The following is a 57671-nucleotide window of genomic DNA, read 5'->3' on the forward strand; positions in this document are numbered from 1 at the left end:
GCTCGTGGCTTTTCTTCGAAACTTCTTCTCGGGATGGCTGTCAGTTGCCGGTTGGCGGCGAATGTGCCGTATGCGGAGCGCTACGGTTTCGCATTGCTTGTCTTGGGGGTGGGTCCCGCCGGCCGGCTTGCCGGTTTGTTCATGAGGACGTGCCCGGAGCCTAAATGGTTCATGCCTCGAAGGGAACGTGATGTGCACGTCACTCCGACGAATGATCGAACATCCATGCGAGCCCGGATGAAGCTCGACTAGCATGAGGATTCCCCGAGGGTGGCGTTACAACCGCTCTACCAGGCCTCTGTAGGCTCTCAGCGGCAACCGAAGCCGACCGTGATACCCACATGGGGCCCAGATGAAATTCAGCGAGGAGCGAACCGCGTGACCGCCGATACGTCCGTGCCGTCCACCGCGATGCTGACCGCAGCAGGCGGCGACCGGGACAGCTCCAACTACACCGCGCGGCACCTTCTCGTCCTCGAAGGGCTCGAGGCGGTCCGCAAGCGCCCCGGGATGTACATCGGGTCGACCGACAGCCGCGGCCTCATGCACTGCCTCTGGGAGATCATCGACAACTCCGTCGACGAGGCCCTCGGAGGCCACTGCGACCTCATCGAGGTCATCCTCCACGACGACTCCTCCGTCGAGGTCCGGGACAACGGCCGCGGCATCCCCGTGGACGTGGAGCCCAAGACCGGGCTCTCCGGCATCGAGGTCGTCATGACCAAGCTGCACGCCGGAGGCAAGTTCGGCGGCGGCTCCTACGCGGCCTCCGGCGGCCTCCACGGCGTCGGCGCCTCAGTGGTCAACGCCCTCTCCGCCCGTCTGGACGTCGAGGTCGACCGCAACAGCGCGACCCACTCCATCAGCTTCCGGCGCGGGGTCCCGGGCATGTTCACCGAGCAGGGCCCCGACAGCCCCTTCGACCCGGCCAACGGCCTGCGCAAGGGGAAGCGGGTCCCCAAGGCCCGTACCGGTACCAGGGTCAGGTACTGGGCGGACCGGCAGATCTTCCTCAAGGACGCCAAGCTCAACCTGGAGACGCTCTACCAGCGCGCCCGCCAGACGGCCTTCCTCGTCCCCGGGCTCACGATCGTCGTCCGTGACGAGCGGGGCGTCGACGGCGAGGGCAAGACCGAGGAGACGTTCCGCTTCGACGGCGGCATCAGCGAGTTCTGCGAGTACCTGGCGCAGGACAAGGCGGTCTGCGACGTCCAGCGGCTGACCGGCACGGGTACGTTCAAGGAGACCGTCCCGGTCCTCGACGACCGGGGCCACATGACCGCGACCGAGGTCACCCGGGAGCTCGGCGTCGACATCGCGCTGCGCTGGGGCACCGGCTACGACACCACCGTCAGGTCGTTCGTCAACATCATCGCCACCCCCAAGGGCGGCACCCACGTCAGCGGGTTCGAGCGCTCCCTCACCAAGACGGTGAACGAAGCGCTCCGCTCCGCGAAGATGCTGCGGGTCGCCGAGGACGACGTGGTCAAGGACGACGCCCTCGAAGGGCTCACCGCCGTCGTCACCGTACGGCTGGCGGAGCCGCAGTTCGAGGGGCAGACCAAGGAGGTGCTCGGCACCTCGGCGGCCAACCGGATCGTCGCGGCCGTGGTCGCCAAGGAGCTCAAGGCGTTCCTGACCTCCACCAAGCGGGATGCCAAGGCGCAGGCCCGGTCGGTGCTGGAGAAGGCCGTCGCGGCTGCCCGTACGCGGATCGCGGCCCGCCAGCACAAGGACGCCCAGCGCCGCAAGACCGCGCTGGAGTCCTCCTCGCTGCCCGCCAAGCTCGCCGACTGCCGCAGCGACGACGTCGAGCGCAGCGAGCTCTTCATCGTCGAGGGCGACTCGGCGCTCGGCACCGCCAAGCTGGCCCGGAACAGTGAGTTCCAGGCGCTGCTGCCGATCCGCGGCAAGATCCTCAACGTCCAGAAGTCGTCCGTCTCGGACATGCTGAAGAACGCCGAGTGCGGCGCCATCATCCAGGTCATAGGAGCCGGGTCCGGCCGGACCTTCGACATCGACGCCGCCCGCTACGGCAAGGTCATCATGATGACCGACGCCGATGTGGACGGCTCCCACATCCGCACCCTGCTGCTGACCCTCTTCCAGCGCTACATGCGCCCGATGGTCGAGGCCGGACGGGTCTTCGCCGCGGTGCCTCCGCTGCACCGGATCGAGCTGGTCCAGCCCAAGAAGGGCCAGGACAAGTACGTGTACACGTACTCGGACAACGAGCTGCGCCAGACCCTGCTGGAGTTCCAGCGCAAGAACGTCCGGATCAAGGAGTCCATCCAGCGCTACAAGGGCCTGGGCGAGATGGACGCCGACCAGCTGGCCGAGACCACGATGGACCCGCGCCACCGCACGCTGCGCCGGATCAACATCGGGGACCTGGAATCCTCCGAGCAGGTCTTCGACCTCCTGATGGGCAACGAGGTCGCGCCCCGCAAGGAGTTCATCACCAGCTCGGCGGCGACCCTGGACCGCTCGCGCATCGACGCGTAGGGATCCCGTACCGAACCCATCCGAGGCCCCTGCCCTCCGGTCCGCCGGAGGGCAGGGGCCTCGTACGTTCAGGGCTCGCGGCGCAGCCGTCCGGCACTTCTGTCACCTGAACAGGTGAATTCGGGCGAATGACGCGTCCGGGATCTTCCCCCACCGCCCATGGTGGGCCACGCGGCCGAAAAGGTCCGTGGACAAGGGAGTTGCTCGGTGGAGAAGGAAGCAGGGGCGACGGCCGCGGGAGTGCGGCTCGACGACCCGTGGTACGAGGCATCGGCTGCCGGCTGGGGCGAGGCGGACGGCGAGGGAGACGCGGCGAGCGACGGCACACCCGGCCCCGGGGAGCCGCGGCCGGCCCCCAGCGCGGCCGAGATCTACCTGGAGGTGCACCGCAGCGCGGCCTTCCGCGAGGTGCGCCGCCGCTACCGCCGCTTCGTGGCGCCCGCCGCCCTGGCCTTCCTCCTCTGGTACCTCGCCTATGTCGTCGCGGCCACCACGGCGCCCGGACTGATGGCCCGCCCGGTTGCCGGAGCGGTCAACGTGGCGATGGTGGCGGGTCTCGGCCAGTTCCTCACCACCTTCCTCCTCACCTGGGCGTACGCACGCCACGCACGGCTGCGCAGGGACCGGGCCGCGCTCGATCTGCGGTGGGACACCCAGGAGATGACGCGTGGACTGGGACCGGACCTGGCGAACGGGCCGGGCCCGCGGACGACGAGAGGGCCGGGACGTTGAGAGGCGACCACCAGACACTCGCCCTGCTGCTGTTCTGCGCGTTCATCGCGGTGACGCTCTTCATCACCACCTGGGTCAGCCGCAACCGGCAGGGCTCCGCCGAGGAGTTCTACGCCGGGGGACGCCTGTTCTCGCCCATGGAGAACGGATTCGCCATCGCCGGCGACTACATGTCGGCCGCCTCCTTCCTCGGCATCTCCGGGCTGATCGCCCTGTTCGGCTACGACGGCATGCTCTACTCGGTCGGCTTCCTGGTCGCCTGGCTGGTCGTCCTGCTGCTCGTCGCCGAACTCGTCCGCAACTGCGGCCGGTTCACCCTCGCCGACGTGGTCGCCGCACGGATGGCCGAGCGCCCGGTGCGCACCGCGCTCGGCACCTCGTCCGTCACCGTCTCCGTGCTCTACCTGGTGGCCCAGATGGTCGGCGCGGGCTCTCTGGTGGCCCTGCTGCTCGGCGGTACGAGCGACGCGGCCCGGTCCTGGACCGTGGTCGGCGTCGGCGCGCTGATGGTCGTCTACGTGTCGTTCGGCGGGATGCGCGCCACCACCTGGATCCAGATCGTCAAGGCCGTGCTGCTGATGGGCGGAGCCGTCGCGCTCACCGTGCTCGTCCTGGTCCACTTCCGCGGCGACGTCAACAGCCTGCTGACCACTGCGGCCGAACGCAGCGGCCACGGCAAGGACTTCCTCGCCCCCGGCCTGCGCTACGGCGGCGACTGGACCGCGCGCTTCGACTTCATCAGCCTGGGCATCGCCCTCGTCCTCGGCACGGCGGGGCTGCCGCACATCCTGTCCCGCTTCTACACCGTGCCCACCGCCCGCGCCGCACGCCGGTCCGTCGTCTGGTCCATCGGCCTCATCGGCAGCTTCTACCTGATGACGATCGTGCTGGGCTTCGGCGCCGCGGCCCTGGTCGGCTCCGCCGAGGTCCGCTCTTCGAACGCCGCAGGCAACACCGCAGTACCGCTGCTGGCCCTGGTGCTGGGCGGCGGTGAGGGTTCCACCGGCGGAACGGTTCTCTTCGCCGTCGTCGCCGCCATCGCCTTCGCCACCATCCTGGCCGTCGTCGCGGGCATCACGCTGGCCTCCTCGGCCTCCGTCGCCCACGACCTCTACGCCTCGCTCCGCCGCCCGGGCCGCAAGCAGTACGGCGAAGTGGCCGTCGCCCGGGTCGCCGCCGGGATCGGTGCGGTCGCCATCGCGCTCGGCCTGCTCGCCCAGAACCTCAACGTGGCCTTCCTCGTCGGCCTCGCCTTCGCCGTGGCCGCGTCGGCGAACCTCCCGGCCCTGCTCTACTCGCTGTTCTGGCGGAACTTCACCACCCGGGGCGCGGTCTGGGCCGTGTACGGCGGCCTCGTCCCCGCCGTCGTCCTGGTCCTGGTCTCACCCGTCGTGTCGGGCAGCCCCGCGTCCCTCTTCCCCGGCGTCGACTTCCAGCTCTTCCCGCTGGAGAACCCGGGTCTCGTCTCGATCCCGCTCGGCTTCCTGGCGGGCTGGCTCGGTACGGTCACCTCGCGCGAGAAGCCGGACGAGGCCAAGCACGCGGAGAGCGAGGTCCGGGCGCTCACGGGGGCGGGGGCCGCCTGAAAGGCTCCTACGCCCAGGTGTACCGGTGCTCCGGGCGGCCCGTCTCGCCGTACCGCAGCGTCAGCCGGACCTTGCCGGTCCGCTCCAGCAGCTTCAGATAGCGCTGGGCCGTCTGCCGGCTCATCCCCGCGCTCTCCGCGATCTCCTGGGCGGAGAGCGGCCCGTCCGCATCGCGCAGCGCCTGCCGGACGAGCTCGGCCGTGGTGGGGGAGTGGCCCTTGGGAAGGTCCGGCTCGCCCGCCGCCCACAGGGCGCCGAAGAGCCGGTCCACCTCTGCCTGTTCGGCCTGCCCGCCGCCGTCGAGCGTGTGGCGCAGCGCCGCGTACGCCTCCAGCTTCGAGCGCAGACCGGCGTACGTGAACGGCTTCACCAGGTACTGGAGCGCGCCGTGCCGCATCGCGTCCTGCACGGTGCCCACATCGCGGGCGGCGGTCACCATGATCACGTCGACCTGACGGCCCAGCCGGCGCAACTCCCGTACGACGGCGAGGCCGTTGCGGTCCGGGAGGTAGTGGTCCAGCAGGATCAGGTCCACCGGTACGTCCTCGACCGCGGCCAGCGCCTGGGCCGCCGAGTGGGCCTGTGCGGTCACCCGGAATCCGGCGACCTTGGCGACGTACGCCGCGTTGATCCGCGCCACCCGGACGTCGTCGTCCACGATCAGGACCTGGATCACCGGCTGCCTCCTGTCGTGGCGGGATGGGGTGCCGTGGCCGGATCCGCCGTTTCCGGCCCGGCCAGCGCCTCCGGGAGGACGACGGTGAACACCGCCCCGCCGCCGTCGGCCCCGGCGACGGTCACGCTGCCGCCCTGGCGCTCCGCGAGCCTGCGGACCAGGGCGAGCCCGAGGCCGCGCTTGCCGTGCGCCGGGAGGTCCTTGGTGGACCAGCCCTCGGTGAAGATCGACGCGTACTGCTCCGGGGCGACCCCGGGGCCGCTGTCCCGCACACGCAGGACCACCGTACGGCCCTCGGCCCGCAGCCCGACCTCGATCCGGGCGTCGCCCGATCCGGCCGCCGCGTCCGTGGCGTTGTCGACGAGGTTGCCGACCACCGTGACCAGGCCGCGCGGGTCGACCACCCGGTCGGGCAGCAGCGTGCCGGGGGCCAGCCGCAGCGAGACGCCACGCTCGGCGGCGACCGTCGCCTTGCCGACGAGCAGGGCTGCCAGCAGCGGGTCCTGCACCTTCTCGGTGACCTGTTCCGCCGTCGCCCGGTGGACGCCCACCACTTCCGTGACGAACTCCATGGCGTCCTCGTGCATCTCCAGCTCCAGCAGACCCAGCAGCGTGTGCAGCCGGTTGGCGTGCTCGTGGTCCTGGGCGCGCAGCGCGTCGATCAGCCCGGTGGTGGAGTCGAGCTCGCGGCCGAGGCGTTCGAGCTCGGTCCGGTCGCGCAGGGTCACTACGGCCCCGCCGTCGTCCGTCTCCATCCGGTTGGCCAGCAGGACCCGGCCGCCCTGGACGGCCAGCAGGTCGTCGCCCACGACCCGGCCCGCCAGCACGTCCGCTGTCCTGCCGCCGTCCAGCACCTCCGCCAGCGGCCGGCCCGCCGCCTCGGGGCCGAGCCCGAGCAGCCGCTGCGCCTCGTCGTTCAGCAGCCGGATGCGGCCCGTGCCGTCGAGCGCGACGACCCCTTCACGGATCGAGTGCAGCATCGCCTCGCGCTCGGTCAGCAGCGCGGAGATATCGGAGAACGCCAGGTCATGGGTCTGCCGCTGCAGCCGGCGGGAGATCAGGTACGCGGCGAGCGCGCCGACGGCCAGGGCCCCGCCCGCGTACGCGAGGAGGCCCGGGATCGCCCCGAGGAGGCGGGCGCGGACGCTGTCGTACTCGATCCCGACGGAGACCGCACCGACCACCTCGTCCCCGGGGTCGCGCAACGGCACCTTGCCCCGGGCCGAGCGGCCGAGGGTCCCGCTGTCGATCTCCATGACCTCCCGGCCGCGGAGCGCGTCCCCGGGGTCGGTGGAGACCACTTCGCCTATCCGGTCCGTCTCCGGGTGCGACCAGCGCACGCCCCGGCGGTCCATGACGACGACGTACTCCGCGCCGGTGGCCCGCCTGATCCGCTCGGCGGCGGACTGTACGGGGCCCGACGCGGACGCCTCCGTGGTGCGCAGGTCCTCCGCGATCCCGGGCTGGGCGGCCGTGCTCTGCGCGATGGCCAGGGCGCGGCGCATCGCCTCGTCGTCCAGCTGGGCGCTGAGGGGGGCCAGGAACAGGCCGGTGACCAGCACGGTGACGCCCGTGATGATGGCCAGCTGCATCAGCAGGACCTGGGAGAAGACCCGCTGCGGCCAGCCGAACCGGCGCGGTCCCCGGTCGGAGATCGATGGGGCGTTCATCGTAGAGACGGTAGACGGCGTCGAGGGCCGGTGGAAATCCATGGACGGGTGCGGGGTGGAGGGGGCAGGGGATCCGCGTACACCCCTTGCCTGACGGCGCACCTTCTGTGAGCGTTCTCGTACGGGCGTTCTGAGAACGTTGCGGGGAGTTCGGCAGTAGCGCAATCTACTTGCACTTCTTGCGCTAATCTTGCGCTCATGACGCGACGACTTGCTCAAGTGGCCCAGAAGGTGGGAGTCAGCGAGGCGACGGTCAGCCGGGTGCTGAACGGTAAGCCGGGCGTCTCCGACGCCACCAGGCAGGCTGTTCTCTCCGCGCTGGACGTCCTCGGCTACGAGCGGCCCACGCAGTTGCGGGGGGAGCGGGCCCGGCTGGTCGGGCTCGTCCTGCCCGAGCTGCAGAACCCGATCTTCCCGGCCTTCGCCGAGGTGGTCGGCGGCGCCCTCGCCCAGCAGGGGCTCACCCCGGTGCTCTGCACCCAGACCAAGGGCGGGGTCTCGGAGGCCGACTACGTCGAGCTCCTCCTCCAGCAGCAGGTCTCCGGCGTGGTCTTCGCGGGCGGCCTGTACCACCAGGAGGACGCCCCGCACGACCACTACAAGGTGCTCGCCGACCGCAAGATCCCCGTCGTCCTGATCAACGCGGCCATCGACCGGCTCGGCTTCCCGGGCGTCTCCTGCGACGACTCCGTCGCCGTCGAGCAGGCCTGGCGCCACCTCGTCTCGCTGGGCCACGAGCGCATCGGCCTCGTCCTCGGCCCGTCCGACCATGTGCCCTCGCAGCGCAAGCTGGCCGCCGCTCGGGTGCTCGCCGAGGAGACCGGCACGAGCATCCCCGACGAGTGGGTGGCGCGGGCGATGTTCTCGCTGGAGGGCGGGCAGGCCGCCGCCATGAGGCTGCTGGAGCGGGGTGTCACCGGCATCATCTGCGCCAGCGACCCGCTCGCCCTGGGCGCGGTTAGGGCCGCCCGCCGCCGGGGACTCTCGGTGCCCGACGACGTATCGGTCGTGGGCTACGACGACTCGGCGTTCATGAACTGCACCGAGCCGCCGCTGACCACCGTCCGTCAGCCCATCGAGGCCATGGGGCGCGCGGCCGTGGAGCTGCTCTCGGTGCAGATCGGCGGCCGGACCGTGCCCTCGGACGAGCTGCTCTTCGAGCCCGAACTGGTGGTGCGCGGATCCACCGCCCAGCCGCCGCGCGAGAATTCCCTCTGATCCGTAGCTAATTTGCGCTGGTCCGGACCTGAGGGCTCAGGGGGCGGGCCGGGTCTCAAGGGGCGGGCCGGGGTGGCCGGGGGCCGGTGTAATGCCCGCTCGGCCTGATCCGCAGCGGACGCTCCCCGTACTCCTCCAGCGCGTGCGCGACCCAGCCCGCCGTGCGGGAGACCGCGAACACCGTCTCGCCCGCCTCCGCCGCCATCCCGCAGGAGACGGAGAGGACGGCGAGCGCCAGGTCGATGTTGGCGTGCAGCGGCGCGTGACGGGCCGTCGTGGCGACGACCTCCCGGGCCGCCGCCAGCGCTCCGGCCGCCTGCGGTACGTCCTCCAGCAGGGCGAACAGGGTTCGGGCCCGCGGGTCCTCGCCCTGGTACAGCCGGTGGCCCAGTCCCGGCACCGGGCGCCCGGTCCGCAGATGGTCGGCGACCACGGGGACCGCGCTGCCCCGGTCCACCGCCTCCTGGAGCATGCGGTGGGCCAGTCCGCTCGCGGCTCCGTGCAGCGGCCCCTCCAGGACGCCGAGGCCGGCGGAGACCACGGCGTACGGATGGGCGCGCGCCGAGGCCGCGACCCGGGCGGCCAGGGTGGAGGCCGCCAGGTCGTGGTCGATCAGGAGGGCCAGGGCCGCGTTCAGGACGGCGAGGGCCGGGGCGTCCGCCGGCCGCGCGGTCAGCCGGGGCCACAGCTCGCGCGCCAGGGAACCCCCGTCCGCTTCCGTCGAGCCGAGCACCGGCAACGCCCCCACCAGCGTCGGGATCAGGCTCCGCGCACTGCTCAGGACCGCCCCCGGCGAGAGGTCGAAGCGCATCGGATCCGTGGCGGCCGCAGCGGTCACCGCCACCCGCAGCCGGTCCGTCGAACCGCTGTGCGCGGGCAGCGCACCGACCGTCCGGCGGGCCGCCGCCAGGGTCTCGGAGGGCGCGGTGAAGCGCACCCCGGGCCGGAGCTCACCGGTCCAGAGCCACTCCGCGACCTCCTCGAAGCTGTGGTTCCGGGCCAGCTCCGTCGCATCGACCCCGCGGAAGTAGTACCGGTCCTGCTCGATGAGGGTGATGCCGGTACGGAAGACGAGGTCGCCCCCGGCCGGTGACGGCTCGCGCCGCCCCGAGCGCCGGGCCAGCGCCCGCACCTCGTCGGCGTCGAACGTGGAGCCCCTGCCTCCGGCCGCCCGCTCACTGCTGAGCTGACCCCGGCTGACGTACGCGTACACCGTCTCGGGCTTCACCCCGAGCAGCTCGGCCGCCTCCCGGGTGGTGAGCCGGGGTGCGTCCGGTCGGCCGGGCTCTGGTTGATCCGTCATGGGAACCACCGTATCCACTCCGCGTTCACATTGATTCAGTCAACATTGACAGACTTACAGTCAAGCATGGACAGTCGAATCAATGCTGCATGCATGGAGGAGAGAACAGCCATGACCACCACCTCTGCCGTCCCCCGCGGTCTCGCCGGCGTCGTCGTCACCGACACCGCCCTCGGCGACGTACGCGGCCGTGAGGGCTTCTACCACTACCGCCAGTACTCGGCGATCGAGCTCGCGCGGACCCGCAGCTTCGAGGACGTCTGGTACCTGATGTTCCACGGCGAGCTGCCCGGCCGGGCGGCGGCCGCCGACTTCGCGGCCCGTACGGCGAGGTTGCGGACGCTCCCCGCCGAGGTGCGCGAGGCGCTGCCCGCCATCGCCCGCGCGGGCGCCGTCTCCGGCCCGCTCGCCGGACTCCGTACGGCCCTGTCGCTGCTCGGCGCCTCCACCGGATACCGCCCGGTCTACGACCTCGACGCCGACCGCCGCCGCGCGGACGCACTGGCCGCCTGCGCCGCCGTACCCACGATCCTGACCGCGCTCCAGCGCCTCGGCCAGGGCCTCGAACCCGTCGAGCCCCGCGAGGACCTGCCCTACGCGGCCAACTACCTGTACATGCTCACCGGCAGCGAGCCGGAGCCCGACCGGGTCCGGGCCGTCGAGCAGTACCTGATCTCCACCGTCGACCACGGCTTCAACGCCTCCACGTTCACCGCCCGCGTCGTCGCCTCCACCGGCGCCGACCTGGCCGCCTGCCTGGTCGCCGCCGTCGGAGCGCTCTCCGGACCGCTGCACGGCGGAGCGCCCAGCCGCGCCCTGGACACCCTGGACGCCATCGGCACCCCGGACCGCATCGACGGCTGGATCCGCGAACAGGTCCTCTCCGGCCGCCGCATCATGGGCTTCGGCCACCCCGTCTACCGCACCGAGGACCCGCGCTCCCGGATGCTCAAATCGATCGCGCAGAGCTTCGGCGGGCCGCTCGTCGACTTCGCCGTGGAGGTCGAGCAGCAGGTGGAGGCCATCCTCGCCGAGCTCAAGCCGGGGCGGGAGCTGCACACCAACGTGGAGTTCTACGCCGGGGTCGTCATGGAGCTCTGCGGGCTGCCGCGCGCGATGTTCACGCCCACCTTCTGCGCGGCGCGGGTGATCGGGTGGAGCGCCAATATCCTGGAGCAGGCGGAGGACTCGAAGATCATCCGCCCGGCGGCCCGCTACATCGGCACACCCCCGCCGCAGCCGGTCCCCGCGCCCTGACCGCCCATCCGAGGAAGGCCCCCGTTGACCCCGCCCCGCACCCAGCAGATCCCGGTCGTCGTCCTGGCGGGCTTTCTCGGATCAGGCAAGACCACCCTCCTGAACCACCTGCTCCGCAACCGCGCGGGCACCCGGATCGGCGTGATCGTCAACGACTTCGGGTCCATCGAGATCGACGCCATGACCGTCGCGGGGCAGGTCGGCTCGACGGTCTCCCTGGGCAACGGCTGCCTGTGCTGCGCGGTCGACGCGAGCGAACTCGACACCTTCCTGGAGACGCTCACCCGCCCCTCCGCCCGGCTGGACGTGATCGTCATCGAGGCGAGCGGTCTCGCCGAACCCCAGGAGCTCGTACGGATGCTGCTGGCCAGCGAGAACCCGCACATCCTGTACGGCGGTCTGGTCGAGGTCGTCGACGCCGCCGAGTTCGACGCGACCCGGGAGCGCCACCCCGAGATCGACCGCCATCTGGCCGTCGCCGACCTGGTGGTCCTGAACAAGACCGACCGGGTGGGGGAGGCCGAGCAGGAGCGGCTGCGCGAACGTGTCGTGGAGCTGAGCGGGCCCGCCGCCGTCATCCCGGCCGTGCACGGCCGGATCGACCCCGAGCTGCTCTTCGATCCCGCGCTGCGGCCGGACGGCGAGGAGAAGATCCGTCAGCTCACCTTCGAGGACCTGCTGCGGGAGGAGGCGGGCCACGCGCACGAGGACCACCTCCATGCGGCCTACGAGAGCGTCGACTTCACCTCGGACATCCCGATGGACCCGCGCCGCTTCATCGCGTTCCTCGACTCCCGGCCCGAAGGCCTCTACCGGATCAAGGGGTTCGCGGACTTCGGAACGGGGGACCGTGACAACAAGTACGCGCTCCACGCGGTCGGCCGGTTCCTGCGCTTCGTGCCGCAGCCCTGGGCGCGGGGTGAACAGCGGCTCACCCAGCTCGTCATGATCGGGGCCGGGATCGACGCCGAGGCGCTGCGGGCCGGGCTGGCGGCCTGCCGGGCCGAGCCCGGTCCCGCCACCCCTGACGCCGAACGCGCCATGTGGGGCGTGCTCCGGTACGTACAACAGGAACCCGAGGACGTACGAGAAGGAGCGGACGTGCAGGAAACGGCCGCAGAGGCGTAACGCCCCCGGGCCGCTCCCCGGCACGTCCCGAGCCCGCCTACAGCGGCGCCCCGGCGATCACGGCCACCGGCTCCAGCAGCGGCGTGCCCGAACCGTCGCGGCGCGGGTCCGGCTCCGGCAGCTTCGCCGGGGTGCCGTTCTTCTGGGCGGCCCGGGCCGGCGTGGCGCCCGCCCAGGCGAAGACCAGGACGTCCTCACCCTTCAGGAACCGCTGGCAGCGCACCCCGCCGGTCGCCCGGCCCTTGCGCGGATACTGGTCGAACGGGGTGAGCTTCGACGTCAGCACCGAGTCGTCCAGCGTCCCGTGCGAACCGGCCACCGTGAACACGATCGCGTCCGCCGCCGGATCGACCGCCGTGAACGACAGCACCTCGGCCCCGGCCGTCAGCTTGACGCCCGCCATCCCTCCGGCGGCCCGCCCCTGCGGACGCACCGAACCCGCCGGGTAGCGCAGGAGCTGGGCGTCGGAGGTGATGAAGACCAGATCCTCCTCGCCCGTACGCAGCTCGGTCGCGCCCACGATGCGGTCACCGTCCTTGAGGGTGATGACCTCCAGCTCGTCCTTGTTGGCCGGATAGTCCGGCACCACGCGCTTCACCACGCCCTGGAGGGTGCCGATCGCCAGCCCCGGCGAGGCCTCGTCCAGCGTGGTGAGGCAGATGAGCTCCTCGTCCGCCTCCAGGCTGAGGAACTCCGAGATCATCGCCCCGCCCGAGAGGTTGGGCTCCGCGTGGGTGTCCGGCAGCTGCGGCAGGTCGATCACCGAGAGCCGCAGCAGCCGCCCCGTGGAGGTCACCGCCCCGACATCGCCGCGGGCCGTCGCCGCGACCGCCGAGACGATCACGTCGTGCTTCGTCCGCCGGGCGTCCTCGGAGATCTCGACCGGGTCCGCGTTGGCCGTCCGGGCCAGCAGCCCCGTCGAGGACAGGAGCACCCGGCACGGGTCGTCGGCGACCTCCAGCGGTACGGACGCGATCTGCGAACCGGCCGACTCCAGCAGCACCGTGCGCCGGTCCGTGCCGAACTTCTTCGCCACCGCGGCCAGTTCCGTGGAGACCAGCTTGCGCAGCTCCGCGTCCGACTCCAGGATCGCGGTCAGCGCCTCGATCTCGCCGTTGAGCCGGTCGCGCTCGCTCTCCAGCTCGATCCGGTCGAAGCGGGTGAGCCGACGGAGCGGGGTGTCCAGGATGTACTGCGTCTGGATCTCGCTCAGCGAGAAGTGCGCCATCAGGCGCTCCTTCGCCTGCGCCGAGTTGTCGCTGTCCCGGATGATCCGGATGACCTCGTCGATGTCGAGGAGGGCGACGATCAGCCCCTCGACCAGGTGCAGCCGGTCGCGGCGCTTGGTGCGGCGGAACTCGCTGCGCCGGCGCACCACCTCGAAGCGGTGGTCGAGATAGACCTCCAGCAGCTCCTTGAGGCCCAGGGTGAGCGGCTGGCCGTCGACCAGGGCCACGTTGTTGATGCCGAAGGACTCCTCCATCGGCGTCAGCTTGTAGAGCTGCTCCAGCACGGCTTCCGGCACGAAGCCGTTCTTCACCTCGATGACCAGACGCAGGCCGTGCGCACGGTCGGTGAGGTCCTTGACGTCGGCGATGCCCTGGAGCTTCTTCGCCGAGACCAGGTCCTTGATCTTGGCGATCACCTTCTCCGGGCCGACGGTGAACGGCAGTTCGGTGACGACGAGGCCCTTGCGGCGCGCCGTCACGTCCTCCACGGCGACGGTGGCGCGGATCTTGAACGTGCCGCGGCCCGCCGTGTACGCGTCCTTGATGCCGTTCAGCCCGACGATGCGGCCGCCGGTGGGCAGGTCGGGGCCGGGGACGAAACGCATCAGCGTCTCGATGTCGGCGCCCGGGTGCTTGATCAGGTGGCGGGCGGCGGCGATGACCTCGCCCAGGTTGTGCGGCGGCATGTTGGTCGCCATGCCGACGGCGATCCCCGAGACCCCGTTGACCAGGAGGTTGGGATAGGCCGCCGGGAGGACGACCGGCTCGCGCTCCTGGCCGTCGTAGTTCGACTGGAAATCGACGGTGTCCTCGTCGATCGCCTCGGTCATCAACGACGTGGCGTCGGCCATCCGGCACTCGGTGTACCGCATCGCGGCCGGCGGGTCGTCGTTGCCGAGGGAGCCGAAGTTGCCGTGGCCGTCGACGAGGGGCAGCCGCATCGAGAAGGGCTGTGCCATCCGCACCAGGGCGTCGTAGATCGACGCGTCACCGTGGGGGTGCAGCTTGCCCATGACCTCGCCGACGACGCGCGCGCACTTCACATAGCCGCGGTCGGGGCGCAGTCCCATCTCGTTCATCTGGGACACGATGCGCCGGTGCACCGGCTTCATGCCGTCGCGGGCGTCGGGCAGGGCCCTGGAGTAGATCACCGAGTACGCGTACTCGAGGAAGGAGCCCTGCATTTCGTCGACGACGTCGATGTCGAGGATCTTCTCCTCGAAGTCGTCCGGCGGCGGGGTCTTCGTGCTACGGCGGGCCATCGCGGCTGCGACTCCTTCACGGATTCTGTTCGGACAACCTGAGCTTGTTCGGGGCGACACGAGCTGACAAGTCGAGCTACTGACGCGGACCATTGTGGACCGCCGCACTGACAACGCGGACCTCGACCCGTCCGAAGCGGTCCCGCGCGGTGCCACCTGGGGCACCATCGACGGAAACATCCACGGAACGGGAACTTCGCCAGGTGCCGGTGCGCTTGCTTAGAGTGGCAGGTCTGGCAGGAAGTCCAGTATCGCGATCGAAGGGACGTACATGCCCATGGGTCACACGGCCACAGCACAGGCCGGCTCCGGCGGCTTGACAGCGACCGAGCACCGCCTGGCCAACGGCCTGCGTGTGGTGCTCTCCGAGGACCATCTGACCCCGGTCGCCGCGGTCTGCCTCTGGTACGACGTCGGTTCGCGCCACGAGGTCAAGGGACGCACCGGTCTGGCTCACCTCTTCGAGCACCTGATGTTCCAGGGCTCGGGACAGGTCAAGGGGAACGGGCACTTCGAGCTCGTCCAGGGGGCCGGCGGCTCGCTCAACGGGACGACCAGCTTCGAGCGGACCAACTACTTCGAGACCATGCCCACCCACCAGGTGGAGCTGGCTCTCTGGCTGGAAGCCGACCGTATGGGATCCCTCCTCGCCGCGCTCGACGAGGAGTCCATGGAGAACCAGCGCGACGTCGTCAAGAACGAGCGGCGCCAGCGTTACGACAACGTGCCCTACGGCACCGCGTTCGAGAAGCTCACCGCCCTCGCCTACCCCGAGGGCCACCCGTACCACCACACCCCGATCGGCTCCATGGCCGACCTGGACGCGGCAACCCTGGAGGACGCCCGCGCGTTCTTCCGTACGTACTACGCGCCCAACAACGCGGTGCTCTCGATCGTCGGGGACATCGACCCCGAGCAGACCCTCGCCTGGGTCGAGAAGTACTTCGGCTCCATCCCGTCCCACGACGGCAAGCAGCCGCCGCGCGACGGCACGCTGCCCGAGACCATCGGCGAGCAGCTGCGCGAAGTGGTCCACGAGGAGGTCCCGGCGCGTGCGCTGATGGCCGCCTACCGCCTCCCGCACGACGGCACCCGCGCCTGTGACGCGGCCGACCTGGCGCTCACCGTGCTGGGCGGCGGCGAGTCCTCGCGGCTGCACAACCGCCTGGTCCGGCGCGACCGTACGGCGGTGGCGGCGGGCTTCGGGCTGCTGCGGCTCGCCGGGGCGCCCTCGCTGGGCTGGCTGGACGTGAAGACCTCCGGCGGTGTCGAGGTGGAGACGATCGAGGCCGCGGTCGACGAGGAGCTGGCCCGGTTCGCCGCCGACGGCCCCACTCCGGAGGAGATGGAGCGGGCGCAGGCCCAGTTGGAGCGCGAGTGGCTGGACCGCCTGGGGACGGTCGCGGGCCGGGCCGACGAACTGTGCCGCTACGCGGTCCTGTTCGGTGACCCGCAGCTCGCCCTGAGTGCCGTGGGACGTGTCCTGGACATCACCGCGGAGGAGGTGCGCGAGGCGGCGGAGGCGGCCCTGCGTCCCGACAACCGGGCGGTGCTGGTCTACGAGCCCATCGAGCCGGCCGACGAGGCCGAAGGCACCGACGAGCCCGAGGGGGCGGACAAGTGAGCGACGCCGCCGTGACTGGAGTAGCCATGGAGTACCACCCGCAGCCGACCCCGGGCACCGCCCGGCCCTGGGCGTTCCCCGCGCCCGAGCGCGGCGCCCTGCCCAACGGGCTGACCGTGCTGCGCTGCCACCGCCCCGGCCAGCAGGTCGTCGCCGTGGAGATCTTCCTCGACGCGCCGCTGGACGCCGAGCCCGAGGGCCTGGACGGTGTGGCCACGATCATGTCGCGCGCGCTCTCCGAGGGCACCGACAAGCGCAGCGCCGAGGAGTTCGCCGCCGAGCTGGAGCGCTGCGGCGCCACCCTCGACGCGCACGCCGACCACCCCGGCGTCCGGGTCTCCCTGGAGGTCCCGGCCTCCCGGCTGGCCAAGGCGCTCGGCCTGGTCGCCGAGGCCCTGCGCGCCCCGGCCTTCGCCGAGAGCGAGATCGAGCGCCTCGTCGGCAACCGCCTCGACGAGATCCCGCACGAGCAGGCCAACCCGTCCCGGCGCGCCGCCAAGCAGCTCTCCAAGGAGCTCTTTCCGGCCACCGCCCGGATGTCCCGTCCGCGCCTGGGCACCGAGGAGACGGTGCGGCGGATCGACGCCGCCGCCGTGCGCGCCTTCTTCGACGCCCACATCCGCCCGGCCACCGCGACGGCCGTGATCGTCGGTGACCTCACGGGCATCGACCTGGACGCCCTGCTCGCCGACACCCTCGGCGACTGGTCGGGCGACGCGGGCCAGGCCCGCCCGGTCCCGCCGATCACCGCCGACGACACCGGCCGTGTGGTCATCGTGGACCGCCCCGGCGCGGTCCAGACCCAGCTGCTGATCGGCCGTATCGGCGCCGACCGGCACGAGCGCGTATGGCCCGCGCAGGTGCTCGGCACGTACTGCCTGGGCGGCACCCTCACCTCCCGGCTGGACCGGGTGCTGCGTGAGGAGAAGGGCTACACCTACGGCGTACGGGCCTTCGCCCAGGTCCTGCGCTCGACCGGCCCCGACTCGGGCGGCGCGGCCATGCTCGCCATCAGCGGTTCGGTGGACACCGAGTCCACCGGCCCGGCGCTGGACGATCTCTGGAAGGTCCTGCGGACGCTGGCGGCCGAAGGGCTGACCGACGCCGAGCGCGAGACGGCCGTGCAGAACCTGGTGGGCGTCGCCCCGCTGAAGTTCGAGACGGCCGCCTCGGTGGCGAGCACGCTGGCCGACCAGGTCGAGCAGCACCTGCCCGACGACTACCAGGCCCAGCTGTACGCCCGCCTCGCCGAGACGGGCACCGTGGAGGCGACCGCGGCCGTGGTCAGCGCCTTCCCGGTGGACCGGCTGGTCACGGTCCTCGTGGGCGACGCGGCGCAGATCGCGGAGCCGGTGAAGGCGCTCGGCATCGGAGAGGTGACCGTCGTCAGCGGCTGACGCCCTGTCGGCACACACCAGGACGAAGAGGACCCCGGCGGGCAGCGATTCGCCGGGGTCCTCCTTCTTTGTCCGTTAAAGCCTATTAATTCTCTTTGTTGGAGAGAGTGACTTTCTGCCCTGTGGGATGCGCGACAAATCCCCCTGTCCGTTTGGTGATGGGAAGTCGGCCCGCCTAGCGTCGGCTCGGCTGTCCGTCACCCGTATGCCGCACCCGCGGCGCCGGGCAGCCATCGCCGAGTCCCCGTCAGGCGCGAGCCTGGGGAGCCGGGGACCCACGCAGTCCCTGGGGTGAATCGGAGGTCCGTGCCGTGACCCGGCGCGGGGATCCGTAGGAGACCTTCCTGCTCCGAACCCGTCAGCTAACCCGGTAGGCGAGAAGGAAGGAAAGGATCAGCCCCTCCATGGCGTTCACCCGTGCCACCGGGAAGCACCGTGCCCCGAGCCGCCTGACGCGCCGCGGCGCCCAGGCCGCCGGCATCGCGGCCCTGGCCACCACCGGCGTCCTCGGCTCCCTGGCCTCCCCGGCCGCCGCAGCGGACTCCGAGGCCCCCAAGGCCGCCGAGAGCGGACTCACCCAGGCCATCGCCCTCGACGCCACGCTCGCCCAGCAGATCGAAGCCCAGGCCCAGGCGCAGCACCAGCAGGCCGAGGCCCTCGCGAAGGCGAAGGCCAAGGCCGCCGCCGAAGCCAAGGTCAAGGCCGCGAAGGCCAAGGCGAAGGCGGAGGCCCAGCGCAAGGCCGAGGCCCGCGCCGAGGAGATCCGCGAGGAGAAGGCCCGCGCCGCCCGCGCCGCCGAGCGCGCCCGCCTGAACGCCTTCCACCTCCCGGTCGCCGGCTCGCACGTCACCACCGGCTACAAGACCGGCGGCTCCCTCTGGTCCTCCGGCAGCCACTCCGGCGTGGACTTCATGGCCGCCTCCGGCAGCTCCGTCGTCGCGGTCGGCGCCGGCACGGTCGTCGAGGCCGGCTGGGGCGGCGCGTACGGCAACAACATCGTGCTCCGGATGACGGACGGCACGTACACCCAGTACGGCCACCTCTCCTCCATCGGCGTCTCCGTCGGCCAGAGCGTCACCTCCGGCCAGCAGATCGGCCTCTCCGGCTCCACCGGCAACTCCACCGGCCCGCACCTCCACTTCGAGGCCCGGACCACCCCGGAGTACGGCTCGGACATGGACCCGGTCGGCTACCTGCGCTCGCACGGCCTGAACGTCTGACCCCACCTCGCGCGACCTCCCCACCCGAAGGCCCCGGTTTCCCGCCGGGGCCTTCGGCAATGCGCCGGGAAACCCCCGTACCGGGCATCCCGTGGCCCGACCTTTGGCCAGAAGATATCCATGGATTCCGGCCTGCCATCGGAAATTGCGGCAGATTGCAATAGAGTCACGGAACAGGCGTCGGCCGGCCGCGTTTCGCGGGGATTAAGGCGGAGGTTCGGACATGCGCATTCCCGCGCATTCGGTATGCACGGCAATCCGTGACGACATCGTCTCCGGTGTCTACGAGCGCGGCAGCCGCCTCACCGAGGAGCTGCTGGCACGGCGGTACGGGGTGTCCCGCGTCCCGGTGCGCGAGGCGCTGCGCACCCTGGAGTCCGAGGGCTTCGTCGTCACCCGCAGGCACGCCGGGGCCTGTGTCGCCGAGCCCACCGAGCAGGAGGCCGCCGACCTGCTGGAGGTGCGGATGCTCCTGGAGCCGCTCGGCGCGGCGCGGGCCGCCCAGCGCCGCACGGAAGCCCACCTCAAGGTGCTCCGCGGGCTGGTCAGACTGGGCCAGGAACGGGCCCGCCGGGGGGAGGGGGAGGATCTGCGGTCGCTGGGCGGCTGGTTCCACGAGACCCTCGCCCAGGCCTCCGGCAGCCCCGGCCTGATCGCGCTGCTCACCCAGCTCCGGCACAAGATCGCCTGGATGTACGCCGTCGAGCAGCCGGCCCGCCCGGTCGACTCCTGGGTCGAGCACGGGGCGATCGTGGACGCGGTGGCGCGCGGCGACGCGGAGCGGGCCAGAGCGCTGACCGCCCAGCACGCGGAACGGGCGGCCGGCGCCCACCGGCTGCGCCGCCCGGACCGCACCGGCCGGCGCGCGGCGCCGCTGCCCCGGGTGAGTTCTTCGCAACACGGCGTAAACATCGCGGGTGTCCGGCATTAACAATGACGCCGTATACAAAGAGGGGTAATCGCCGAGGGCTTTATTCGTGCTGCCCGAATGGGCAATGCCTGGCAATGCGTCGACGTCAGGAATAACGAAAGAGCCGTGGTCCCCCAAAGGGTTCCACGACTCTCGCGAAGAAGGGATTCCGGCCGAACCGGTCGAAAGGACCGGTGCACCGGAATCGGACCCGGAACGGGTCGGGCGGCCCGGACGGCCCGCCGAGCGGTCAGACGGTCTCGGGAAGCTCTTCGAGCCCCTCGGCGACCAGCTTCGCCAGACGGTCCAGAGCGGCCTCGGCGTTGTCCGCCTCGGACGCGAGCACGATCTCCTCGCCGCCCTGCGCACCCAGACCGAGCACCGCGAGCATGGAGGCGGCGTTCACCGGGTTGCCGTCGGCCTTGGCGATCGTCACCGGGACGCCGGAAGCCGTGGCGGCACGGACGAAGATGGAAGCGGGGCGGGCGTGCAGGCCCTCGGTCCAACCGACGTTTACGCGGCGCTCAGCCATGGTTCTGCCCTTCACATATCAACGGTTGTCTAGACCAGTCTCTCACGCGGTGCGCAATGCTGTGCCCGGCCTCCCCTCCGCCCTGATCCACACGACTGGGCCTCGTCCGGGTCGTCCTCAGACTGCCTCGGTACCGATCCCTCCGCGACCGGGAAGTCAGCCGTAGGCTTTGCCCATGGAGCCCACGCCGGAGCTAAGTCCGCATCACGCGTACCCCGACCACTGGGAAGCGGACGTGGTGCTCCGTGACGGCGGCACCGCACGCATCAGGCCGATCACCACGGACGATGCCGAGCGGCTGGTCAGCTTCTACGAGCAGGTGTCCGACGAGTCGAAGTACTACCGGTTCTTCGCACCGTACCCCCGCCTTTCCGACCGGGACGTGCACCGCTTCACCCATCACGACTACGTCGACCGGGTGGGACTGGCCGTCACGATCGGCGGCGAGTTCATCGGTACCGTCCGCTTCGACCGCATCAACGAGCAGGGCAGGCCAGCCTCCGCCCCCGCCGACGAGGCCGAGGTCGCCTTCCTCGTCCAGGACGCCCACCAGGGCCGCGGCGTCGCCTCGGCGCTGCTCGAACACATCGCAGCCGTCGCCCGCGAGCGGGGGATCCGGCGCTTCGCCGCCGAGGTGCTCCCCGCCAACAACAAGATGATCAAGGTGTTCCGGGACGCCGGCTACACCCAGCAGCGCAGCTTCGAGGACGGCTCCGTCCACCTCACCCTCGACCTCGAACCCACCGAGAAGTCGCTCGCCGTCCAGCGCGGCCGCGAGCAGCGTGCCGAGGCCCGCTCGGTGCAGCGCCTGCTCGCCCCCGGCTCCGTCGCGGTGATCGGCACCGGCCGCACGCCCGGGGGAGTGGGCCGCACGGTCCTGCGCAACCTCCTCGCCGCCGGCTTCACCGGCCGCACCTACGCGGTGAACCGCGCCTTCGACGAGGGCCTCGCCACCCTCGACGGCGTCCCCGCCCACCGCTCGCTCGGCGAGATCGACGAGCAGGTCGACCTCGCCGTCATCGCGGTCCCCGCCCACCGGGTCCCCGAAGCCGTCGCGGACTGCGGCGAGCACGGCGTCCAGGGCCTCGTCGTCCTCTCCGCCGGCTATGCCGAGAGGGGCTCCGCCGGCCGTGAGCTCCAGCGCGAACTGGTCCGCCAGGCCCGCTCGTACGGCATGCGGATCATCGGCCCGAACGCCTTCGGCATCATCAACACCGCCGAGTCCGTCCGGCTGAACGCCTCCCTCGCCCCCGAGTCGCCCGCCCGTGGCCGGATCGGCCTGTTCACCCAGTCCGGCGCGATCGGCATCGCCCTCCTCTCCGGCCTCCACCGGCGCGGCGCGGGCCTCTCCTCGTTCATCTCTGCGGGCAACCGGGCCGACGTCTCCGGCAACGACTTCCTCCAGTACTCGTTCGAGGACCAGGACACCGACGTCGCCCTCCTCTACCTCGAATCCCTCGGCAACCCCCGCAAGTTCACCCGCCTCGCCCGCCGCACCGCCGCCGTGAAGCCCGTCGTCGTGGTGAAGGGCGCCCGGCACAGCGGCACCAACCCGCCGGGCCACGCCGTCCCGGTCAGCCGCATCCCCGACGCCACCGTCTCCGCCCTGATGCGGCAGGCGGGCGTCATCCGGGTCGACACGGTGACCGAGATGGTCGACGCCGGACTGCTCCTGGCCGGCCAGCCGCTCCCGGCCGGGCCCCGGGTCGCGATCCTCGGCAACTCCGAGTCCCTCGGCCTCCTCACGTACGACGCCTGCCTGGCCGAGGGGCTCCGCCCGCGCCCGCCGCGCGACCTCACCACGGCCGCATCGCCGCAGGACTTCCGGGACGCGCTGGCCGAGGCGCTCGCCGACGGGACCTGCGACGCCGTGATCGTCACCGCCATCCCGTGGGTGGGGGAGAACGGCGAGGCCGAGACCGGTGACGGCGAGGTGCTGGCCGCCGCCCTGCGCGGAGCCGCGGCCGGCGGACCTGCCAAGCCCGTGGCCGTCGTCCACGTGGAGATCGGCGGCCTCGCGGAGGCCCTCGCCGCCGCGAGCAGCACGGCCGCACCCCGCACCCGTCCCACCACGCTCGCCGGCCGGCCCGCCGCCGCGCCGGGCGCCCCCACCGGAGCCGCCCCGGCGACCGCGACCGCCCCCACGGGGCCCGGCACCGAAGCGCCCGCAGAGACCGCAGGCGCCGCAGGAACCGCAGAGACCGCAGAGACCGCAGAGACCGCAGAGACCGCAGCAACCGAAGCCGCCGACCCCCCCGCCCGCCCCGGCCGCATCCCCGCCTACCCCGCCGCCGAACGTGCCGTACGGGCGATGGCCGAAGCCGTGAAGTACGCCCAGTGGCGGCGCCAGGCGGCCACGCCCGGCAAGGTGCCCGAGTTCCTGGACGAGACCACCGACGAACCCGGCGCCGCCGCCCTGATCGACACCCTGCTCGGCACCGCCCCCGACCCGCGCGGCCGCCCCCTCACCCACGACGAGGCCCGCGAGCTGCTGGGCCGCTACGGCATCCCCGTACGCCCCACGCTCCCCGCCCCGGACCCCGAGGCGGCCGTCGCCGCGGCCGCCCGCCTCGGCTACCCGGTGGCGCTGAAGACCACCGCACCCCATCTGCGCCACCGCGCCGACCTCGGCGGCGTACGGCTGGACCTCACGGACGAGGACGCGCTGCGCCGCGCGTACGCGGAGGTCACCGAGCTCCTCGGCAAGCCCGCCGAACTCCTCCCGGTCGTCCAGTCCATGGCCCCGCGCGGTGTGGACACGGTCGTACGGGCGTCCATCGACGCCGCCGCCGGGGCCGTCCTCTCCTTCGGCCTGGCGGGCGCCCCCTCCGAGCTGCTCGGTGACACCGCGCACCGGCTGGTTCCGGCCACCGACCGCGACGCCGCCGAACTGATCAGGTCGATCAAGGCGGCCCCGGTCCTCTTCGGCTGGCGCGGCTCGGCGCCCGTCGACACCCCGGCCCTGGAAGAGCTGCTGCTGAGACTCTCCCGGCTGGTCGACGACCATCCCGAAGTGGTCTCCGTGGCGCTCGAACCGGTGGTCGTGGCCCCCCAGGGCCTCACCGTGCTCGGCGCGACCGTCCGCCTCGCTCCACCGCCCCCGCGCGGCGACCTCGGCCCCCGCCGCCTCCCGAACTACTGACCCGCCCCAGGGCGTCCCCGGCAGTCACCGGCCCCCCGTAGGATGGTGCACATGGCAAAGACCGGTACGACGACCCAGGGGCTGCGCGCGGCGATCGAGCGCAGCGGCTACTACCCGGCCCTCGTGGCCGAGGCGGTCGAGGCCGCCGTCGGCGGGGAGCCGGTGGCTTCGTACCTGGTGCACCAGGAGACCACGTTCGACTCCAACGAGGTCCGCCGCCATGCCACGGTCCTTGTCCTCACCGAGCACCGCTTCATCGTCAGCCACACCGACGAGCAGGCCGCCGACACCAGCTCCCCGACGCCGTACGCCACCACCTCCACCGAGTCGGTCAAGCTCGACCGGATCTCCTCCGTCGTGGTCAGCCGGGTGGTGGCCAACCCGGAGAAGTACGTCCCGGGCACGCTGCCCCGCGAGGTCGTCCTCACCATCGGCTGGGGCGCGGTCTCCCGGATCGACCTGGAGCCCGCCGCCTGCGGCGACGCCAACTGCGAGGCCGACCACGGCTACACGGGCAGCTCCACCGCGGACGACCTGAGCCTGCGCGTCAGCGAGGCCGGGGACGGCCCGGACGCCGTCCGGCAGACCCTCGCCTTCGCCCAGTCCCTCTCCGAGGCCACGGCCGCCACCGCGGCGTCCGGCCGGTGATGGCCCAGCCCGCCTGGCAGGACCCGGTCCCGCTCGCCCTCGACACCGCGCCCGTCCCCGCGTACGGCAGCGGCTCGCTGGCCGACCTGCTGCCGACGCTCGCGGCCGGGCAGGGGGTGGAGGGCTTCACCGCCGCCATCCCCGAGCTGACGCCCGCCGACCGCAACTGCGTCTTCCTGATCGACGGCCTCGGCTGGGAGCAGATCACGGCGCACCCCGACGAGGCGCCCTTCCTGCACTCCCTGCTCCCCACCTCACGCGGAGGTACGGGGCAGCCGATCACCGCGGGCTTCCCCTCCACCACCGCGACCTCCCTCGCCTCGGTGGGTACGGGGCTGCCGCCCGGCGAGCACGGCCTGCCCGGCTACACCGTGCGCAACCCGGAGTCCGGCGCGCTGATGAACCAGCTCCGCTGGAAGCCGTTCACCGCGCCGAAGGTCTGGCAGCCCTACCCCACGGTCTTCCAGCTCGCCGACGCGGCGGGCGTGCGGACCGCCCAGGTCTCGTCCCCGGACTTCGAGCAGACCCCGCTCACCAAGGTCGCGCTCAGCGGCGGTTCCTTCCTCGGCCGGCTCTCCGGCGAGGACCGGATGGACGTCTCCGCCCAGCGGCTCGCCGCCGGTGACCGCTCGCTCGTCTATACGTACTACAGCGAGGTCGACGGCAAGGGCCACCGCTTCGGCGTCGACTCCGACGCCTGGCGCGGCCAGTTGATGTACGTCGACGGGCTAGCGCAACGCCTCGCCGAGCAGCTCCCGCCGCGCTCCGCGCTCTACATCACCGCCGACCACGGCATGATCGACATCCCGTTCGACGAGCAGTCCCGGATCGACTTCGACGAGGACTGGGAGCTGCGCGCGGGCGTCGCCCTGCTCGGCGGCGAGGGCCGTGCCCGCCATGTCTACGCGGTGCCCGGCGCACAGGGAGACGTCCTGGCCGTCTGGCGCGAGGTGCTGGGCGAGCAGTTCTGGGTGGCGAGCCGGGACGAGGCGATCGCGGCGGGCTGGTTCGGGCCCGTCATCGACGAGCGGGTGTACGGCCGGATCGGCGATGTGGTCGCCGCCGCCCACGACGACGTGGTCATCACCGCGTCGGTCAACGAGCCGCACGAGTCGGCGATGGTCGGCATGCACGGCTCACTGACCCCCGTCGAACAGCTCGTCCCGCTGCTCGAAGTACGCTCGTAACCGCGTTTCTCCCCCTCCGCTGTTCTGAAAGGTGCTCGACCCCTCATGCCCGAGCTGGTGTTCTTCTCCGGAACCATGGACTGCGGAAAGAGCACGCTGGCCCTGCAGATCGGTCACAACCGTTCCGCCCGCGGGCTCCAGGGCGTGATCTTCACCCGCGACGACCGCGCCGGCCAGGGGAAGCTCTCCTCCCGGCTCGGCCTGGTGACGGACGCCGTCGAGGCGGACGAGGGCATGGACGTCTACGGGCACATCGTCGACCGGGTCAGCCGGGGCGGCCGGGTCGACTACGTGATCGTGGACGAGGCGCAGTTCCTCGCCCCGGTCCAGATCGACCAGTTGGCCCGGGTCGTCGACGATCTGGGCCTGGACGTCTTCGCGTTCGGCATCACCACGGACTTCCGTACGAAGCTGTTCCCCGGCTCCCAGCGGCTGATCGAGCTGGCCGACCGGATAGAGGCCCTCCAGGTCGAGGCGCTCTGCTGGTGCGGCGCCCGCGCCACGCACAACGCCCGTACGGTGGACGGTGAAATGGTGGTCGAGGGCGCCCAGGTCGTCGTCGGCGACGTCAACCGGCAGGCGGGCGAGGTCGGTTACGAGGTGCTGTGCCGCCGCCACCACCGGCGCCGGCTGACCGCGGAGACGGCCCGCGCGGGCACGCTCTCCCCGGACGTCCTGCCGGTCGCCGCCGAAGGCTGATCCGGTCAGCCCTCGTACGTCCGGACGATCGTGAAGGCCGCGCCCTCGGGATCGACCACCGTCGCCAGCCGGCCGCTCGCCCCCTCGCGCGGCGGCTGGAGGATGTGCCCGCCCAGCTCCACCACCCGGGCGGCCGACTCGTCGACGTCGGCGACCTCGAAGTACGTCATCCAGTGCGGGCCCCGGTCGCGCGGCAGCGACTGGCCGACCCCGTGCAGGGCGGCCACCGGGCCGCCGTCCAGGTGCAGGGTCTGGTAGTCGAAGTCGGCGGAGACCACCGCCTCCGTCTCGTAACCGAAGACCGTCTGGTAGAACTTCGCGACCATCGAGGTCTCCCGGGTCACCAGCTCGTTCCAGACGGGGGTGCCGGGGACGCCCGCCGTCATGGTGCCGATGTGCTCCGAGCCCTGCCAGACGCCGAAGACCGCCCCTCCCGGGTCCGAGGCGATGGCGAGCCGGCCCGCCTCACCCGCGTCGATCGGCCCGACCGCGACCGTGCCGCCGCAGGAGCGGATCGCCTCGGCCGTCAGGTCCGCGTCGTCCGTCGCCAGATAGGTGGTCCAGGCGATCGGGAGGTGCCGGTCGGGCGGCAGCTGGCCGATGCCCGCGACCTCCTTCCCGTCGAGCAGAGCGCGGACGTAGGGGCCCAACTGGTCGGGCCCCGGCCGGAACTCCCAGCCGAACAGAGCTCCGTAGAACTCCTGGGTCGCGCTCAGGCCGTGCACGATCAGACTCACCCAGCAAGGTGTTCCGGGCGTGCGCCGGGCAGCAGCCTCGGTCATCGTGTTGTCTCTCCTCGGACCGTTGTGGTGGCCGTACAGGGGAACGGGGCAGGTACGCCGTCCCGGGTCAGGACGCGGTCCGCATACCCCGTGCAGATGCTCGCACCACCCGGCGCCGGCGCGGCAACGGCCGCGCCGCGTGCTCCGGGTTCTCGCCCAAGGGAGACCGATTTGGTGTGGTATGTCCGTTCGGTTGCTGGTACGGGTGCCGCTGCCTCTGCGCGAGGATGGCACCCATGAAGCCCATCATTACCGCATCCGAATACGCGAGCGAGTCGACGGGACCGCGGCCCCCGGTGCTCCTGGACGTCCGCTGGCAGTTGGGTGGTCCGCACGGCCGCCCCGACTACGAGGCCGGCCATCTGCCCGGCGCCGTCTTCGTCGACCTCGATACGGAACTGGCCGGACCGGCGGGCAGCGGCGGCCGCCACCCCCTCCCGGACCCGGAGGCCTTCGGCGCCGCGATGCGCCGCGCCGGGGTCGGGCAGGACACCCCGGTCGTGGTGTACGACGGCGGGCAGGGCTGGGCCGCCGCGCGCGCCTGGTGGCTGCTGCGCTGGACGGGGCACCCGGACGTACGGGTCCTGGACGGCGGGCTCGCCGGGTGGACCGGTGACCTCTCCACCGGGATCCCGGACCCCGCCGAGGGCGATTTCCGGCCGAAGCCCGGCGCCCTGCCCACCCTGGACGCGGACGGGGCCGCCGCCCTCGCCCGCACGGGGCTGCTCCTGGACGCGCGGGCGGCCGAGCGCTACCGGGGCGATGTCGAGCCGATCGACCGCGTCGGCGGCCACATCCCGGGCGCGGTCTCCGCACCGACCACGGCGAACGTCACCGAGGACGGCCGCTACCTTCCGGCCGGAGAGCTCGCCGAGCGGTTCACCGCACTGGGGGCGGGGAAGAGCGGCGAGCCGGTCGGCGTCTACTGCGGATCGGGGGTCTCCGGCGCCCATGAGGTGCTGGCCCTGGAGGTCGCCGGAATCCCCGCCGCGCTCTACCCCGGCTCCTGGTCCGAATGGTCCGCCGACCCCGCCCGCCCGGTCGCCACCGGTCCCGAGCCGCAGTAGGGCCCGGTCCGGTAAGCGCCGCGACGGAGAGGGGCCCGTACGCCATCGCGTACGGGCCCCTCTCCTGCCGACCGGCACTCCCGGTCAGTCCTGCTTCTTGCGGCGGGTGCCGAAGACGATCTCGTCCCAGCTCGGCACGGCGGCACGGCGTCCCGGCCGGACCCCGTCCGCCTCGGCCTGACGGTCCGTCGTCCCGGTCAGCCGGTCGCGGTGACCGGCCACCGCCCGGGGCATCAGCACATCCGCGTACGCCGAACCGGCACCGGCGGAGGCCGCGGCGGCGGGCGGCTCGTCCGCCTCGCTCTCCTCGACGGCGGGTTCGAGCGCGGGCGGCTCGGGCTGCGTCGGCCGCTCGGGGACGACCATGTCCCCGCGGAAGCTCGGCACCGCCTCCAGCAGGCTGGTCAGCGAGTCGCGCTCACCGGCCGAGGCACTGCTCACGTACTCCTCCGGCTCGGAAGCCGGTGCGGGCCGCTCGATCTGCCGGTCGAGCGCGCGGTCCAGCGGCCGGTCGCGCGGCAGCCGGGCGATCCGGGGCACGAACGGGAAGCTCGGCTCGGGCGCCGCGCCGTCGGTCTCACCGATCAGCGAACGCGCCTCGTCGTCGACGGCCTGGACCAGGCGCCTGGGCGGGTCGTACGTCCAGCTCGCCGAGTGCGGTTCGCCCGCGACCCGGTAGACGAGCAGGACCTCCCAGGTGCCGTCGTCGCGGCGCCAGGAGTCCCACTGGACGGTTTCCTTGTCGGCGCCGCGCAGCAGGAGACGCTCCTGCACCGCCTCGCCGAGCTGGGGGCCGGTGTTCTCGCCGGGACGGCGCACGGGAGTCTTCCGGGCCCGCTCGGCCATGAAGGCACGCTCCGCGAGCACAGGGCCCTCGAAGCGGCGCACACGGTCGACCGGGATGCCGGCGAACTGGGCGACCTCCTCCGCGGAGGCACCGGCCCGTATGCGGGCCTGGATGTCGCGGGGGCGGAGGTGGCTCTCCACCTCGATCTCGATCTGGCCGAGCCGGGCGCGGTCGTTGCGCACGGCGGCGCGCAGCCGCTCATCGATCGGAAGCGTGTATTCCGTGCTGTCCGCAGCCTTGAGCACCAGTCGTGTGCCGTCGTTGGAGACGGCCACGACACGCAGTTCGGGCATGGGGACCTCCCGGGTGGTGCCTGCCGACGTCACGTGCGTCGCTGCTTCCGCTAGTCGAGTGTGACCTGCCCGGGTGCAGCCTGCCACAACCTTGCCAAGTTGCCCGGCGTGTCGGGCGCCCGCCCTGGAACGCCGCCATGGCACGGTTGTCTCTTGCGTCCCAAAGTGACCGATTTGGCCGCTCTGCGTAACAAGCACCCGTGCCATGCCTTGGCGCCGCCGGTCCGAGTGGAGCCGCCGGCCCCTCTCCCGTAGCTGCGGATTCCCATGTGGGAGTCCGCCCCAGGGCTCGTCACAGTACTCCATTCGGGCCACCTGGTGTGGACCGGCGCGCCGCCGAACTTCTCGGGAGGTGCGGGAGTTGGGATACCCGGTTCTCCGCGAAATGCCCCTGATGCGTGTTGTGCTTCACACAATCACCCGAAACGGAACTATCCACTTCGCTCATTTGTCCCTTCCTGTTGCATGGTGGGAGAGATGTCAAGCAGGGGCTGGTAATGGTTCAGAAGCCGGAAAGTGACACAGAACCCAAGGAAAGGCGCATAGATCTGAGTCTGCCGCAGGTCGCCGGGAGTGCGGTGGCGGCCGTCGCCGCAGCCGTGGCGGCCTCGCAACTGGGCGTGTACGGCACCATCGCCGGGGCCGGCGTGATGAGCGTCGTCGCCACCTGCGGGGGCTCCGTCTTCCAGCACTTCTTCCGCCGCACCGGCGAGCAGATCCGCGAGGTGACGGTCCAGGTGACCCACCCCGAGGGCCGCCAGGTGACGGTGCACACCAAGGAGACGACGCCCGCGGGCCGCAGAGGCGCCGAGCGGCGGACGGACCCGGAGCCGGCACCGGTGGACGACGCCACCACGGTGCTGCCCACGGTCGACCCGGGCGGGGTCCCGGAGGTGGTCCCGGACGCGGAGAGCACGCGGCAGCTGAGGCCCGCCGACCCGGACCGGACCCAGCTGCTGGACCTCGGCGACGCGCGGACCCGGATGCTGAGGGCGCAGCCGGGCGCGGGGGCCGGATCCGACCCGGACCGTACGCAGTTGCTGCCCCAGGCCCCGTCAGGCCTGGCGGGCACCGGTGCCCCGTCCACCGGTGCCGGGTTCACCGAAGGCACCACCCAGGGCACCCGGCTGCGCGGCTGGAAGCGTCCCGCGCTCGCGGCCGCCGCGGTCTTCGCCGTGTCCATGGCCGGGATCACCGCCTTCGAGATGATCTCGGGCAACGATCTCAGCGGTGGCCAGGGGACCACCCTCAGCTCCGTCGTACGCGGCGGAGGCGACCGCGACCAGGGTCCGGCCGATCCCACGCCCTCCGGGGACACCGGCCGGGACGGCGGCGACGGGCAGCAGGACCCGGGCGACGGCAACGGCTCGGCTCCCGCGACCGACCCGGGCGACGGCTCCACCGCGAGCCCGGACCCCGGTACGGGCACGGGCGGTGAGAACCCGTCCACCGGGACCACCCCCACGCCGACGCCCTCCCACTCCGGCGGCGGGACCACGCCCGCCCCGACGCCGACCCCCTCGACCCCCGGCGACGGCGGCACAGGCGCACCCGACCCGACCGGCACCGGCGGCGCCCCCGGCCAGGGGGAACAGGCCCCGCCCGCCGACGGCACCGGCGCCGAGTGACCGACGTACCGCCGGACGCGCATCGGCCCCCTCGACGGAAGACGTCGAGGGGGCCGATGGCGTACCGGGAGCTCACTCCCCGAGGACGCGCCGCAGGTAGTCGTTGCCGAACATCCGGTCCGGGTCGAGCCGGTCGCGTACGGCGGTGAACTCGCCGAAGCGCGGGTAGACCCCCGCCAGGTACGCCGCGTCCCGGGTGTGGATCTTGCCCCAGTGCGGCCGCCCGGAGTGCGCGGTCATGATCCGCTCCACCGCGGTGAAGTACGAGCGGTGGGGCGTGCCCTTGTAGAGGTGCACGGCGATGTACGCGCTCTCCCGGCCCGAGGCCGTCGAGAGGGCCATGTCGTCGGCGGGCGCGGTGCGCACCTCGACCGGGAAGCTGATCTTCAGCGGTGAGCGCTCGACCATCGCCTTCAGCTCCCGCAGCGCCGCCACGGCCTGCTCGCGCGGAACGGCGTACTCCATCTCCACGAACTTCACCCGGCGCGGGCTGGTGAACACCTTGTACGGGATGTCGGTGTAGGTCCGGGCCGAGAGGGCGCGGCTGGCGAGCCCGGCGATCGAGGGGATCGTCGCGGGGACCGCCCGGCCGAGCGAACAGGCCACCTGGAAGACCCCGTTGGAGAGCAGCTCGTCATCGATCCAGCTGCTCACCTTCCCGGGCGGGGCGGCCGGGCCCGCGCTGCGGTTGTTGCGCTTGGTGTTGCAGTTGCCGGTGTGCGGGAACCAGTAGAACTCGAAGTGCTCGTTCTCGGCGACCAGTTGGTCGAACTCCGCGGTGACCCGGTCGAAGGCCATCGGCTCCTCGCGGGCGGTCAGCAGGAAGACCGGCTCCACGGCGAGGGTGACCGCGGTGATCACGCCGAGGGCGCCGAGCCCGATCCGGGCGACGGCGAACACCTCCGGGTTCTCCTGCTCCGAGCAGACCAGCACGGTGCCGTCGGCGGTGACCAGTTCCAGGGCGCGGATCTGGGCGGATATCGACGCCGACTCACGGCCGGTGCCGTGCGTTCCGGTGGAGGTCGCCCCGGCGACCGTCTGCTCCATGATGTCGCCCATGTTCGTGAGCGAGAGCCCCTCACGGGCGAGCGCGGTGTTGAGGCGCTTGAGCGGAGTGCCGGCCTCCACGGTGACGGTCATCGCCCTGCGGTCGATGTCCCGGATACCGGTGAGCAGGTCCGGGCGTATCAGCACCCCGTCGGTGGCGGCGGTCGCCGTGAAGGAGTGGCCGGTGCCGACCGGCTTCACCTTGAGGCCGTCCGCACCCGCCCGGCGCACCACGTCGACCAGCTCTTCCACGGACGCGGGGGACTCGGCCCGGGCCGGCCGGGCGGTCACATTGCCCGCCCAGTTACGCCACGCGCTCGTCGTCGTCCGTGCGTAGGTGTCGGTCATCTTCCCCGCGCCCTCCCGTAGGAACCGGCTTGGCCAGCCGGCGATACCCCAGGAACGCCACCGCCGCCGCGAGCGCTCCCGCCACGGCGGGCACCGCGTACCCCGCCTTGGCCCCGGCGGCGTCGACCACCCAGCCGGCGGCCGAGGAGCCGAGCGCCACCCCGACGGCGAGCCCGGTACTGGTCCAGGTCATGCCCTCGGTCAGCTTGGTGCGCGGTACGTGCGCTTCGACGAGGGCCATGGTGGTGACCATCGTCGGTGCGATGGCGAGGCCCGCGACAAAGAGCGCCACGGCCAGCAACGGAAGGTTCCCGGCCAGTTGGAGGGGGATCATACTCACGGCCATCGCGCAGACACCCACCAGCCACCTGGCCGCGGGCTTCCCCTTCAGGTGCAGCAGCCCGAAGACGGCCCCCGCGAGACAGGAACCGAGCGCGTAGACGGCCAGCACGAGGGAGGCGGCGGCCTTGTGGCCGCTCTCCTCGGCGAACGCCACCGTCACCACGTCGACGGCGCCGAAGATCGCGCCCGTCGCCACGAAGGTGACCACCAGGACCTGGAGCCCCGGCGAGCGCAGCGCCGAGCCGCCGGTGTGCTGCGACTTGGGGTGCGGAATCGGCTCGGTGGTGCGCTGGGAGGTCAGCCAGAAGACCCCGACCAGCAGGAACCCGGCGGCGATCAGCGGGCCGGCCTCCGGGAACCAGGCGGTGGAGAGGCCGATCGAGATGATCGGGCCGAAGATGAAGCACACCTCGTCGACGATCGACTCCCAGGAGTACGCCGTGTGCAGCTCGCGGCTCGAACCCCGGTAGATCGCCGCCCAGCGGGCCCGGATCATCGACCCCACACTCGGCACACAGCCGGCGCCCGCCGCGAAGACGAACAGCGTCCAGTCCGGCGCCCCCTGCTGGGCACAGATCAGCAGCCCCGCCACCGCCGCCACCGAGACCAGCGTGAAGGGACGCAGCACCCGCCGCTGGCCGTGCCGGTCGACCAGGCGCGAGACCTGCGGACCGAAGACCGCGGCCGCCATGGCCAGCGTCGCGGTGAGCGCACCGGCCAGCCCGTAGCGGCCGGTGAGCTGCGAAATCATGGTCACGACCCCGATGCCCATCATGGACAGCGGCATCCGCCCGAGGAGCCCGGCGGCGGAGAACCCCTTGGATCCGGGGGCGGCGAAGATGGCGCGGTAGGGGCTCGGCAAGGGGGTACTCCGGTCGTGCCTGTCAGGCGTATGGCGGGCTGTTACAGCTTACGGGCGGGTGGATGTTCCGGACACCGGATTTCCGGACGGCCCGGGGGTGGCGAGGACGGGCGGGCACCGGTCTCCGAGCCTTCCCGACAGGGCGTCGGATGTCGGTTGCCGCCCTGTCGGCGGCGGGTGGCAGGATCGGTGTCATGTCCGATCTGCGCGATCCCGCTCCCTATGACGCCCTGCTGCTGCTCTCCTTCGGCGGTCCCGAGGGCCCGGACGACGTGGTCCCGTTCCTGGCGAACGTGACCCGCGGCCGGGGCATCCCCGAGGAACGGCTCAAGGAGGTCGGCAAGCACTACTTCCTCTTCGGCGGGGTCAGCCCGATCAACGCCCAGAACCGCGCGCTGCTGGACGCCCTGCGCAAGGACTTCGCCGACCACGGCCTGGACCTCCCGGTCTACTGGGGCAACCGCAACTGGGCGCCGTACCTGACCGACACCCTGCGGGGGATGACTGCCGACGGGCACCGCCGGATCGCCGTCCTCGCCACCAGCGCCTACGCCTCGTACTCGGGCTGCCGCCAGTACCGCGAGAACCTCGCGGAGTCGCTGGCCGCCCTGGCGGCGGAGGGCCTCGACGTCCCGCGCGTGGACAAGCTGCGCCACTACTTCAACCACCCCGGCTTCGTGGAGCCCATGGTCGACGGGGTGCTCGCCTCGCTCGCCGATCTCCCCGAGGACGTCCGCGCGGGCGCCCACCTCGCCTTCACCACGCACTCCATCCCGACCTCCGCCGCCGACGCCTCGGGCCCGGTGGAGGCGCACGGCGAGGGCGGGGCGTACGTCGCGGAGCACCTGGACGTGGCCCGGCTGATCGTGGAGGCGGTGCGCGCGGAGACCGGCATCGAGCACCCCTGGCAGCTCGTCTACCAGTCCCGCAGCGGCGCCCCCCACATCCCGTGGCTGGAGCCCGACATCTGCGACCACCTGGAGGCCCTGCACGGCGAGGGCGTCCCCGCGGTCGTGATGGCGCCCATCGGCTTCGTCTCGGACCACATGGAGGTCCTGTACGACCTCGACACCGAGGCCACCGCGAAGGCCGCCGAGCTCGGTCTGCCGGTCCGGCGGTCCGCGACGGTGGGCGACGACCCGCGTTTCGCCGCCGCCGTACGGGATCTGCTCCTGGAGCGCGCGGCGAGCGAGCGGGGGCGTGAGGTGAAGCCCTGCGCGCTGGGTTCCCTCGGCCCCTCCCACGACCTCTGCCCGGTCGGCTGCTGCCCGGCCAGGGCACCCAAGCCGGCCGCGGCGGGCGCGGACAGCCCGTACGCGTAGCCCGTACGCACCGACCACCTCTGGGAGCACCGTGACCGACCCCGCCCTGACCGAACTGCTCGACCTCGCCCTGGAGGCCGCGCGCCGCGCCGGAGCCCTGCTGCGCGACGGCCGCCTCGCCGACCTGGGGGTGGCCGCCACCAAATCCAGCCCCATCGATGTGGTCACCGAGATGGACATCGCCGCCGAGAAGCTGATCACCGGCTACCTCTCCGACTTCCGCCCCGACGACGGCTTCCTCGGCGAGGAAGGGGCCAGCTCCCCGGGCAGCACCGGCATCCGCTGGGTCATCGACCCGCTGGACGGCACCGTGAACTACCTGTACGGCCTGCCCACCTGGGCGGTCTCCATCGCCGCCGAGCGCGACGGAGAGCGGGTCGTGGGCGTCGTCGAGGCCCCGATGCGCCGGGAGACGTACCAGGCGGTCCTGGGCAGCGGTGCGTACGCGAACGGCAACGCCCTGCGCTGCCGCCCCGCCCCGCCGCTGGACCAGGCCCTCGTCTCGACCGGCTTCAACTACGTCAGCAAGGTCCGCAGCCACCAGGCGGACGTCGCCCAGCAGCTGATCCCGCGGCTCCGGGACATCCGGCGCAGCGGCTCGGCCGCCGTCGACCTCTGCGATGTGGCGGCGGGGCGGCTGGACGGCTACTACGAGCGCGGGCTGCACCCCTGGGACCTGGCCGCCGGCGACCTGATCGCCCGGGAGGCGGGCGCGCTGACCGGCGGCCGCCCCGGACTGCCGGCCGACGGCGACCTGACGGTGGCCGCCACCCCCGGGGTCTTCGAGCCGCTGCAGGCCGCCCTCGACGAGCTGGGCGCCTGGCACGACTGACACCCCTGCCCGGCCCGAACGCCCTGGTGGGAGCTGTGAGGGCCGTACGGCGCAGCAGAGGGCCCCGGGTGCCGTGTCGGCATCCGGGGCCCTCTGTCGTACGGCTCAGACGCTTGTGGCGCCGATTTCCACGCCGTGCTCGGCCGCGAGGCGGTGCAGGTCGTCCAGCTCGCCCTGCTCGACATCCGCCAGGAAGTCGTCGCCGTCCTCGCGAGCCCGCGTGAGGTCGGACTCGGTGCTCTTGATGCGTTGCAGCAGACCTGCGGTGAAAGCGTCCATGATGCGCCCCCTCATCGTGGGTCGGTGGCACGGGGGTGTGCCCGGGATTCCTCCGGCAGGGGAGCCGGAGGGGCGGGTGATCTCGCCGCTTCTCCGGGGAAACGGAGCGGGGCCGTGGCATGCCACGGGCCGGACGTGATCGCGGGTGTGAACCCCTCATCCCCACACGCAGTCTCAGAGAAACCTCAACTGACCGGTAATTCCGCCCCATTCCCCGGGCCCGGCCGGCCCGAGCGCCGCCTTACCGCCGGTTTATACGCGTTGCGGGCAGGATGGATGTACACAGTCGGCCTCCCCCGGGGGCCGTTCGCTGTGTGAACCCGTAGAAGGACCTAAGGAAGGACTGCGCTGTGCGCGTACTCGTCGTCGAGGACGAGCAGCTGCTCGCCGATGCGGTGGCCACCGGACTGCGCCGGGAGGCCATGGCCGTCGACGTCGTCTACGACGGTGCCGCGGCCCTGGAGCGCATCGGGGTCAACGACTACGACGTCGTCGTGCTGGACCGGGACCTCCCGGTGGTGCACGGCGACGACGTCTGCCGCAAGATCGTGGAGCTCGGCATGCCCACCCGGGTGCTCATGCTCACCGCCTCCGGTGACGTCAGCGACCGGGTGGAGGGCCTGGAGCTGGGCGCCGACGACTATCTGCCCAAGCCCTTCGCCTTCAGCGAGCTGACCGCCCGGGTCCGCGCACTGGGCCGCCGTACGACGGTGGCGCTGCCCCCCGTCCTGGAGCGGGCCGGCATCAAGCTCGACCCGAACCGGCGCGAGGTCTTCCGGGACGAGGTGGAGATCCAGCTCGCCCCCAAGGAGTTCGCGGTGCTGGAGGTCCTGATGCGGAGCGAGGGTGCCGTCGTCTCCGCGGAGCAGCTCCTGGAGAAGGCCTGGGACGAGAACACCGACCCCTTCACCAACGTGGTGCGCGTCACGGTCATGACGCTCCGCCGCAAGCTCGGCGAGCCGCCCGTCATCGTCACCGTGCCGGGCTCCGGATACCGGATCTGAGGATCATGACCACCACCCCCGACCCCCCTGTGGCGCCTCCGAAGCCCACCTGGGAGCCCAAGCAGCAGGAGCCGCTGTACCCGTGGCTGCGCCCGACCATCCGGATACGGCTCACGCTGCTCTACGGCGGGATGTTCCTGATCGCGGGCATCATGCTGCTCTCGATCATCTACATGCTGGCCGCGCAGGGGCTGCACGTGGGCAACGAGCTGCCGTTCAAGCTGCTGCCCGACAGCAAGATCCAGCTCACCAGCAACGCCTGTCCCGCCCTCACCCCGGGCCTCTCGGCGGACGAGGCGAACGCCGCGCTCAAGGCGTGCAACGGGGAGCAGCGCCAGCAGGCCCTGGACACCCTGCTCAACCGTTCGCTCCTCGCCCTGGTCGGTCTCAGCATCATCGCCTTCGCCTTCGGCTACGCCATGGCCGGACGCGTCCTGTCCCCGCTCGGCCGGATCACCCGGACCGCGCGCAGGGTGGCGGGTACGGACCTCACCCGGCGGATCGAGCTGGACGGCCCGGACGACGAGCTCAAGGAGCTCGCTGACACCTTCGACGACATGCTGGACCGGCTGGAGCGGGCGTTCACCGCGCAGCAGCGGTTCGTCGGCAACGCCTCGCACGAGCTGCGCACCCCGCTGGCGATCAACCGCACGCTGCTGGAGGTCCACCTCTCCGACCCGGAGGCACCGCCCGAGCTCCAGCAGCTCGGGAAGACCCTGCTGGCCACCAACGAGCGCAGTGAGCAGCTGGTCGAGGGGCTGCTGCTGCTGGCCCGCAGCGACAACCAGATCATCGAGCGCAAACCGGTCGACCTCGCCGAGGTCGCCGACCGCGCGATCGACCAGGCCCGGTCGGAGGCGGTGGCGAAGAACGTCGAGATCCGCGGCGAGCGGGCCGCCGCCGTAGTCCAGGGCAACGGGGTCCTGCTGGAGCGGATCGCCCTGAACCTCGTACAGAACGCCGTGCGCTACAACGTGGCCGAGGACGGCTGGGTGGAGGTCACCACCTCCCTGCAGACCGGCCAGGCCCTGCTGGTCGTCTCGAACACAGGTCCTGTGGTCCCGGCGTACGAGATCGACAACCTCTTCGAGCCCTTCCGGCGGCTGCGTACGGAGCGCACGGGCAGTGACAAGGGGGTCGGACTCGGCCTGTCGATCGCGCGGTCCGTCGCGCGGGCCCACGGAGGCCGTATCATCGCGGAGCCCCGCGAAGGCGGCGGTCTCGTGATGCGCGTCACCCTGCCGGTCTGAGAGGCTGCACGGTGTGACTCTGCACCGAATCTTCATGTTCGCTTTGGGCGGAATTTTCAGGACCCGTTCCCGGGTGAGTCGTGTGTGATCGATCACAGAGGCCGTTTTTGGGCCATCTACTCTCCGTGATCGCATCCCGTTCGGAAAGCCGGTAATCGTCCGGGTTTTCGGAGGGTGTTATCACGGGAAGTACACGGGGTGGCGCCTGTGAACTGCACAGTCGGGACCGTGTACGGTCCCCATCGCCACCCAAGCCGAGCCTCGCCGAGGCGACCGGTTGGGTGTCGATTGAGTAACAGACCTTGATGTGAGGCAAAATCTCCGCCTCAGGTCGGGCACAAGTCCGGCCTCTCACGCGTTACGTGCGCTGAGACACCCGCAGAAACCCAAGAGGGGGAGAGCGACATGGCAACGGATTACGACACCCCACGCAAGACCGACGACGACGTGGACCAGGACAGCCTCGAAGAGCTCAAGGCTCGTCGGAGCGACAAGACGGCATCCGCCGTCGACGTCGACGAGTTCGACGCGGCCGAAGGACTCGAGCTGCCCGGCGCGGACCTCTCCAACGAGGAGCTGGCCGTCCGGGTGCTGCCCAAGCAGGCCGATGAGTTCACCTGCATGAGCTGCTTCCTGGTGCACCACCGCAGCCAGCTGGCCCGCGAGAAGAACGGTCAGCCCATCTGCCGCGACTGCGACTGAGGTCGGGTCGGCCGTGGCAGGCGACACACCGTTCCGGAAGCGGCGCCCCTGGCGCCGGCACGGACCGGAGGCGGAACAGGGCGGCACAGGCCCGGCACCAGGCGTCAGCCCGGCTGCCGAGCGGTCCGCCGCCCTGCCGGAGACCTCCGGTATCTCCCGTCCCGGTGATTCCGGTACGTCCGACGACGAGCGGGGCCGTTCGGCCTCGCTCGAAGTGGCGGGGGCGGCAGACCTGCCGGAGCTGGGCGGAGAGACGGACCAGGCGGAGCCCACGACCGGGGCAGGCCGCCTGCAAGCAGTGAAACGGGGGGTGCGCAGAGGCGGGGAGAGCGCCCGTGCGCTGGCCGGCCAGCTGGCCGACCGGATCATCGAAACGGCTCCCCGCGTCCCGGTGCGCGATCTCGCCACCCTGCGCAAGCACTTCCCCGGGCTGGGGCCCGAGGAGCTCGCCGACAAGCTGGTGGCGGGCGCGAGCCGGGCCAGCGCGACCGTCGGCGCGGGTATCGGCGCGGCCGCCATGCTGCCCGTGCCACCCGCCATGCTCGCCGAGCTGGCGGCGGAGGTCACCGGCGTCGCCGCGATCGAGATGAAGCTCGTCGCCGAACTCCACGAGGTCTACGGCCGCCGCCCGCCGGGAAATCTCGGCCAGCGCTCCACCGCGTATCTGACGTCGTGGACGGAGGAGCGCGGCATCGATGTCACCCGGCCCACCACGCTCAACGCGGCCGTGGGCGGCCAGATGAAGCGCGAGCTGCGCCAGCAGATCATGAAGCGCATGGCGCGCAACCTGCCCAACCTGATCCCGTTCATGATCGGCGCCGCGGTCGGCGCCACGATGAACCGCCGCGACACCCGCAAGCTCGCCGACCGGATCAGGAACGACCTGCGCAAGCAGCAGATCCCCTGGGACCGGCTCGCCGAGCTGCCCCCGCTGGAGCAGCCCGTGCTGCCCGCCGTGCTGCCCAAGGAGATCGAGGGCGGCTGAGCCCGCCCACGAGCGTCCGCAAGGGAGCTCAGGCCGCCGGAACGGCGCTCAGCGCCGCCGCCAGGCCCCGCGGGTCCCGGGTGGAGAGGAAGACGTACGGAGTCGGGTCGTCCGGATCCGTGATCTCCACCCGCACCGCCGTCCCCACATAACTGCGCAGCAGCATGAACGCGCGCGCGTCCGCCTTGTGCGTGCGCCAGGCGCGCGCCTCCTCGGCGTCCAGCACCTCGGGCGCCCCGAGCGCCGAGAGCGGGATGCGGGCATCGCCCGCCACCAGCGCCCCGGCCACCACCCGGATCCGGGCGGAGCCGTAACTGCTCACCGCTGCCGCAGCCGCGGCCGTACCGCCGACCAGCCCGGCGAGCAGCGGCAGGGAGCCGAGCGGCAGAAGCATCAGCGCACAGGCGACACCGACCCCGAAGGCGATGAACCACCAGGAACGCGGTGCGGTGAGACGTTCGTCGTAGGGCGGTGCGGAAGGCTGCATGGAACCAAGCTTGGCACGGCGCGACCGGCACACCGCCGCGCGGGTAAGGTCTGCGCCTGTGAGTGGAACATCAGCAGCTCTGACACCCCCTGCCGACGCCGTCGCGCCGGTCCGGCACCCTGACGCCCCCGCCCCCGGGGAGCTCCTCGGTGCGCACTACGAGCACTGTTTCGGCTGCGGTGAGGGACAGCCGCACGGCCTGCACCTCCAGGCCCGGGCCGGCGAAGGCGTGAGTGTGACCGCCGAGTTCACCGTCAAGCCCGCCCACCAGGGCGCCCCCGGCCTCGCCCACGGCGGGGTGCTCGCCACGGCGCTGGACGAGACCCTCGGCTCGCTGAACTGGCTGCTGCGCACGATCGCGGTGACCGGACGGCTGGAGACCGACTTCGTGCGCCCTGTCCCGGTGGACACCGTGCTGCACCTCGACGCCCGGATCACCGCCGTGCACGGCCGGAAGATCTACTCCACGGCCACCGGCCGGATCGGCGGCCCCGAGGGACCCGTCGCCGTCCGGGCCGACGCCCTGTTCATCGAGGTCAAGGTGGACCACTTCATCGAGAACGGGCGGCCCGCCGAGATCCAGGCGGCCATGGCCGACCCGGACCAGGTCAAGCGTGCCCGAGCCTTCGAGGTGAACCCCTGATGCGCAGCCCCGTCGACGTACTGATCCGCCTGCTCGACCCGGACGTGCCGATTCCGGCGTACGGACACCCGGGGGACGCCGGGGCCGACCTGGTGACCACCGAGGCCGCCGAACTCGCCCCCGGCGAGCGCGTGGTGCTGCCCACCGGGGTCTCGATCGCCCTGCCCGACGGGTACGCCGCCTTCGTGCACCCCCGCTCCGGCCTCGCGGCCCGCTGCGGAGTGGCCCTCGTGAATGCCCCAGGGACGGTGGATGCCGGGTACCGTGGGGAGATCAAGGTGATCGTGGTCAACCTCGACCCGCGTGAGAGCGTGCGGTTCGAACGGTTCGACCGGATTGCCCAATTGGTCGTCCAGCAGGTCGAGAAGGTGCGCTTCCACGAGGTGGCGGAACTTCCCGGCTCGGCGCGGGCCGAAGGGGGCTTCGGGTCCACCGGCGGTCACGCGGCGGTGGACGTCGCCGAGGGCGGGATCACCCACGGTGGGAACAGCTACGCATCGGTCGTATCCGACCGGGAAGGACAGTGACGTGTTCGGACGTCGCAAGAAGAGTGGTTCCGCCGAGGACGAGGCGGACGAGGTGCGCGAGGCCGAGCAGGTCGCCGACGAGGGTACCGACGGGACCGCCGCAGGCGCCCGCCGGACGAATCTTCCGCCGGCCCCCCGGCCCGACGGACCCTGGGACCTCTCCGAGGTCTCCCAGCCCGGCGAGGGCCGGGTCGACCTGGGCGGCATCTTCGTGCCCGGTGTCGAGGGCATGGAGCTGAGGGTGGAGGTGGCAGGGGACGCGATCGTCGCCGCCACCGTCGTGCTCCGCGACAGCGCGGTCCAGCTGCAGGCCTTCGCGGCCCCCAAGCGGCAGGGCATCTGGGGCGAGGTCCGCGAGGAGATCGCCTCCGGCATCACCCAGCAGGGCGGCATCATCGACGAGGTCGAGGGCCCGCTGGGCTGGGAGCTGCGCGCGCAGGTCCCCGTACAGCTCCCGGACGGCACCAACGGTGTCCAGCTGGTGCGCTTCGTCGGCGTCGACGGCCCCCGCTGGTTCCTGCGCGGTGTCATCTCCGGCCAGGGCGCTGTCCAGCCGGAGGCCGCAGGGCTGCTGGAGACGGTCTTCCGGGACACCGTGGTGGTCCGCGGGGACAGCCCGATGGCCCCGCGCGACCCGATCGTCCTCAAGCTCCCCAACGACGCCCAGATGGTGCCCGAGGGCGTCCAGCAGGAGGAGCAGGAGGGCTCGAAGTTCTCCGGCGGCATGGGCCAGCTCCAGCGCGGACCCGAGATCACCGAGATCCGCTAGCAGTACGTCACCACAGCATCGGCCGGTGGGCCGCACCCTTCCAGGGGTGCGGCCCACCGGCCTTTCCGCGTCCGCCCGGCCCGCCTCCCCAGGGGGCGCGTATGGGGCGCGTATCGGGCACGTACGGGTGACATCAAGAGCCGGGCCGCTCCCGTAAGGAGTCTGTCAACGCGGCTGGTGGGGGCCATTTCCGGCTGTTTGCTCAGGGGGTCCGAGAAACCGAACCCCCCTAGGAGCACACGATGGCCGACACGGCCTTCGTCGCCACCACGATCGCGGTCTTCGCGCTGGTGGCCCTCGTCGCACGGACGGTGGCCAAGCTGTGACCGCCGAGAACACCGTCGGCCTGATCGTGGCCGTCGCCCTGCTGGGCTACCTCGTCCTCGCCCTCCTCCACCCGGAGAGGTTCTGAGCCCGACATGAGCCCCCTCCTCGCCGGCCTGCTCCAGCTGCTCGCGCTCGTCGCGGCACTGGCCCTGGCGTACCGCCCCCTCGGCGACCACATGGCACGCGTCTACACCTCCACCCGCCACCTGCGGGCCGAGCGGTGGATCTACCGGGCCATCGGCGCCGACCCGTCCGCCGAGATGCGGTGGCCCGCCTATCTGCGCGCGGTCCTCGCCCTCTCCCTCGTCGGCGTTCTCCTCCTCTACGCGCTCCAGCGTGCGCAGGGAGCCCTTCCCGGCTCCCTGGGCTTCCATTCGATCGACCCCGACCAGGCGTTCAACACCGCCGCCTCCTTCGTCACCAACACCAACTGGCAGTCGTACGCCGGTGAACAGGCCATGGGCCCGCTCGTCCAGACCGGCGGGCTCGCGGTGCAGAACTTCGTCTCCGCCGCCGTCGGCATGGCCGTCGCGATCGCCCTCGTACGCGGCTTCGCCCGGAGCCGCACCGGGGAGCTCGGCAACTTCTGGACCGACCTGGTGCGCGGCACCGTACGCGTCCTGCTCCCGATATCCGTGGTCGGCGCCCTGGTCCTGGTGGCCTGCGGAGCGATCCAGAACTTCGCGGGCGTCCACGCCGTCGGCCAGTTCATGGGCGGTGCGCAGCAGTGGAGCGGCGGCGCGGTCGCCTCGCAGGAGGCCATCAAGGAGCTGGGCACCAACGGCGGCGGCTACTTCAACGCCAACTCCGCCCACCCCTTCGAGAACCCCACGCCGCTCTCCAACCTCTTCGAGGTCTTCCTCATCCTGCTCATCCCGACCGCGCTGACCCGCACCTTCGGCCGGATGACGGGCTCGGTGAAGCAGGGGTACGCGATCCTCGCCACGATGGCGGCCATCTGGCTCGGCTTCACCGCGCTGATGATGTGGACCGAGTTCGCCCACCGCGGACCGGCCTTCGAGATCGCGGGCGGCGCGATGGAGGGCAAGGAGACCCGCTTCGGGGTGGCCGGCTCGTCGATCTTCGCGGTCGCCACCACGCTGACCTCGACCGGCGCGGTGAACTCCTTCCACTCCTCGTACACCGGCTTCGGCGGCGGCATCACGATGCTGGGCATGCAACTCGGCGAGATCGCGCCCGGCGGGGTCGGCTCCGGTCTCTACGGCATGCTGGTCATGGCGGTCATCGCGGTCTTCATCGCCGGACTGATGGTCGGCCGGACCCCGGAGTACCTGGGCAAGAAGATCGGCGTCCGGCAGATCAAGCTCGCCGCCTGCTACCTCCTCGTCACCCCGGCGCTCGTGCTCGGCCTCACCGCCGCGGCCATGGCCCTGCCCACCCCCGGCGACTCGATGACGAACGCGGGGCCGCACGGCTTCTCCGAGATCCTCTACGCCTACACCTCGGCCGCCAACAACAACGGCTCCGCCTTCGCCGGGCTGGCCGCCGACACCCCCTGGTTCAACACCACCCTCGGCATCGCGATGCTGCTCGGCCGCTTCCTCCCGATCGTCCTCGTCCTGGCCCTGGCCGGGTCACTGGCCGAACAGCGATCGGTGCCCGCCACCACCGGCACCCTCAGCACGCAGAAACCCCTGTTCAGCGGGGTGCTCGTCGCCACCATCCTCATCGTCACCGGTCTCACCTACTTCCCGGCCCTGGCACTGGGCCCGCTGGCTGAAGGGCTCGCGTCATGAGCACGCTCACCGACCCCCGTACGCCGCCACAGGCGCCGCGGACCGCTCACCGGCCCGCCGAGGAGCGCGTCGGCGCCGGGGTCTTCGACCCGGGGCTGCTGGTCCGGTCCCTGCCCGACGCGGTGCGCAAACTGGACCCCCGGGTGATGGTGAAGTCCCCGGTGATGTTCGTCGTCCTGACCGGCTCGGTGCTCACCACCGTGCTCGCGGCGCTGGACCCGGGCGACGGGTTCGGCTGGGCGATCACCGGCTGGCTCTGGCTCACCACCCTCTTCGCCAACCTCGCCGAGGCGGTGGCGGAGGGGCGGGGCCGGGCGCAGGCCGAGACCCTGCGCCGGGCCAGGACCGACACCGTCGCCCGCCGGGTCCTCGGCAGCGGCGAGGAACGGGTCGCCGGAACGGAGCTGCGCGTCGGGGACCTCGTGGTCTGCGAGGCCGGTGACACCGTCCCCGGGGACGGCGATGTGGTGGAAGGCGTCGCCTCCGTCGACGAGTCCGCCATCACCGGCGAGTCGGCACCGGTCATCCGGGAGTCCGGCGGCGACCGCTCGGCCGTCACCGGGGGTACGAAGGTGCTCTCCGACCGCGTCGTCATCAGGATCACCACGAAGCCGGGAGAGACGTTCATCGACCGGATGATCGGCCTGGTGGAGGGTGCGGCACGGCAGCGGACCCCCAACGAGATCGCTCTCAACATCCTGCTGGCCTCCCTCACGATCGTCTTCCTCCTGGCCGTCGTCACGCTCCAGCCCTTCGCCGTGTACGCCGGGGCCGAGCAGTCGATGATCGTGCTGACCGCCCTGCTGGTCTGCCTGATCCCCACCACCATCGGCGCCCTGCTCTCCGCCATCGGCATCGCGGGCATGGACCGCCTGGTCCAGCGCAATGTGCTGGCCATGTCGGGGCGTGCGGTCGAGGCGGCGGGCGACGTGTCGACGCTGCTGCTCGACAAGACCGGCACCATCACCGTCGGCAACCGGCAGGCCGCCGCGTTCGTACCGGTCGCGGGCGTCACGGAGGAGGAGCTCGCCGGGGCCGCACGCCTCTCCTCGCTCGCCGACGAGACCCCCGAGGGCCGTTCGGTCGTCGCCCTGGCCGACGAGCTGTACGGGCCCGGGGGAGGGGCCGGGGCCGGGGGAGCGCCGGCGGGCGCCGAGTGGGTCCCCTTCACCGCGCAGACCCGGATGTCCGGCGTGGACCTGGACGGCCGCCGGGTGCGCAAGGGAGCGGCCCGGTCCGTGACCGCCTGGGTGAAGGACCGGGGCGGCAGCGTCGCCCAGGACGCGGACGCGCTCGCGGACCGTATCGCTGAAGCGGGCGGCACACCGCTGCTGGTGGCCCTGGAGGACGTCCACGGGGCCCGTGTCCTGGGCGTCGTCCACCTCAAGGACGTGGTGAAGGAGGGCATGCGGGAACGGTTCGGCGAACTGCGCCGGATGGGCATCCGTACGGTCATGATCACCGGCGACAACCCGCTGACCGCCAAGGCCGTCGCCGAGGAGGCGGGGGTCGACGACTTCCTGGCCGAGGCCACGCCCGAGGACAAGATGGCCCTCATCAAGCGGGAGCAGGCCGGCGGCAAGCTCGTCGCGATGACCGGCGACGGCACCAACGACGCGCCCGCGCTCGCCCAGGCCGACGTCGGAGTGGCGATGAACACCGGGACCTCGGCCGCCAAGGAGGCCGGGAACATGGTCGACCTGGACTCCGACCCCACCAAGCTCATCGAGATCGTCCGGATCGGCAAGCAGCTCCTGATCACCCGGGGCGCCCTGACCACCTTCTCCATCGCCAACGACGTCGCGAAGTACTTCGCGATCATCCCGGCCATGTTCGCCGTGGCCTACCCGTCGCTGGACCGGCTCAACATCATGCGGCTCGCCTCCCCCGAGTCCGCGATCCTCTCCGCGGTCGTCTTCAACGCGCTGATCATCGTGGTGCTGGTCCCGCTGGCCCTGAAGGGCGTCCGCTACCGGCCCGCCGGTGCCGACGCGATGCTCCGGCGCAACCTCGGCCGCTACGGAATCGGCGGCCTGATCGCCCCCTTCATCGGCATCAAGCTCATCGACCTGCTCATCTCCCACATCCCCGGAATCGGCTGATCCGCCATGACCAACACCTTCCCCGGCACCACCACCCGGCTCCTCGGCGCCGGGCTGCGCGCCCTGCTCGTCCTCACCCTCGTGTGCGGGGTCATCTACCCCCTCGCCGTCACCGGAGCGGCCCAGGCGCTCCTCCCCGGCCGGGCGAACGGCTCCGCGGTCACCTCCGGCGGGCGGACCGTCGGCTCCGAACTCATCGGCCAGGGCTACGACCTGCCGGCCGGGAAGGGGCAGGGGGCGCCCGGGCCCGACCTCCGGTGGTTCCAGCCGCGCCCCTCCAACGGGCTCGCCGCCAACAGCGTCAACACGCGGTACGACCTCCTTGTCTCCGGCGCCACCAACCGGTCCGGCGACAACGAGGAGCTGATCAGGTGGGTGACGGAGGCGAAGGCGGCCGTCGTCGCCGACAACTCCGTACCGGGCCACCGCATCCGCCCCCAGGACGTCCCGCCGGACGCCGTCACCTCCTCCGGCTCCGGCCTCGACCCGCACATCTCCCCGGCCTACGCCGAGCTCCAGGTCCACCGGGTGGCGCAGCGCAACCACCTGGACGCCGAGCGGGTGGCGGGGCTGGTGGCGGATCACACAGAGGGCCGGACCCTCGGCTTCGCCGGGGAGCCCCGGGTCAATGTCCTGAAGCTCAACATCGCCCTGAAGGAGCTGGTGGACGCGGGCTGAGCGGCCCCGGCGCGGACCCGGCCGGAGCGGGCGGGTCCGCATCAGGGTTGCGTCAATACGCCCCTCACCTGCGCTCCCAGGTGCCGGGGCCACGGATTCGCGGAGTAGCGTCAAGAGCGGCAGCCGCACCCGGCGCCACCGGCCGCCGGCAGAGACGGCCGCACGGAAGAAGACAATGGGGCCATGGGACGCGGCACACTCCGGATCTACCTGGGCGCGGCACCGGGCGTCGGCAAGACGTACGCGATGCTCTCCGAGGCCCACCGCAGGGTCGAGCGCGGCACCGACTGCGTGGTCGCCCTCGTGGAGCACCACGACCGGCCGCGTACCGAGGTGATGCTGCACGGTCTGGAACAGGTCCCGCGCACCGAGATCACCTACCGCTCCGCCGTCTTCACCGAGATGGACGTCGACGCCGTCCTGGAGCGCGCCCCCGCCGTGGCCCTGGTGGACGAACTGGCCCACACCAATGTGCCCGGCTCCCGCAACGCCAAGCGCTGGCAGGACGTCGAGGAGCTCCTCAAGGCCGGGATCGACGTCATATCCACGGTCAACATCCAGCACCTGGAGTCGCTGGGCGACGTCGTGGAGTCGATCACCGGTGTACGCCAGCAGGAGACCGTCCCGGACGAGGTGGTGCGCCGGGCCGACCAGATCGAGCTGGTCGACATGTCGCCCCAGGCGCTGCGCCGCCGGATGGCGCACGGCAACATCTACCAGCCCGACAAGCTGGACGCCGCCCTCTCGAACTACTTCCGCCCCGGCAACCTGACCGCCCTGCGCGAGCTGGCCCTCCTCTGGACCGCGGACCGGGTCGACGAGTACCTCCAGCAGTACCGGGGCGAACACAACATCCGCACCACCTGGCAGGCCCGCGAACGCATCGTCGTCGGCCTCACAGGCGGCCCCGAGGGCCGCACGCTCATCCGCCGCGCCTCCCGGATGGCCGCCAAGGGCTCCGGCAGCGAGATCCTCGCCGTCTACATCGCCCGCAGCGACGGGCTGACCTCCGCGTCGCCCAAGGAGCTCGCCGTCCAGCGGACCCTGGTCGAGGACGTCGGCGGAACGTTCCACCACGTCATCGGTGACGACATACCCGCGGCCCTCCTGGAGTTCGCCCGGGGGGTCAACGCCACCCAGATCGTGCTCGGCTCCAGCCGCCGCAAGACCTGGCAGTACATCTACGGCCCCGGGGTCGGCGCCACCGTCGCCCGGGAGTCCGGGCCCGACCTGGACGTCCACATCGTCACCCACGAAGAGGTCGCCAAGGGACGCGGCCTGCCCATCGCGCGCGGCGCCCGGCTCGGGCGGGCCAGGATCGTCTCGGGCTGGCTGGTCGGCGTCGCCGGCCCCGTCCTGCTCTCGCTGCTGCTACGGAGCCTGGAGAACGGCCCCGGCCTGGCCAACGACGTCCTGCTCTTCCTCTTCCTGACCGTCGCCGCGGCCCTGCTCGGCGGATTGCGGCCCGCCCTCGCCTCGGCAGCCGTCGGCGTGATGCTCCTGAACTACTGGTTCACCCCGCCGACCCAGACCCTCACCGTGCAGGACCCGGAGAACTTCGTCGCCATCGTCATCTTCTTCGCGGTGGCGGTGGCGGTCTCCTCGGTGGTGGACCTGGCGGCCCGGCGTACCCACCAGGCCGCCCGGCTGCGCGCCGAGTCGGAGATCCTCTCCTTCCTGGCGGGCAGCGTGCTGCGCGGCGAGACCGCCCTGGACGCCCTGCTGGAGCGGGTCCGCGAGACCTTCGCGATGGAGTCCGTCGCCCTGCTGGAGCGGACCAGCGACGTCGACCCGTGGACCTGCGCCGGATCCGTCGGGCCCGCACCGGTCGCCCGGCCCGACGACGCGGACGTGGACATGCCGGTCGGGGACAACATGGCGCTCGCGCTCTCCGGCCGGGTGCTGCCCGCCGAGGACCGCCGGGTGCTCGGCGCCTTCGCCGCCCAGGCGGCCGTCGTCCTGGACCGCCAGCGCCTGGTCTCGGAGGCCGACCGGGCCCGCAGGCTCGCCGAGGGCAACCGGATCAGGACCGCGCTGCTCGCCGCCGTCAGCCATGACCTGCGCACCCCGCTCGCCGGGATCAAGGCCGCCGTCAGCTCGCTGCGCTCCGACGACGTCGCCTGGTCGCCGGAGGACGAGGCGGAGCTCCTCGAAGGCATCGAGGACGGCGCCGACCGGCTCGACCACCTGGTGGGCAACCTGCTGGACATGTCCCGCCTCCAGACCGGCACCGTGACCCCGCTGATCCGGGAGATCGACCTCGACGAGGTCGTGCCGATGGCGCTCGGCGGGGTCCCCGAGGGCAGCGTCGACCTGGACATCCCCGAGACGCTGCCCATGGTCGCCGTCGACCCGGGGCTGCTGGAGCGGGTCGTCGCCAACGTCGTCGAGAACGCCGTCAAGTACAGCCCCGGCGGCGAGCCCATCGCGGTGGCCGCCAGCGCGCACGGCGAACGCGTCGAGCTCCGGGTCGTCGACCGGGGGCGCGGTGTCCCCGACGAGGCCAAGGAGCGGATCTTCGAGCCCTTCCAGCGGTACGGTGACGCCCCGCGCGGTGCCGGAGTGGGCCTCGGCCTCGCGGTCTCCCGGGGCTTCGCCGAGGCCATGGGCGGCACGCTGGACGCCGAGGACACCCCCGGCGGCGGGCTGACCATGGTCCTGACGCTCACCGCGGCGCCCGGCCGGGCCCAGGCCGGGGCCGCCCTCCCCGCGGGGGCCACCTCATGACGGACCCGCCGCGCACCGGCGTACGCCCGGCCCCGCCCCCGCGTACGCCCCGCACCGCCCCCGTACACCCGCGCCCCCGCCCCGTACACCCCCGCTCACATCCCGTACATCCCATACAGCCCGCACAGCCCGCACAGCCCGTACTGCAGAAAGGCAGGTCCGCGATGACCCGGGTGCTTGTGGTCGACGACGAGCCGCAGATCGTACGCGCCCTCGTGATCAACCTGAAGGCCCGCCACTACGAGGTCGACGCGGCGCCCGACGGGGCGACCGCCCTCCAGCTCGCCGCCGCCCTCCACCCCGATGTCGTGGTGCTCGACCTCGGGCTGCCCGACATGGACGGGGTCGAGGTGATCAAGGGTCTGCGCGGCTGGACCAGGGTCCCGATCCTCGTCCTCTCCGCGCGCCACACCTCCGACGAGAAGGTGGAGGCCCTGGACGCGGGCGCCGACGACTACGTCACCAAGCCGTTCGGCATGGACGAGCTGCTGGCCCGGCTGCGCGCCTCCGTACGCCGCTCGGAACCGGTCGGGCAGGACGTCACCGAGGACATCGCGATCGTGGAGACGGCCGGCTTCACCGTCGACCTGGCGGCGAAGAAGGTGCACCGCGGGGGCCGTGACGTACGGCTCACCCCCACGGAGTGGCACCTGCTGGAGGTCCTCGTCCGCAACGGCGGCCGCCTGGTCGGCCAGAAACAGCTCCTCCAGGAGGTCTGGGGGCCCTCCTACGGCACCGAGACGAACTATCTGCGGGTCTACATGGCCCAGCTGCGCCGCAAGCTGGAGGCGGACCCCTCGCACCCCCGCCACTTCGTCACCGAGCCGGGCATGGGCTACCGCTTCGAGCGCGGCTGACGCTCACCGGCTCACCCTTTCGAGTGGTCCACCCGGGCCTCCGTACACGCCCCGCAGGACCGGTACCCTTCGGGTATGAGTGCTGTTCCCCGACACGAGAAGGCCGACAGGGCGGAGAGGCCTTCCGGGCGCTTCCGCCGTATGCTCGACCGGCTCTCCAGCTCCCAGGAGGACCTGGAGTCCCAGGAGCTGCGGGAGGACACCCAGGCCACCGGATGCACCCGTATCTCCGAGTGCTCCGACCGCCAGATCGTGAAGGTGGCTGGTACGTTGCGGACCGTCACCCTCCGTCCCCGGGCCGGAGTGCCCGCCCTGGAGGCGGAGCTCTTCGACGGCACCGAGCCGCTGGACGTGGTCTGGCTCGGCCGGCGCTCCATCGTCGGCATAGAGCCCGGCCGCAGGATCATCGCCTCGGGCCGGGTCGCCATGAGCCACGGGCGCCGGGTGCTGTTCAACCCCACATACGAACTCCGACCGCTCGGCAAGGAGTAGCCGGTGACGTCTCTCGACAAGCCGACGTCCGAAACGGACCAGACCCACCTCACGGGCCCGCAGCACGCCGGCGGGAAGCACGCCGCCCAGCAGGACACCGCGTCGAAGGCGGTCACCGAAGCCGCCCTCTTCGAAGCGTTCGGCGGTGTGCGCGGCATGGTGGAGACAGTCCTCCCCGGGCTGCTCTTCGTCACGATCTTCACCATCAACAAGGACCTGCACATCTCGGCCATCGCGGCCCTGGCCGTGTCCCTGGCCCTGGTCGCCGTACGGCTGATCCGCCGCGACACCGTGAAGCACGCCTTCAGCGGCGTCTTCGGGGTGGCCTTCGGTGTCGTCTTCGCGATGATGACGGGCAACGCCAAGGACTTCTACCTGCCCGGCATGCTCTACACCCTGGGGCTGGCCGTCGCCTACCTCGGCACCGCCGTCGCCGGGGTGCCGCTGATCGGTCTGATCCTCGGACCGGTCTTCAAGGAGAACCTCTCCTGGCGGACCCGTAACCCGGGCCGGAAGAAGGCGTACACCAAGGCCAGTTACGCCTGGGGCCTCATCCTGCTCGCCAAGTGCGCGATCCTCTTCCCGCTCTACTGGTGGGCCGACACCACCCAGTTCGGCTGGGTGCTGATCGCGCTGAAGATCCCGCCGTTCCTGCTCGCGGTCTATCTCACCTGGGTCTTCCTGGCCAAGGCGCCGCCGCCCATCGACGTCTTCGCCGAGATGGAGGCCGAGGAGCAGGCCGAGAAGGACCGCAAGGCGCAGGCCGCAGCAGCTCTCCGCAACCCGGAGGCGTAAAGACCTAAAGGAAGGGCCCGTAACCGCTGTTGTGCGGCTACGGGCCCTTCTTATGCTCACGCGTCAGCTCTACGGCTACGTGTCAGTCGTCGGACGACAGATCGCGGCGGACCGACAACAGGTCCTCCAGCTGCTCCTCGCGCGCCTGGGCGGCCACGAACAGCAGCTCGTCACCGGCCTCCAGGGTCTCCTCGGCGCTCGGCGTCAGCACACGCGTCCCACGGATGATGGTCACCAGCGAGGTGTCCTCGGGCCATGCCACGTCACCGACCCGGGTGCCGGCCAGCGCCGACTCGGGCGGCAGCGTCAGCTCCACCAGGTTGGCGTCGCCGTGGCTGAAGCGCAGCAGCCGGACCAGATCACCGACGCTCACCGCCTCCTCCACCAGGGCCGACATCAGCCGCGGCGTCGAGACCGCGACATCGACGCCCCAGGACTCGTTGAACAGCCACTCGTTCTTCGGGTGGTTGACCCGCGCCACCACCCGCGGCACGCCGTACTCGGTCTTCGCGAGCAGCGAGACGACCAGGTTCACCTTGTCGTCGCCCGTCGCCGCGATCACCACGTTGCACCGCTGCAGGGCCGCCTCGTCCAGCGACGTGATCTCGCAGGCGTCCGCGAGCAGCCACTCGGCCGACGGGACCCGCTCCACCGAGATGGCGCTGGGCGCCTTGTCGATGAGCAGCACCTCGTGCCCGTTCTCCAGCAGCTCGGCGGCGATGGAACGGCCCACCGCGCCCGCCCCGGCAATCGACACACGCATCAGTGACCGCCCTCCTCGGGACCCTCGGCGAAGGCCTCTTCGACCTTGGCGATCTCGTCCGTACGCATCATCACGTGGACCAGGTCGCCCTCCTGCAGGACGGTCTGCGAGGTCGGCAGGATGGCCTCGCCCAACCGGGTGAGGAAGGCGACGCGGACACCGGTCTCCTCCTGGAGGGTGCTGATCCGGTGGCCGATCCAGGACGGCGTCGTGTGCACCTCGGCGAGCTGCACACCCCCGCTCGGATCGCGCCACAGCGGCTCCGCGCCCGACGGCAGCAGCCGCCGCAGCATCTGGTCCGCCGTCCAGCGGACCGTCGCCACGGTCGGGATGCCGAGCCGCTGGTAGACCTCGGCCCGCTTCGGGTCGTAGATCCGGGCCGCGACATTCTCGATGGAGAACATCTCGCGGGCCACCCGGGCCGCGATGATGTTGGAGTTGTCGCCGCTGCTGACCGCGGCGAACGCCCCGGCCTCCTCGATCCCCGCCTCACGGAGGGTGTCCTGGTCGAAGCCGACCCCGGTGACCCGGCGGCCGCCGAATCCGGACCCGAGGCGGCGGAACGCGGTGGGGTCCTGGTCGATCACCGCGACCGTGTGCCCCTGCTGCTCCAGGGTCTGTGCGAGAGCGGCTCCGACGCGCCCGCAGCCCATGATGACGATGTGCACTGTGCGCCTACCTCGCCGTCCTGGTCATCCGGCTGACCTGCGAAAACACGCTGCTCACACTTCTCTCTCAGCTTGCCGGGCAAACAACGGGGCAACCACCTTCGGCGTTGCCCGGATATGAGCTTATGCCGCGCTGACGGCATTGCCTCATCCGCGTCCGCGTTCCCTTCGACACGTGGGCAAAGGGTGAGTAAAAGCGCTGCGCCGATCGCAAGGATTCCGTTAAGGATTGCGGCCGGTTTCTGCTCCTACCGCAGGAGAGAGCGGGGGCACGGCGATCAGGCGGCCGGGAGCGGTCCGGGCTCCGCTTACGATCCTCAGCGTGTCCAAACTGACCGACCTGCCCAAAAGGATTCTGATCGGCCGGGCGCTGCGCAGCGACAAGCTGGGGGAGACGCTCCTCCCCAAGCGCATCGCCCTCCCCGTCTTCGCATCCGACCCGCTGTCCTCGGTGGCGTACGCACCCGGAGAAGTCCTCCTCGTGCTGTCCATCGCGGGTGTGTCGGCGTACCACTTCAGCCCGTGGATCGCGCTGGCCGTCGTGGTCCTCATGTTCACGGTCGTCGCCTCCTACCGGCAGAACGTCCGCGCGTACCCGAGCGGCGGCGGCGACTACGAGGTCGCCACCACCAATCTCGGGCCCAAGGCCGGACTGACCGTGGCCAGCGCCCTGCTGGTCGACTACGTCCTGACCGTGGCCGTGTCGATCTCCGCCGGGGTGGAGAACCTGGGCTCCGCGATCCCCTTCGTCATCGAGCACAAGACCCTCTGCGCCGTCGGCGCGATCGTCCTGCTCACCCTGATGAACCTGCGCGGGGTCAAGGAGTCCGGGAAGCTGTTCGCGGCCCCGACGTACCTCTTCGTGGCCGGCGTCTTCCTCATGCTGCTGTGGGGCGCGTTCCGGGGACTGGTCCTCGGCGACGCGATGCACGCCCCGACCTCCGAGCTGGAGATCAAGCCCGAACACCAGGGACTCGCAGGCTTCGCGCTGCTCTTCCTCCTCCTGCGCGCCTTCTCCTCCGGCTGCGCCGCCCTCACCGGGGTGGAGGCGATCAGCAACGGGGTGCCCGCCTTCCGCAAGCCGAAGAGCAAGAACGCCGCGACCACGCTCGCCATGATGGGCCTGCTCGCCGTCACCATGTTCTGCGGAATCATCGCCCTGGCCATGACCACCGACGTCAAGATGGCCGAGAACCCGGCGGTCGACCTGCTCCGCGACGGCGTCCCGGTCGGCGAGAGCTACACCCAGGACCCGGTGATCGCCCAGGTCGCCGAGGCGGTCTTCGGCCATGGCTCGTTCCTCTTCATGATCCTCGCCGCAGCCACCGCACTGGTCCTCTTCCTGGCCGCCAACACCGCGTACAACGGCTTCCCCCTGCTCGGCTCGATCCTCGCCCAGGACCGCTACCTGCCGCGCCAGCTCCACACCCGCGGTGACCGGCTCGCCTTCTCCAACGGCATCGTGCTGCTGGCCGGCGCCGCCATCCTGCTGGTCGGGATCTACGGAGCCGACTCCACGCGCCTGATCCAGCTGTACATCGTCGGCGTCTTCGTCTCCTTCACCCTCAGCCAGACCGGCATGGTGCGGCACTGGAACCGCCTGCTGGCCGACGAAGGCGATCAGTCCAAGCGCCGCCACATGGTCCGGTCCCGCGCCATCAACGCCTTCGGCGCCTTCTTCTGCGGTGTGGTCCTGGTGATCGTCCTCGCCACCAAGTTCACCCACGGCGCCTGGGTCGCCCTGCTCGGCATGGTGATCTTCTACGGCACGATGACCGCGATCCGGAAGCACTACGACCGGGTCGCCGCCGAGATCGCGGCCGACGAGACCACCGCGGACGAGAGCGCCCGCCCCTCCCGCGTCCACGCGATCGTCCTGGTCTCCAAGCTGCACCGGCCGACCCTGCGCGCCCTCGCCTACGCCAAGCTGATCCGCGCCGACCACCTGGAGGCGCTCTCCATCAGCGTCGACCCGGACGAGACGAAGGCCCTGCGCGAGGACTGGGAGCGGCGAGGCGTCAACGTGCCGCTCAAGATCCTCGACTCGCCCTACCGCGAGGTGACCCGCCCGGTCATCGAGTACGTCAAGGGCCTGCGCCGCCAGAGCCCGCGCGACGTGATCAGCGTCTACATCCCGGAGTACGTGGTCGGCCACTGGTACGAGCACCTGCTCCACAACCAGAGCGCCCTGCGCCTCAAGGGCCGCCTGCTCTTCACCCCGGGCGTCATGGTCACCTCCGTCCCCTACCAGCTCCAGTCGTCCGAGGCCGCGAGGAAGCGGGCGAGGAAGCGGGCGGACTGGAACCCTCCGGGGGCGGTGCGCCGGGGCCCGGTGGAACGCCGGCACAAGGAGCCGAACCGGAAGGGGTGAGGGGCGTGACGGGTGTCTTCTGGTAAGCGCGCCGGCAGCACCCACGTAGACTGGTGGGCTGTTGTCCGGCCGCGGGCACCCGCCTTTCCCCTTCCTCCCTGGAGCCTCCCCTCATGCAGAACGAACCCACGTCGTCGCTGGTCGGGGAGGAGTACGAGGTCGAGGTCGGTCCCGTCGCACACGGCGGTCACTGCATCGCCCGTACCGCCGAGAACCAGGTCCTCTTCGTCCGCCACACGCTCCCCGGCGAGAAGATCATCGCCAAGGTCACCGACGGCGACACGGACTCCCGCTTCCTGCGGGCGGATGCGGTACGGATCCTGGAGCCGTCCAAGGACCGCGTCGAGGCCCCGTGCCCGTACGCCGGCCCCGGCATGTGCGGCGGCTGCGACTGGCAGCACGCCAAGCCCGGCGCGCAGCGCCGCCTCAAGGGCGAGGTGATCGCCGAGCAGCTCCTGCGCCTGGCGGGCCTGACCCCCGAGGAGGCCGGCTGGGACGGCACGGTCATGCCCGCCGAGGGCGACAAGCTCCCGCCGGGCGAGGTCCCCGCCTGGCGCACCCGCGTCCAGTACACCGTCGACGCGGACGGCCGGGCGGGCCTGCGCAAGCACCGCTCGCACGACGTCCAGCCGATCGACCACTGCCTGATCGCCGCACCCGGCGTCTCGGAACTCGGCGTCGAGAAGCGCGAATGGCCGCAGCTGGCCGCCGTGGAGGCGATCACCGCCACCGGCTCGAACGACCGCCAGGTCATCCTCACCCCGAAGCCCGGCGGCCGGCTCCCGCTGGTCGAGCTGGACAAGCCGGTCTCCGTACTCCGCGTCGAGGAGCACGACGGCGGCGTCCACCGCGTCCACGGCCGCGCCTTCGTCCGCGAACGCGCCGACGACCGCACGTACCGCGTCGCCTCCGGCGGCTTCTGGCAGGTCCACCCGCAGGCGGCCAACACCCTGGTCCGCGCGGTCATGCAGGGCCTGCTGCCCCGCAAGAACGACACGGCCCTCGACCTCTACTGCGGCGTCGGCCTCTTCGCCGGAGCCATCGGCCAGCGCATCGGCGAGAAGGGCGCGGTGCTCGGCATCGAGTCCGGCAAGCGCGCGGTCGAGGACGCCCGCCACAACCTCAAGGACCTGGACCGCGTCCGCATCGAACAGGGCAAGGTCGACCAGGTCCTGCCCCGCACAGGCATCACGGAGTGCGACCTGATCGTCCTGGACCCGCCGCGCGCGGGCGCGGGCAAGCAGGTGGTCAAGCACCTGTCGGGGCTGGGCGCGCGCAAGATCGCCTACGTGGCGTGCGACCCGGCGGCACTGGCCCGGGACCTGGCGTACTTCGCGGAGGGCGGGTACAGGGTGCGGACGCTGCGGGCGTTCGATCTGTTTCCGATGACGCATCATGTGGAGTGCGTGGCGATCCTTGAGCCGGTCGACAAGGCCCGCTGACCTGCTGTTTTGTCGAGCGGACATGGTGTGCGTTTCTGAGCAGGTTTTTGACGCTCGTTCTGATGAGTCGCCAGGCAGTGGTGTAGGCCAGGGCGGTGGATTCGCCGATCCCGAACCTGGCAGCGATCTTCGCCGAGGTGACGTGTTCACGCAGGTGCACCAGTGCCACCATCGCGCGCCGAGACGGGCGGAGCTTGTACCGGCGGTCGCCCTCACGGGTGACGATGAGCATGGTGACCCACCCCACGAGCCAACTCGAAGAGGCTCCCTCACAGGCCTGGCAGTCGGTTCCTGCCCCCCGGGCAGGGCCTCCCGCCGACGGTGCCGGGGGTCGAGATCGAGACAGCCTGACCCGCCACGGACGACGGGCCCGCAGTGGGGTGATCACTCGCCGTGGGGGCGGAGCTGCGACCTCCGCCTGCATTGTCCCATCTCGACCGGCCCTCAATTACGTAGAGGGAATACGGAGGTCGCCCCTCCGGCGAAATCACCCGGCACGGCACTGCCTTGAACCAGCCATCGACTTTAATTCCCGTTGACCATCCCTATAACCGCCATGAAGGGTGGTCCCCGCTTCACCGGTTCATCCATTCGAGGGGGCAGGGAAATGAAGAAGAACGCTCGCCGAACTTGCGCGATCGGTACGGCCGTGGCAGCGCTCGCCGGCGTCATCGTGCTCGGGGGAGGTGCCACGGCACAGGCGGACACTCGCTGCAGCTGGGGCACCATTACCATCAACAGCGGCAGGGGT

At 71.6% G+C, this 57671-nt stretch carries 49 protein-coding genes, 1 pseudogene and 1 riboswitch (1 of these 51 only partly in view); of the genes and pseudogenes, 36 read left to right on the plus strand and 14 right to left on the minus strand.

The annotated features are described in order from the left end of the window. Positions 1 to 378: 378 nt before the first annotated feature. The 3 genes from IE264_RS32070 (at position 379) to IE264_RS32080 (ending at position 4823) form a co-directional block, all read left to right on the plus strand. Positions 379 to 2505, plus strand: a complete 2127-nt coding sequence (locus tag IE264_RS32070) for a DNA gyrase/topoisomerase IV subunit B (protein WP_015611926.1) — start codon at positions 379 to 381, stop codon at positions 2503 to 2505. 240 nt (positions 2506 to 2745) lie between these two features. Beyond that, positions 2746 to 3237: a DUF485 domain-containing protein gene (locus IE264_RS32075; protein WP_032757119.1), complete on the plus strand. Its 492-nt coding sequence runs from the start codon at positions 2746 to 2748 to the stop codon at positions 3235 to 3237. Then, positions 3234 to 4823: a monocarboxylic acid transporter gene (locus IE264_RS32080; protein WP_032757120.1), complete on the plus strand. Its 1590-nt coding sequence runs from the start codon at positions 3234 to 3236 to the stop codon at positions 4821 to 4823. The genes IE264_RS32075 and IE264_RS32080 overlap by 4 nt, the downstream gene beginning before the upstream one ends. A gap of 7 nt (positions 4824 to 4830) precedes the next feature. Here the strand turns inward: IE264_RS32080 and IE264_RS32085 are convergent, their stop codons facing one another. Together IE264_RS32085 and IE264_RS32090 are read right to left on the minus strand one after the other, a co-directional pair. Then, positions 4831 to 5499: a response regulator gene (locus tag IE264_RS32085; RefSeq protein ID WP_015611929.1), complete on the minus strand. Its 669-nt coding sequence runs from the start codon at positions 5497 to 5499 to the stop codon at positions 4831 to 4833. After that, a complete protein-coding gene (locus IE264_RS32090) occupies positions 5496 to 7169 on the minus strand; it encodes an ATP-binding protein (RefSeq protein WP_032757122.1) in 1674 nt (557 codons plus the stop codon). Before IE264_RS32090 ends, IE264_RS32085 begins: the two co-directional genes overlap by 4 nt. A 198-nt stretch (positions 7170 to 7367) precedes the next feature. Here IE264_RS32090 and IE264_RS32095 point away from each other — a divergent pair, with 198 nt between their 5' ends. Next, positions 7368 to 8387, plus strand: a complete 1020-nt coding sequence (locus IE264_RS32095; RefSeq protein ID WP_015611931.1) for a LacI family DNA-binding transcriptional regulator — start codon at positions 7368 to 7370, stop codon at positions 8385 to 8387. Between the two features lie 55 nt (positions 8388 to 8442). Here IE264_RS32095 and IE264_RS32100 read toward each other — a convergent pair whose 3' ends face one another. Further along, positions 8443 to 9690: a citrate synthase gene (locus tag IE264_RS32100; protein ID WP_032757123.1), complete on the minus strand. Its 1248-nt coding sequence runs from the start codon at positions 9688 to 9690 to the stop codon at positions 8443 to 8445. A gap of 111 nt (positions 9691 to 9801) precedes the next feature. Between IE264_RS32100 and IE264_RS32105 the strand changes: the two genes are divergently transcribed. Next, entirely contained in the window at positions 9802 to 10947 is a 1146-nt protein-coding gene (locus tag IE264_RS32105; protein WP_032757124.1) for a citrate synthase/methylcitrate synthase, read from the plus strand. A gap of 24 nt (positions 10948 to 10971) precedes the next feature. Continuing rightward, complete coding sequence (locus IE264_RS32110) at positions 10972 to 12075, plus strand: CobW family GTP-binding protein (RefSeq protein WP_032757125.1); 1104 nt, start codon at positions 10972 to 10974, stop codon at positions 12073 to 12075. A gap of 37 nt (positions 12076 to 12112) precedes the next feature. On the opposite strand, the gene IE264_RS32115 is transcribed toward IE264_RS32110, so the two are convergent. Further along, entirely contained in the window at positions 12113 to 14566 is a 2454-nt protein-coding gene (locus IE264_RS32115) for a DNA gyrase/topoisomerase IV subunit A (protein ID WP_015611935.1), read from the minus strand. Positions 14567 to 14843: 277 nt separating this feature from the next. On the opposite strand from IE264_RS32115, the gene IE264_RS32120 reads away from it, so the two are divergent. The 4 genes from IE264_RS32120 (at position 14844) to IE264_RS32135 (ending at position 19738) form a co-directional block, all read left to right on the plus strand. Further along, positions 14844 to 16190 carry a M16 family metallopeptidase gene (locus IE264_RS32120; RefSeq protein WP_190167745.1) on the plus strand — a complete coding sequence of 449 codons (1347 nt, stop codon included), beginning with the start codon at positions 14844 to 14846 and terminating at the stop codon, positions 16188 to 16190. A 26-nt stretch (positions 16191 to 16216) separates the two neighbouring features. Then, the gene (locus IE264_RS32125) at positions 16217 to 17587 is read left to right on the plus strand and encodes a M16 family metallopeptidase (protein ID WP_015611937.1); all 1371 of its coding nucleotides are present in this window, start codon (positions 16217 to 16219) and stop codon (positions 17585 to 17587) included. A 224-nt stretch (positions 17588 to 17811) separates the two neighbouring features. After that, a riboswitch (cyclic di-AMP (ydaO/yuaA leader) is annotated at positions 17812 to 17978 on the plus strand. Between the two features lie 13 nt (positions 17979 to 17991). Beyond that, entirely contained in the window at positions 17992 to 18807 is an 816-nt protein-coding gene (locus IE264_RS32130) for a M23 family metallopeptidase (protein WP_032757126.1), read from the plus strand. 223 nt (positions 18808 to 19030) lie between these two features. Then, positions 19031 to 19738, plus strand: coding sequence for a GntR family transcriptional regulator (locus tag IE264_RS32135; protein WP_015611939.1), 708 nt, complete (start codon positions 19031 to 19033; stop codon positions 19736 to 19738). A gap of 229 nt (positions 19739 to 19967) precedes the next feature. Here the strand turns inward: IE264_RS32135 and IE264_RS32140 are convergent, their stop codons facing one another. Then, a complete protein-coding gene (locus IE264_RS32140) occupies positions 19968 to 20249 on the minus strand; it encodes an HPr family phosphocarrier protein (RefSeq protein WP_015611940.1) in 282 nt (93 codons plus the stop codon). 175 nt (positions 20250 to 20424) lie between these two features. Between IE264_RS32140 and IE264_RS32145 the strand changes: the two genes are divergently transcribed. Genes IE264_RS32145 through IE264_RS32160 form a run of 4 tightly spaced genes read left to right on the plus strand, consistent with a single transcriptional unit; the run spans position 20425 to position 25925 of the window. After that, complete coding sequence (locus IE264_RS32145; protein WP_032757127.1) at positions 20425 to 23391, plus strand: bifunctional acetate--CoA ligase family protein/GNAT family N-acetyltransferase; 2967 nt, start codon at positions 20425 to 20427, stop codon at positions 23389 to 23391. Between the two features lie 51 nt (positions 23392 to 23442). After that, a complete protein-coding gene (locus IE264_RS32150; protein ID WP_032757129.1) occupies positions 23443 to 24039 on the plus strand; it encodes a DUF5998 family protein in 597 nt (198 codons plus the stop codon). Then, positions 24039 to 25226, plus strand: coding sequence for an alkaline phosphatase family protein (locus IE264_RS32155; protein ID WP_015611943.1), 1188 nt, complete (start codon positions 24039 to 24041; stop codon positions 25224 to 25226). The genes IE264_RS32150 and IE264_RS32155 overlap by 1 nt, the downstream gene beginning before the upstream one ends. Before the next feature lie 45 nt (positions 25227 to 25271). Then, the gene (locus tag IE264_RS32160) at positions 25272 to 25925 is read left to right on the plus strand and encodes a thymidine kinase (protein ID WP_015611944.1); all 654 of its coding nucleotides are present in this window, start codon (positions 25272 to 25274) and stop codon (positions 25923 to 25925) included. A gap of 5 nt (positions 25926 to 25930) precedes the next feature. On the opposite strand, the gene IE264_RS32165 is transcribed toward IE264_RS32160, so the two are convergent. Continuing rightward, complete coding sequence (locus IE264_RS32165; RefSeq protein ID WP_032757131.1) at positions 25931 to 26707, minus strand: VOC family protein; 777 nt, start codon at positions 26705 to 26707, stop codon at positions 25931 to 25933. 236 nt (positions 26708 to 26943) lie between these two features. Here IE264_RS32165 and IE264_RS32170 point away from each other — a divergent pair, with 236 nt between their 5' ends. Next, positions 26944 to 27774 carry a sulfurtransferase gene (locus IE264_RS32170; RefSeq protein WP_032757132.1) on the plus strand — a complete coding sequence of 277 codons (831 nt, stop codon included), beginning with the start codon at positions 26944 to 26946 and terminating at the stop codon, positions 27772 to 27774. 84 nt (positions 27775 to 27858) lie between these two features. Here the strand turns inward: IE264_RS32170 and sepH are convergent, their stop codons facing one another. Beyond that, entirely contained in the window at positions 27859 to 28914 is a 1056-nt protein-coding gene (gene sepH, locus IE264_RS32175; RefSeq protein WP_032757178.1) for a septation protein SepH, read from the minus strand. Between the two features lie 497 nt (positions 28915 to 29411). Here sepH and IE264_RS32180 point away from each other — a divergent pair, with 497 nt between their 5' ends. Then, on the plus strand, positions 29412 to 30542 hold the full coding sequence (locus IE264_RS32180) for a hypothetical protein (RefSeq protein WP_015611948.1): 1131 nt from the start codon (positions 29412 to 29414) through the stop codon (positions 30540 to 30542). Positions 30543 to 30614: 72 nt separating this feature from the next. Here the strand turns inward: IE264_RS32180 and IE264_RS32185 are convergent, their stop codons facing one another. Then, the gene (locus IE264_RS32185) at positions 30615 to 31937 is read right to left on the minus strand and encodes a D-arabinono-1,4-lactone oxidase (RefSeq protein ID WP_032757134.1); all 1323 of its coding nucleotides are present in this window, start codon (positions 31935 to 31937) and stop codon (positions 30615 to 30617) included. Then, on the minus strand, positions 31894 to 33141 hold the full coding sequence (locus tag IE264_RS32190) for an MFS transporter (RefSeq protein ID WP_015611950.1): 1248 nt from the start codon (positions 33139 to 33141) through the stop codon (positions 31894 to 31896). Before IE264_RS32190 ends, IE264_RS32185 begins: the two co-directional genes overlap by 44 nt. A gap of 194 nt (positions 33142 to 33335) precedes the next feature. Between IE264_RS32190 and IE264_RS32195 the strand changes: the two genes are divergently transcribed. Next, positions 33336 to 34463: a ferrochelatase gene (locus tag IE264_RS32195; protein ID WP_032757135.1), complete on the plus strand. Its 1128-nt coding sequence runs from the start codon at positions 33336 to 33338 to the stop codon at positions 34461 to 34463. Between the two features lie 31 nt (positions 34464 to 34494). Next, complete coding sequence (locus tag IE264_RS32200) at positions 34495 to 35295, plus strand: inositol monophosphatase family protein (protein WP_032757136.1); 801 nt, start codon at positions 34495 to 34497, stop codon at positions 35293 to 35295. A gap of 105 nt (positions 35296 to 35400) precedes the next feature. On the opposite strand, the gene IE264_RS32205 is transcribed toward IE264_RS32200, so the two are convergent. Continuing rightward, positions 35401 to 35574, minus strand: coding sequence for a hypothetical protein (locus IE264_RS32205; protein WP_015611953.1), 174 nt, complete (start codon positions 35572 to 35574; stop codon positions 35401 to 35403). A gap of 350 nt (positions 35575 to 35924) precedes the next feature. Here IE264_RS32205 and IE264_RS32210 point away from each other — a divergent pair, with 350 nt between their 5' ends. From IE264_RS32210 to IE264_RS32225, 4 genes are all read left to right on the plus strand, one after another. Beyond that, entirely contained in the window at positions 35925 to 36578 is a 654-nt protein-coding gene (locus tag IE264_RS32210) for a response regulator transcription factor (RefSeq protein WP_006128158.1), read from the plus strand. A gap of 5 nt (positions 36579 to 36583) precedes the next feature. Next, positions 36584 to 37828 carry a sensor histidine kinase gene (locus tag IE264_RS32215; RefSeq protein ID WP_032757138.1) on the plus strand — a complete coding sequence of 415 codons (1245 nt, stop codon included), beginning with the start codon at positions 36584 to 36586 and terminating at the stop codon, positions 37826 to 37828. A 405-nt stretch (positions 37829 to 38233) separates the two neighbouring features. After that, the gene (locus tag IE264_RS32220; protein WP_003965732.1) at positions 38234 to 38530 is read left to right on the plus strand and encodes a DUF4193 domain-containing protein; all 297 of its coding nucleotides are present in this window, start codon (positions 38234 to 38236) and stop codon (positions 38528 to 38530) included. Between the two features lie 13 nt (positions 38531 to 38543). Continuing rightward, positions 38544 to 39515 (plus strand): hypothetical protein, encoded by a 972-nt coding sequence (locus IE264_RS32225; protein ID WP_032757139.1) that lies wholly within the window; start codon positions 38544 to 38546, stop codon positions 39513 to 39515. A gap of 28 nt (positions 39516 to 39543) precedes the next feature. On the opposite strand, the gene IE264_RS32230 is transcribed toward IE264_RS32225, so the two are convergent. After that, on the minus strand, positions 39544 to 40002 hold the full coding sequence (locus tag IE264_RS32230) for a DUF3093 domain-containing protein (protein ID WP_015611956.1): 459 nt from the start codon (positions 40000 to 40002) through the stop codon (positions 39544 to 39546). 58 nt (positions 40003 to 40060) lie between these two features. Here IE264_RS32230 and IE264_RS32235 point away from each other — a divergent pair, with 58 nt between their 5' ends. From IE264_RS32235 to IE264_RS32285, 11 genes are all read left to right on the plus strand, one after another. Continuing rightward, positions 40061 to 40645, plus strand: coding sequence for a PaaI family thioesterase (locus tag IE264_RS32235; protein ID WP_015611957.1), 585 nt, complete (start codon positions 40061 to 40063; stop codon positions 40643 to 40645). After that, positions 40645 to 41172 carry a dUTP diphosphatase gene (gene dut, locus IE264_RS32240; RefSeq protein ID WP_015611958.1) on the plus strand — a complete coding sequence of 176 codons (528 nt, stop codon included), beginning with the start codon at positions 40645 to 40647 and terminating at the stop codon, positions 41170 to 41172. The genes IE264_RS32235 and dut overlap by 1 nt, the downstream gene beginning before the upstream one ends. A 1-nt stretch (position 41173) precedes the next feature. Next, positions 41174 to 41941: a DUF3710 domain-containing protein gene (locus IE264_RS32245; protein ID WP_031125781.1), complete on the plus strand. Its 768-nt coding sequence runs from the start codon at positions 41174 to 41176 to the stop codon at positions 41939 to 41941. Positions 41942 to 42263: 322 nt separating this feature from the next. Next, the gene (kdpF, locus tag IE264_RS32250) at positions 42264 to 42353 is read left to right on the plus strand and encodes a K(+)-transporting ATPase subunit F (RefSeq protein ID WP_032757140.1); all 90 of its coding nucleotides are present in this window, start codon (positions 42264 to 42266) and stop codon (positions 42351 to 42353) included. A gap of 7 nt (positions 42354 to 42360) precedes the next feature. After that, positions 42361 to 44025 carry a potassium-transporting ATPase subunit KdpA gene (kdpA, locus tag IE264_RS32255; protein ID WP_032757141.1) on the plus strand — a complete coding sequence of 555 codons (1665 nt, stop codon included), beginning with the start codon at positions 42361 to 42363 and terminating at the stop codon, positions 44023 to 44025. After that, complete coding sequence (gene kdpB, locus IE264_RS32260; protein WP_032757142.1) at positions 44022 to 46127, plus strand: potassium-transporting ATPase subunit KdpB; 2106 nt, start codon at positions 44022 to 44024, stop codon at positions 46125 to 46127. The genes kdpA and kdpB overlap by 4 nt, the downstream gene beginning before the upstream one ends. A 6-nt stretch (positions 46128 to 46133) precedes the next feature. Further along, positions 46134 to 46805, plus strand: coding sequence for a potassium-transporting ATPase subunit C (locus IE264_RS32265; RefSeq protein ID WP_032757143.1), 672 nt, complete (start codon positions 46134 to 46136; stop codon positions 46803 to 46805). 183 nt (positions 46806 to 46988) lie between these two features. Continuing rightward, on the plus strand, positions 46989 to 49532 hold the full coding sequence (locus IE264_RS32270) for an ATP-binding protein (RefSeq protein ID WP_032757144.1): 2544 nt from the start codon (positions 46989 to 46991) through the stop codon (positions 49530 to 49532). A gap of 164 nt (positions 49533 to 49696) precedes the next feature. Then, complete coding sequence (locus IE264_RS32275; protein ID WP_032757145.1) at positions 49697 to 50389, plus strand: response regulator; 693 nt, start codon at positions 49697 to 49699, stop codon at positions 50387 to 50389. A gap of 75 nt (positions 50390 to 50464) precedes the next feature. Further along, positions 50465 to 50881 carry an OB-fold nucleic acid binding domain-containing protein gene (locus IE264_RS32280; protein WP_078618773.1) on the plus strand — a complete coding sequence of 139 codons (417 nt, stop codon included), beginning with the start codon at positions 50465 to 50467 and terminating at the stop codon, positions 50879 to 50881. Positions 50882 to 50884: 3 nt separating this feature from the next. Then, a complete protein-coding gene (locus IE264_RS32285; protein WP_032757146.1) occupies positions 50885 to 51676 on the plus strand; it encodes a DUF3159 domain-containing protein in 792 nt (263 codons plus the stop codon). Positions 51677 to 51758: 82 nt separating this feature from the next. Here the strand turns inward: IE264_RS32285 and IE264_RS32290 are convergent, their stop codons facing one another. Further along, positions 51759 to 52439, minus strand: coding sequence for a potassium channel family protein (locus tag IE264_RS32290; protein WP_015611967.1), 681 nt, complete (start codon positions 52437 to 52439; stop codon positions 51759 to 51761). Further along, the gene (locus IE264_RS32295; protein ID WP_015611968.1) at positions 52439 to 53107 is read right to left on the minus strand and encodes a potassium channel family protein; all 669 of its coding nucleotides are present in this window, start codon (positions 53105 to 53107) and stop codon (positions 52439 to 52441) included. The genes IE264_RS32290 and IE264_RS32295 overlap by 1 nt, the downstream gene beginning before the upstream one ends. A gap of 322 nt (positions 53108 to 53429) precedes the next feature. On the opposite strand from IE264_RS32295, the gene IE264_RS32300 reads away from it, so the two are divergent. Further along, entirely contained in the window at positions 53430 to 55478 is a 2049-nt protein-coding gene (locus tag IE264_RS32300; protein ID WP_032757147.1) for an APC family permease, read from the plus strand. A gap of 113 nt (positions 55479 to 55591) precedes the next feature. Next, the gene (locus tag IE264_RS32305; protein WP_032757148.1) at positions 55592 to 56920 is read left to right on the plus strand and encodes a class I SAM-dependent RNA methyltransferase; all 1329 of its coding nucleotides are present in this window, start codon (positions 55592 to 55594) and stop codon (positions 56918 to 56920) included. A 76-nt stretch (positions 56921 to 56996) separates the two neighbouring features. Here IE264_RS32305 and IE264_RS32310 read toward each other — a convergent pair. Beyond that, positions 56997 to 57152, minus strand: a pseudogene (locus IE264_RS32310) (transposase family protein); the annotation flags it as partial. Between the two features lie 375 nt (positions 57153 to 57527). Here IE264_RS32310 and IE264_RS32315 point away from each other — a divergent pair. Beyond that, a protein-coding gene (locus IE264_RS32315) for a hypothetical protein (RefSeq protein ID WP_032757149.1) crosses the window boundary here: on the plus strand, positions 57528 to 57671 show its beginning. 156 nt of this gene lie beyond the right edge of the window; only the first 144 of its 300 coding nucleotides appear in the window; it begins with the start codon at positions 57528 to 57530; the stop codon falls past the right edge of the window.

This window comes from Streptomyces microflavus (assembly GCF_014650075.1).
Lineage (GTDB): Bacteria > Actinomycetota > Actinomycetes > Streptomycetales > Streptomycetaceae > Streptomyces > Streptomyces microflavus.

What these genes read in the sequence shown, in the direction of transcription:
- IE264_RS32090 (WP_032757122.1), bottom strand. Translation starts at nt 7,169, where the DNA reads ATGAACGCCCCATCGATCTCCGACCGGGGACCGCGCCGGTTCGGCTGG.
- IE264_RS32095 (WP_015611931.1), top strand. Translation starts at nt 7,368, where the DNA reads ATGACGCGACGACTTGCTCAAGTGGCCCAGAAGGTGGGAGTCAGCGAG.
- IE264_RS32100 (WP_032757123.1), bottom strand. Translation starts at nt 9,690, where the DNA reads ATGACGGATCAACCAGAGCCCGGCCGACCGGACGCACCCCGGCTCACC.
- IE264_RS32105 (WP_032757124.1), top strand. Translation starts at nt 9,802, where the DNA reads ATGACCACCACCTCTGCCGTCCCCCGCGGTCTCGCCGGCGTCGTCGTC.
- IE264_RS32115 (WP_015611935.1), bottom strand. Translation starts at nt 14,566, where the DNA reads ATGGCCCGCCGTAGCACGAAGACCCCGCCGCCGGACGACTTCGAGGAG.
- IE264_RS32120 (WP_190167745.1), top strand. Translation starts at nt 14,844, where the DNA reads ATGGGTCACACGGCCACAGCACAGGCCGGCTCCGGCGGCTTGACAGCG.
- IE264_RS32125 (WP_015611937.1), top strand. Translation starts at nt 16,217, where the DNA reads ATGGAGTACCACCCGCAGCCGACCCCGGGCACCGCCCGGCCCTGGGCG.
- IE264_RS32130 (WP_032757126.1), top strand. Translation starts at nt 17,992, where the DNA reads ATGGCGTTCACCCGTGCCACCGGGAAGCACCGTGCCCCGAGCCGCCTG.
- IE264_RS32135 (WP_015611939.1), top strand. Translation starts at nt 19,031, where the DNA reads ATGCGCATTCCCGCGCATTCGGTATGCACGGCAATCCGTGACGACATC.
- IE264_RS32140 (WP_015611940.1), bottom strand. Translation starts at nt 20,249, where the DNA reads ATGGCTGAGCGCCGCGTAAACGTCGGTTGGACCGAGGGCCTGCACGCC.
- IE264_RS32145 (WP_032757127.1), top strand. Translation starts at nt 20,425, where the DNA reads ATGGAGCCCACGCCGGAGCTAAGTCCGCATCACGCGTACCCCGACCAC.
- IE264_RS32150 (WP_032757129.1), top strand. Translation starts at nt 23,443, where the DNA reads ATGGCAAAGACCGGTACGACGACCCAGGGGCTGCGCGCGGCGATCGAG.
- IE264_RS32155 (WP_015611943.1), top strand. Translation starts at nt 24,039, where the DNA reads ATGGCCCAGCCCGCCTGGCAGGACCCGGTCCCGCTCGCCCTCGACACC.
- IE264_RS32160 (WP_015611944.1), top strand. Translation starts at nt 25,272, where the DNA reads ATGCCCGAGCTGGTGTTCTTCTCCGGAACCATGGACTGCGGAAAGAGC.
- IE264_RS32165 (WP_032757131.1), bottom strand. Translation starts at nt 26,707, where the DNA reads ATGACCGAGGCTGCTGCCCGGCGCACGCCCGGAACACCTTGCTGGGTG.
- IE264_RS32170 (WP_032757132.1), top strand. Translation starts at nt 26,944, where the DNA reads ATGAAGCCCATCATTACCGCATCCGAATACGCGAGCGAGTCGACGGGA.
- sepH (WP_032757178.1), bottom strand. Translation starts at nt 28,914, where the DNA reads ATGCCCGAACTGCGTGTCGTGGCCGTCTCCAACGACGGCACACGACTG.
- IE264_RS32180 (WP_015611948.1), top strand. Translation starts at nt 29,412, where the DNA reads ATGGTTCAGAAGCCGGAAAGTGACACAGAACCCAAGGAAAGGCGCATA.
- IE264_RS32185 (WP_032757134.1), bottom strand. Translation starts at nt 31,937, where the DNA reads ATGACCGACACCTACGCACGGACGACGACGAGCGCGTGGCGTAACTGG.
- IE264_RS32195 (WP_032757135.1), top strand. Translation starts at nt 33,336, where the DNA reads ATGTCCGATCTGCGCGATCCCGCTCCCTATGACGCCCTGCTGCTGCTC.
- IE264_RS32205 (WP_015611953.1), bottom strand. Translation starts at nt 35,574, where the DNA reads ATGGACGCTTTCACCGCAGGTCTGCTGCAACGCATCAAGAGCACCGAG.
- IE264_RS32215 (WP_032757138.1), top strand. Translation starts at nt 36,584, where the DNA reads ATGACCACCACCCCCGACCCCCCTGTGGCGCCTCCGAAGCCCACCTGG.
- IE264_RS32220 (WP_003965732.1), top strand. Translation starts at nt 38,234, where the DNA reads ATGGCAACGGATTACGACACCCCACGCAAGACCGACGACGACGTGGAC.
- IE264_RS32230 (WP_015611956.1), bottom strand. Translation starts at nt 40,002, where the DNA reads ATGCAGCCTTCCGCACCGCCCTACGACGAACGTCTCACCGCACCGCGT.
- dut (WP_015611958.1), top strand. Translation starts at nt 40,645, where the DNA reads ATGCGCAGCCCCGTCGACGTACTGATCCGCCTGCTCGACCCGGACGTG.
- kdpA (WP_032757141.1), top strand. Translation starts at nt 42,361, where the DNA reads ATGAGCCCCCTCCTCGCCGGCCTGCTCCAGCTGCTCGCGCTCGTCGCG.
- kdpB (WP_032757142.1), top strand. Translation starts at nt 44,022, where the DNA reads ATGAGCACGCTCACCGACCCCCGTACGCCGCCACAGGCGCCGCGGACC.
- IE264_RS32265 (WP_032757143.1), top strand. Translation starts at nt 46,134, where the DNA reads ATGACCAACACCTTCCCCGGCACCACCACCCGGCTCCTCGGCGCCGGG.
- IE264_RS32270 (WP_032757144.1), top strand. Translation starts at nt 46,989, where the DNA reads ATGGGACGCGGCACACTCCGGATCTACCTGGGCGCGGCACCGGGCGTC.
- IE264_RS32275 (WP_032757145.1), top strand. Translation starts at nt 49,697, where the DNA reads ATGACCCGGGTGCTTGTGGTCGACGACGAGCCGCAGATCGTACGCGCC.
- IE264_RS32280 (WP_078618773.1), top strand. Translation starts at nt 50,465, where the DNA reads ATGAGTGCTGTTCCCCGACACGAGAAGGCCGACAGGGCGGAGAGGCCT.
- IE264_RS32290 (WP_015611967.1), bottom strand. Translation starts at nt 52,439, where the DNA reads ATGCGTGTGTCGATTGCCGGGGCGGGCGCGGTGGGCCGTTCCATCGCC.
- IE264_RS32305 (WP_032757148.1), top strand. Translation starts at nt 55,592, where the DNA reads ATGCAGAACGAACCCACGTCGTCGCTGGTCGGGGAGGAGTACGAGGTC.